The organism is Frankia sp. AvcI1, assembly GCF_001420875.1.
GTDB lineage: Bacteria > Actinomycetota > Actinomycetes > Frankiales > Frankiaceae > Frankia > Frankia alni.
The window spans coordinates 133,201-189,937 of sequence record NZ_LJFZ01000011.1; the positions used below are offsets into that span (position 1 = coordinate 133,201).

The window sequence follows — 56,737 nt, forward strand, 5'->3', positions numbered from 1 at the left end:
CTTCGTCGATCTGCTGCTGGACGAAGTTCAGGTCTCGCTTGCCGTACTCACTGGGACCCGAGAGGACGCCCGTCGTGAGGATGATCACGAACAGGACCAGGAGCAGCAGTGGCACCCAGCCGCGGAAGATTCTTCTTGGAGTCATCTGTCTGGAGCGCCGGACACGAGCGCTCCACCCTCCTGACGTGTGTACTGCCCTCGATCGGGATTCCCTTGTGCCGAGGGTACCNCCGGTGCGCGCATCTCACCGCGCGTACATCCGACCAACGGACCGGCGGGCCGCACTGTTCCGGGCCGGACGAACCGGTGCCGCGCGGGGGTGTACGCCGCGGCGCGGTGCCGCGCGGCCTCGCCGGCCGGCTCAGGCCGGGGCCCCGCGCTCGATCGCCGCAGGCGTCAGGGTGCCGACGAAGGGGAGCGTGCGGTAGTACTCGGAGTAGTCGAGGCCGTACCCGACGACGAAGGCGCTGGGAATGTCGAACCCGACGTACCGGACGTCGACGTCGACCGTGATCGCTTCCGGCTTGCGGAACAGGGCCAGCACCTCGAGCGACGCGGGCCCGCGCGAACGCAGGTTCTTCAGCAGCCACGACAGGGTCAGCCCGGAGTCGATGATGTCCTCGACGACGAGCACGTCGCGGCCCTCGATCGAGCGGTCCAGGTCCTTGAGGATGCGTACCACCCCGGAGGAGGAGGTCGACGACCCGTACGACGACACCGCCATGAACTCCATGGTCAGCGGCACGGCAAGGGCCCGGGAGAGATCCGCCATCACCATCACGGCGCCCTTGAGCACGCCGACCAGGAGGATCTCCCGGCCGGCGTAGTCGGCGTCGACCCGGGCCGCCAGCTCCGCGATCTTCGCGGCGATCTCGTCGGCGGTGACGAGGACCTCGTCGATGTCGGGATGCGTGGTGGCCGCCCGCGGGCCCTCGTGGGGGCTGCCGGCATCGGGCGTCGTCGTCGCGGCCTGGCTCACCTGATCGTCCTCCTCGAAGTACGCCGCTGCGGCGAGATCCGGCCCGCGGTCGGCGGGTCCGGCGGGTGGCCACGGCGGAGCCACCGGTCCGGTGAGTGTGATCCGGTCCGCCCAGCGCCGGGCGAGGACACCGCCCGGCAGCGGCACGGGCTTCTGGCCGCGCCACCGCGTCACCAGTTCCTCCACCGCCCAGACGTGCTCGGCGCGCAGCGCCGACGCCGAGGCGCCGACGTCGAGGGCGGCCCGGCGCAGCACCCGCCCGCGGATCGCGGCGGGAAGCGCGGCGAGCGTCGCCACCGCGAAGCCGACCTCGCCGCCGGTCGGGCCCGGGGCCCCGGCGGGCCGTGGCCCGGGGCCCGCAGCGTGCATCGGATCGGTCCACGGACCCACCGCCGGACCCACCGCCGGACCCGCGGCCGGGCCGCCGTGGGCAGCGGTGCCGGCCGAGGCGTAGGCGTCGGCGGCGGTCGCGTCCAGCGCATCCGCGTCGGCCCGCAACAACTCGGCCCCGCGGGCCAGCGACTCCGCGATGCCCGGCCCGAGCTCGGCCTCCAGCAGCGGCAGGACCCGGTGGCGCACCCGGGCCCGGGCGAACGCCGGATCCTCGTTGGTCGGATCGTCCCAGACCGGCAGCCGCTCGGCGAGGCAGGCAGCCCGGGTCTGCTCGCGACGCAGGCCCAGCAGGGGGCGGCGCAGCAGGCCGTCGCGCGGGCGCATCCCGCCGAGCGAGCGGGCCCCCGAGCCCCGCGCGAGCCGTAGCAGCACCGTCTCGGCCTGGTCGTCCAGGGTGTGACCGATCAGTACGGCCCGGGCGCCCAGCCGGGCCGCCGCGGCCAGCAGCGCGTCGCGGCGGGCATCCCGTGCGGCGCCCTCCGAGCGAGGGGCGTGCGCGGTGAGCACCTCCACGGGACGCAGCCCGAGGGCCTCCCCCCGCTCGGCGACGCCGTGCGCGCGCTCGGCCGACGCGGGATCCCAGCCGTGATCGACCACCAGCAGACCGGCCCGCAGGGCCCGGCGGGGGGCGACGAAGGCGAGTGCCGCGGCGAGCGACATCGAGTCCGGCCCGCCGGAGCAGGCGACCAGCACCAGCGCGCCCGGGTCGAGATCGGCGACCGCGTTGCGGACCGCGAACCGGACCGCGGCCACGGCGGGATCCGGCGCCCGACCGGGCCGCGCCGTCCGTGCCGCCTGGTCGTGTGGGCCGCCGGCCGCCGGCCCGGCCGCCGCATCGTGGTGGTCACTGCCGGCGGCGGAACGGGTCACCGCGTGGGCCGGTGGCCGGCCGCGCCGGTGAGCGCCCCGCGGACCACGACCGTCACGCCGAGATCGACGGGCGACTGCCCAGGACGCGCTGCATCCACGCGGTGGGATCGGCCAGCTCCGCGCGGGTCGGCAGCGTCGTCGGCGACTCCCAGACGGTGTTGAAGCCCCCCACCCCGGCCTCGGCGACGACGGCCCGCACGAAGGCNCCGCCCTGGCGGTACTGCTGGAGCTTGAGGTCCAGGCCGAGCAACCGGCGGATGAACCGGTCGAGCGGGGAGCCGCCGTCGCGGCGGCCCTCGAACTTCGACCGGATGTCGGCGACAGTGGGAACCACCCGGGGACCCACGGCGTCCATGACCTGGTCCGCGTGGCCCTCCAGCAACGTCATGATCGCCTGGAGCCGGTCGAGCACGGCCCGCTGGGCCGGAGTCTGCAGCGCCTCCACCACACTCGGACTGTCGGCGCCGCGGTCGAACACCGCCCCGCGCACCGCGGCCACCGCCGAGCGGACCCGGTCCGCGAGGACGTCCGGATCGAGATCGGTGGCCTCGATGAACGCGGTGATCTCGGACTCGAGGTGGGACCNCAGCCACGGCACCGCGGTGAACTGGGTCCGATGCGTCTGCTCGTGCAGGCAGACCCACATGCGGAAGTCACGCGGCACGACGCCCATCGTCGCCTCCGCGTGGGCGATGTTCGGCGCGACCAGGCTCAGCCNGCCGACCGCNTCCGGCGTGGCCGACCCGTCNGGGCCGGCGAGGTACTCCTCGGGCGGCAGAAACACCTCGTACTGGCCCAGCACCTTGCTGGCGAGGTAGGCCAGCGCCGTGCCGAGCTGGATGCCGGTGACCCGCCGGCCGACGGCCGTGGAGAAGGTGCCGCGCTGCTGGTCGGACAGCTTGCCGAGCAGCGGGGTGGTGAGCACCCGCAGGCCGGCGACGTTGGAACGGACCCATTCGGGCCGGTCGACCACGTTGATGGGGGTGATGGCACCGGCCGGGGCCAGGTGGGTGTAGTCCTCCACGTGCCGCTCGGCGTCCACCGCGAGGCGGCGGAGTTCGGCGACGACCTCGCCGGCCTGCTCGCGGGTGATCTGCGGGCCGGGGCGGACCAGCCTTCTCGCCGTCGTCACGGCGAGTTCCCAGTCGACCAGCTCGGCGTCCACGAATCCGAGCGTACCGGGCCGGCCGGCGCTCTGCTCCCACGTCGCCCCCGCCGCCGCCTCGCCGCCGCATCAGGGGCGCCTCACTGACACCCTCGTCACGACGCGGCCGTCACGGGCGCGGCGCCGGCCACAGGCCACGGGCCACGGGCCACGGCGAGTCGTTCCCGCCGATCGCGGCCGGTTCAGCGAACCGGGCCGGTCGGCGCCGCGCGGGCGACCGGTGCCGGCGCGGGACAGCCGCAGCCGGCGAGCGCCGCCGCGACCCGGTCGAGCGCGGCCTTGGTGCCGCCCCCCTCCTCGGCCGGGGACAGGAAGGCGAACAGCAACAGCCGCCCGTCGGCGTCGACGAGCTGGCCGGCGAGGCTGCTGACGTTACGCAGGGTGCCGGTCTTGGCCCGGACGTCGCCCGCGCCCGGGGCCGTGTCCGCGGTGGCGTAACGGTCGTTCAGGGTGCCGGAGAAGCCGGCCACCGGCAGCCCGGTCAGCACGGTGCGCAGGGCGGGTCGGGTGGGCAGGACCGCCGCTCGCAGCAGCGCCACGAGGGTGGCGGGCGCGATCAGATCGGCGGTGGACAGCCCGCTGACATCGTTGAGGGCCATCCCCGCGGTGGGGATGCCGAGTTCGGTGACCGTGTCGGTCACGGCCTTCGCGGCCCCGGCGAACGAGGGCGGCAGGCCGCGGCGCAGGGCGACCAGCCGGCCCAGGCTCTCCGCGAGGTCGTTGTCGGACTCGGTGAGCATGCGTTCGACGAGTACCCGCACCGGCGGGCTGTCCACCGAGGCGACGCGGGTCGCCCCCGCCTCGGCGGTCCCGGTGCCGATCGCGCCGACCGGGATCCCGGCCGCCGTCAGCGCCCCGGCGAACGCGGCCGTCGCCGCCGCGGCGGGGGTGGGGCTGCGCGGGCCCTCGGCGCCTGGAGCGGAACGACCCGCGTCGAGTTCCAACGCGGAGACCGGCGTGACGTCGCCGTCCGTCACGTAGTTGTCACGCCATCCAGGCGCCCGGTCGGGGCCGACGAACAGCGACCCGTCGCCGACCACTCGAGCCACCGAGGTGATGCCGGCCGCCCGGACCTGGGCGACGAGATCGGCGAGTCGGGCGAAGGCCGGGTAGCCGTTGGTGCCGGGCGCGGCGGTCAGCGTCGGGTCACCGCCGCCCACGAGCCACAGCGTGCCGCCGGGCGCTTGGCCGGCGGCACCCGCCGGTCGGCTGCCGGGCGGTCGGGTAGCGGGCGGTTGGCTGTTGGGCGGGGGGCTGTAGAGGACCGACGTGCGCAGCCGGGTATCCGGGAAGGTGACGAGGGCCGCCGTGGCGACCGCGGTCTTGAGCGTCGACGCCGGCACGGCCGGTGTGCGGGCGCGATCGTCCAGCAGCACGTGACCGGTCGACGCGTCGACGACGAAGGCGGCGGGCCCGGCGAGGACGGGGTCGCCGAGCGGCCCGGCAAGGCGGGCGGCGACCGACGCGGGCTGGGGCGCGGGCGCGGCCGGGTCCAGACCTGCGAGGACCGCGGCCCCCGCCCGGCCCGACCCGGAGACCGGCGGTACGGGTCGGTCGGCGCCGGGACCGGTGGACAGGGAGCCGGCGAGAAGGGCGCTGACGAGGGCGGTGAGCGCCCCTGTCCGAGCGACCGGCGCGGCTGACGTCACCTGCCGGACACTACGCAAGGCGGGTGCGTTCCGCCGACGGTGCCGCCTGCCCCGGCAGGCGCGGGCCCCCGGCGGGCGTCACAACGCCGGGCCTGGCCGCCGGGGATCGCCGGGCCTGGCCGCCGGGGATCGGATGTGCGGTCGTCCGGGCGTGGGCGTCCCAGGTGGCATGTCGCCTGCCGCTGTGTCACCGTATGCCGCGAGCCGTGCGCCGACCCGGGTCGGTCCACATGACCCGCGGGAGGGTCCGTCCGTTCGTCGTCCGGTGAGCTTTCCCGCCTGCGTGGCGGGTCGCGGCGGCCGGTGGGGGAACATCTGCCTGCGAGGCGGACCCCGCTCGTCGTCCGGGTTCGTCGTCCGTGTTCCGTGATGGTCCGCACCGCGGCGCCGTCGCCCGGCGGCACGAGGTCGGTGGGCACGGGGAGGCGGACGTGGCCCGGCGGCACCGGCCGTGGGGCGGCGGTGGCGGCGACGCCCGGGCAGTGGCGTTGCCGACCGGGTGGCTCGGGCAGGGGGTGGCTTCCGGGACACTGGGAGGGCGGCGGTCGTCGTCCGCGACACTTCGCCGTGTCCGTCAGGTGTTCCGGCGCGTGTCCCGGCGCGTGGCCGCGGCGCGCGGCACCCGGCCGCGCTGCCCCGGCAGCCGCCGGAGCAGGCGACCCCCGGCATCCGCCGGAGACCGACGAGTGAGTTCACACGTGGTGGCCGACCGGCGCGGACCGGGCCGGCCTGAGCATGAAGGAGACAGGGAGCGGAGTGGACCTTGAGTTCGATGTGACCATCGAGATCCCCAAGGGTCAGCGCAACAAGTACGAGATGGATCACCACACCGGGCGCATTCGGCTGGACCGGATGCTGTTCACCTCCACCCACTACCCGTCGGACTACGGGTTCATCGAGGGCACCCTCGGGCGGGACGGGGATCCGCTGGATGCGCTGGTCCTGCTGGAGGAGCCGACGTTCCCGGGCTGCCTGGTGCGGTGCCGGACGATCGGCATGTTCGAGATGACNGACGAGAAGGGCCCGGACGACAAGGTCCTGTGCGTCCCGGTCGCCGACGTCCGCCAGGAGCACCTGCGGGATCTGCGGCACCTGCCGGAGTTCGACCGGCTGGAGATCCAGCACTTCTTCGAGGTCTACAAGGACCTGGAGCCCGGCAAGTCGGTCGAGGGCGCCTCCTGGGTGGACCGCAAGGAGGCCGAGCGGGAGATTCTCGCCTCGATCAAGCGGCTGCGCGACGCGGAGGGCGCCGGGGTGGACGGGCACGAGCAGGAGGCCGAGCCCAGGTCTGCGTGATCAGCCGATCGGCGCGGTGGCGGCGCCTCTTCATGCACGGGCCCGCGGGCTTCGTGGATGACGAGGCGCCCCTCGTGCCGGTCTTGCGGTGGCCCTTGCCGCGCTGCTCGGGGTCGAGCGCGGCCCGGATCGCCGGCCCGGCGCGCTCCACCCGGTTACGCACGCCGTACGAGGGGATCGTGCCGTCCGCGGTCATGCGGCCGATTGTGATACCCGTGGATGCCGCCCACGCCGCCTCGAGCGTGCCCGCCTGTCGCACCGCGCGGCACCGCACGGCACCGCACCGTGCGGGTGAGGGGCCGTGCCGAGGGAGTGAGCCGGAGGCGGGGATTGAACCCGCGACCTATCGCTTACGAGGCGATTGCTCTGCCACTGAGCTACTCCGGCGATCGGCCAGGATCGCACTGGCCCGGGTCGAGTATGCCAGATGCCCGCGCGGTGCCGACCGCGGGTACTCGGCCGGCTGCGCGCCGCGCGGTGCCGCGGCCGCCGGCTGCCCGGCCTGGACTCGTGGCCGGAGCGGGATTCCGGCCCACCGTCGCGCCGATCCGGCGAGGCCGGGGTGCCGGGAAAGAGAACGATCCGGCGATCCCACCCCATCAGGCTGTCATGGGCACCCAGGAAGGCGGCCACGGACGTGACAATCGGTTTGCGGGTAATCCGAATCTTGTCACAATTTTCGGCTCCTGGCCCGTCGAACGACGTAAACCGCTACCCCGGTTGCAGTTGTTCCGATGAGGATGCGTAGGGTTTCGCTTCATGACCGGGGCCGGGGACGCTGCACCTGCAGCGGCGACACGAGGAGCCTCGCTCCTCGTCGCTGAGGACGATGAGGCATCTCGCGTGGCACTTGCGCGCAGCCTCGAACGATTCGGCTATCGCGTGCTGGAGGCGGCGGACGGCGAAGCTGCCCTCCGGCTGTTCCAGACGACCGAGATCGATCTGGTCGTCCTGGACGTCGCGATGCCGCGGATGGACGGCTTCGCCGTGCTGAGCCGCCTACGCCAGACGAGCGAGGTGCCGGTGATCATGNTCACCGGGCGAGCCGAGGAGGTCGACCGGGTGGTCGGCCTGGAGCTGGGCGCCGACGACTACGTCGTGAAGCCCTACTCGCTGCGGGAGCTGGTCGCGCGGGTGCGGGCCCGGCTACGCCGCCGGCCCGCCGAGCCGCCGCCCCAGCGCACCGGGGACGGCAACGATCCGCTCGTGTACGGCGACGTGTCCATCGACCTGCGCGCCCGCGAGGTCGCCGTCGCCGGTGAGCGGATCGACCTGACCGCGCGCGAGTACGAGCTGCTGGCCTTCCTCGCGCGCCACCCCCGACGGGTGTTCAGCCGCGAGGAGCTGCTCGAGCAGGTCTGGGGTACCCGCTTCCAGGACCCCGCCACCGTCACCGAACACGTCCGGCGCGTGCGCACCAAGGTGGAGGGCCGCCCACCGCAGCGGCGGCTGGTGACCACCCTGCGCGGGATGGGCTACCGCTTCGACCCGTGAGCCGCGGGCAACGGCGGCGCGCGGGGTCGGGCTGACCGAGACGACCGGTCAGGGCCGGTGGCGGTGCCGGGAGCGCCGACGGGCGCGCTCCGAATCGCCGCCTGTCCCGCCGTCGTGCGCCGGTCCGCCCTGTGCCGGCGCCTCGCCCGCCGGGCCGCGGCGGTCGGTGCCCCGGTGTGCCCCGCTCTCGTGGCCGGCGGTGATCTGGTCGTCGCCGGCCTGGTGAACGCCGGTCTGGTCGGGGGCGGCCTGGACATCGCGCGCCTGGACATCGCCGGGCTGGATATCGCCGGGCTGGTCGGCGTCGACGGGCGCGGGGTCGGGCTCCGGGCGGGGCTCGAGACTCGGCGCGGCTGGGCTCGGCGGGGCTGCTGGGCTCGGCGGGGCTGGGCTCGGCGGGGCGTAGGCGGCCTCGTGCGCCTGCCGGGACGGGCAGACGTCGGCCCGGTCGCAGGAGGTCCGCCCGCCGCCGTCGAGCACCACGACAGCCTGCTGACGGGGCACGTCATGCCGGACGACCCGGCCCTCGCCCTGGGGAGTGCAGGCTCGTTCCCCGACGGCGGGCACAGCCGCGGCGAACTCCTCGTAGAGCGGGTGCTCGTAGCGCAGGCAGCACATCAGCCGTCCGCAGGCGCCGCTGATCCGCATCGGGTTGAGAGCCAGGTTCTGGTCGCGGGCCATGCGCAGGCTCACCGGCTCGAAGTCGGTGAGGAACGTCGCGCAGCACAGGTCACGCCCGCACGAGCCGATCCCGCCCTGCACCCGGGCGCTGTCCCGGGCCGACAACTGCCGCAGCCGCACCCGCGCGGCCAGCGTCCGGTTCAGGTCGCGGACCAGCTCCCGGAAGTCGATCCGGCCCTCCGCGCTGAAGTAGATCGTGTATCCGCCGGTGTCCGGCACATGGTCGACACCGACGATCTTCATCGGCAGGTTGTGCTCCCGCGCCAGCCGCCGGGCGGCGACCCGAGCCCGGGCCCGCCGGCGTCGGGACAGCTCGGCCCGCTGCACGTCTGCCGCCTGCGCCAGCCCCGCCAGCACGGGCAGGCCGCCGATGTCCTCGGAGATCCACTGTGGTGCCCACATGCAGGTGGCGACCTCGGGACCGTCGTCGGTGGGCACGAGGACCTGGTCGCCGACCCGGGGGGTGTGGGCACCCGGATCGGCGTAGTAAAGCTTCCCGCGGGGGGAGAACGCCACCGCGCACATCATCGGCATCCGGCCCGTCACCTTCCCTGGCCCGCGGGCCGGCTGGCCGGCCGCAACGATGGGCCCGCGTGGGAGGCGGGCCCGATGCGCGGCAGCGCCGGGTCGGGCGGGGCGTGCCGGAGTCGCCCGCCAGCGTGATCTGCGTCGCACGTCACAGTATGCCGCCAGGTGCGGCTTGGCCGCCCGTTTCGGCCATTCCGACCCCACCGGCGGCACCGCGCCGGGCGGACGCGGCCGCCGTCAGCCGTCGCGCAGGGCGAGGGTCAGGGACTCCACGGCGAGCAGCGGGACGAGGCCCGGGTTGTCGGCGAGGGCTGCCCGGGTCGCGAGCACGGCCTCCAGCCGCCGCAGCGTCTGCTCCGGGGTCGAGGCCGCCGCGAGGCCCGCGGCCTCGACCGCGTGGTCGGCATGGATCGGATCGACCGGCGCGCCGAGCTGCTCGGCGAGCACGTCGCGGTAGAGGCCGGCGAGGTCGACCAGGGCCCGGTCGAGGGAGTCGAGGATGGTGCGCCGCCCGCGGCTCTTCTGGTTCCGCTCCAGCTCCTTGAGCGCTCCGGCCGCGCCCCGCACGACCATCGAGCGTGCCTTGGCGCCCGCCTTCGGCGCCCGCGCGGATCTCGACTTCCCGCCGGTGGCGGTCGCACCGACGCCGAGGGCCGTCTTCAGCGCCTCCGTCTCGACCTCNTCCCGCTCGGCGTTCGCGGCCTCCGCATCGGNGTTCGCGGCGCCCACGAGGTCGGCGGCGGCGGCCAGGCAGTCCCCGACGCGCCCCAGGCGGCCAGGGATGCGCAGGACCGCCGCCCGGTGGGCCCTGGCGGCCTCGTCGGTGGCGAGGCGGCGGGCCAGCGCGAGGTGCCCCTGCGAGGCCCGGGCGGCCGTCTGCGCCAGCTGCTCGTCGATCCCCTCCCGCAGCAGCATGTCGCGCACGTCCGCAGCGGAGGGCAGTCGCAGCGCGACCGTCCGGCAGCGGGAGCGGATGGTGGGAAGCACATCCTCGATCGACGGCGCGCACAGGAGGAACACGGCGCGTTCCGCCGGCTCCTCCAACGCCTTGAGCAGCGCGTTCGCCGCGGCTTCGGTGAGCCGGTCGNCATCGGTGAGCAGCAGGATCCGCCAGCGGCCGGCGGTGGGGGCGCTGGCGGCGTCCCGGACCAGGGCGCGGACGTCCTTGACGCCGAGCGAGAGCCCCTCCGGCGTGACGGTGCGCAGGTCGGTGGCGGTATCGGTGAGCACCGTGTGGCAGCCGGTGCACTCCCCGCAGCCGGGCGGCTCCCGCTCGCAGTTCAGCCCGGCGGCGAACGCACGCGCCGCCTCCTGCCGCCCCGCGCCGGACGGGCCGGTGAACAACCACGAGTGGGTCATGCCCGAGCGAACCCCGGCCGAGNCGCCACCACCGCCCGCGCCCGCGCGGAGGCCGGGGGAGGCCGCCACCGCGGCCGCACGCAGCGTCGCGACGACCGCCTCCTGGCCGACCAGCGTCTCCCAGACCGTCACGGGCTCATCATGCCCCGCCCGCCGCCCGGCTCAGACGCCCAGGGGCACGGCCCGGCGCTCCACCCGGCTGGCGACGACGGCGCGGATCTCGGCGTGAATCTCCTCCCGGGGGCGATTCGCGTCGACGGTGAGGTAGCGCGCGGGTTCCCCCTGGGCGAGCCGGAGGAACCCGTCGCGTACCCGGCTGCGGTAGGCGAGCAGCTCGGCTCCTGCCTCGTCGACCGGCTCGCGGAACGATTCTTNGGCCGGTTCGTCAACCGATTCTTCGGCCGGTTCCGCGGCCGGTTCGCCGGCCGGCCTGCGCTGCATCCCGAGGTCGGCGGACAGGTCCAACAGCACGGTCAGGTCGGGAACGAGGGCATGGGTGGCCCACTGGGCCAGCACGGCCAGTTCCGCGGCATCGACCGACCGGCTCGCGCACTGGAAGGCGATCCACGAATCGACGTAGCGGTCCGTGATGACGATGGCACCCCGGGCGAGCGCCGGCTCGATCACCCGGCTCACGTGCTCGGCCCGGTCGGCGGCGGCGAGCAGTGCCTCGGTGCGGGCGTGCAGGCGCGTCGAGGGGTCGAACAGCAGCTCCCGCAGCCGCGCGCCGGTCGTCGTGCCGCCGGAACCGGAGGTCACGACGACCTCGCGCCCGCTGGCCGCCAGCCAGGTCCGCAGCAACTCGACCTGGGTGGATCGCCCAGCGCCCTCGGCCCCCTCGACCGCGACGAACAGGCCGGCGTGACGGGGTCGCGTCGGCGTCGGCTTCCGGCCGCGCATCGCGTTCCACAGCTCCGGCCAGACCGCGACTCCGACTCGCTCGTCCATCTGGCGGTAGGCGAACAGCCCCACCGCCACCGCGAGCAGGCCCCCGCCGAGCAGGACGACGGTCACGCCGTCCGCCCGCACGGTGATGTCGCCCCACAGGTGGATGCCGTGNGTGCCGATCAGGCCGACGAGCGCGGGGGCCGCCGCCAGCACCACCAGCAGGTCGATGCGCACCAGCGACTGCACCAGGGCGAAGGTCCGCCCCCGCAGCTCGTCGGAGACCTCGGCCTGAAGCAGCGTGTAGCCGGTCACCCAGGCGACCCCGGCGAACGCCCCCACGGCCACCACCAGGATGCAGGCGATGACCAGGTTCGGGATGATGGCGACGACGACCAGGGTGATGCCGGCGCCGGTGACGCAGACGCCGAACAGGCGGGTCCGGCTGTAGTCTCCGAGCAGCTTCGGGCCGGCCGCCATCCCACCGGCCAGCCCGATGAACACCGCTCCGAACAGAACTCCGTAGGCGGAGTCACCGCCGCCGAGGATCTCGACGTAGAGCCGGCCCAGGGCGATCACGCACCCGGCCCCCGCGAAGCCGCCGAGAATGCCTATGACCAGCCCGCGGACCAGCCGGTCATGCCCGACGTAACGCCAGCCCTCGGTGATCGAGGCCAGAAAACCGGGCTCGGGACCGGTCTCCGGGCGGGCGGCCCGGCCGATGCCCTTGAGCCCCCAGATCACGATGGCCGAGCCGAGGAACGTCGCCGCGTTGAAGTACAGCGCGAGATCGACGGAGGAGTCCCGGAAGAACGACACGCTGGAACCCAGCGTCCGCGAGATCGTCGCCAGCATGGTGAAGATGGCGGCGGCGAGCGGGGCCGTGCCGTAGGTCATGATCAGGCTCAGCGTGTTCGCCNCGGCCAGCCGCTCCCGCGGAACCAGGTGCGGGACGCTGGCGTCCTTCGCCGGAGCCCAGACCAGGGTGACCGCCTCGACCAGGAACGACGCGATGAGCAGCCATTCGAGCGTGCCGATGAGCGGGATCGAGACGAACAGCCCGAAGCGGATCACATCCGTGACGACCATCGTCAGCCGGCGATCCAGCCGGTCGGCGAGCGCGCCNNCGAGCGGCCCGAGGATCAGGGCCGGCATCAGCCGGACGATCAGCAGCGAGCCGATCGCGTACGCCTGCCCCGAGAAGCTGTTCTGTAGCTGGGTGACCAGCGCGGTCGTGGCCAGCAGGCCCATCCAGTCGCCGAGGCTGGACAGGCTGAGCTGGATCCACATCCGACGGAACTCGGGGATCCGCAGCACGGCGCGGATGTCGCTGTCGTCGCCGGCCGTGCTGCTTGCCCTGGGAAGCGGGGAGGGGACCGTCGTGACCGGATGCCGACCCGGCATACGCCCCAGCCGCAGCCGCCGGCCGCCACCGCGGCCCGCGCCGCCGTCATCGTCGTGCCGCTCGACGCCGCGGTCCGTGACCTCCTGCCGGTCGGCATCGGCCCCCTGCCGGTCGGCGCGGTGCTCGTCGGCCGGCAGGTCATCCGCAGGCGGGAGAGTCGTGCTCGCCGGGGCCGGGGTTCCGGGGGACGCGGTGACGGCGGGGGAAGCCGGGATGGTGGTCGTGGAGCCGACCGTGGCGGATCCGTTCGCCGCCACCGTGCCGTCCCCCGCCGCGTCGACCGGCCCGTGAGTCGGCCGGATCGGCGAGGCCATCAGTCCGTCCGACGGGTGCCACCGGAGGCCGCCTCCGCGGCGCCACCGCCGTCGTCCGGAGCAGACGACCCGGTGGCCGCCNACTCCTCGCCGACCTTCTTCGCCGTGCTGCTCTTCGTCCCGGACCTGGTCGTGGCCGACTTCGCCGCCGCGCCACGCGTGGTGGCGGACTTGGTGGTGGCGGACTTGGCGGCCGTCTTGGCCGTCGTGGACTTCGCCGCGCCCGTCTTCGCCGTCGTGGACTTCGCCGTCGTCGTCTTCGCGGCGCTGCTCTTCGCGGCCGTCGTCTTCGTGGCCGTCGTCTTCGTGGCCGTCGTCTTCGCGGTGCCTCGGGCGGCTCGCTTCGCGGGGGCCGGACCGCGGGCCCGGCGGTCGGCGAGCAGCTCCGCGGCGCGCGCGTCCGTGATCGACTCGACGGCGTCGCCCTTGCGAAGGCTGGCGTTGGTCTCGCCGTCGGTCACGTAGGGCCCGAACCGGCCCTCCCGGACGACCATCGGCTTGCCGCTGGCCGGATCGTTGCCGAGCTCGCGCAGCGGGGGGGTCTGGGCGGCCTGGCGGCGTCCGCGCGCCTTGGGCTGCGCGAGCAGCGCCAGCGCCTCCTCGAGCGTCACCGTGAACAACTGGTCCTCGGACTCCAGCGACCGGCTCTCGGCGCCCTTCTTCACGTAGGGGCCGTACCGCCCGTTCTGCGCGGTCACCTCCTCGCCGTCCGCACCGGCGCCCAGGGTGCGGGGCAGCGTCAGCAGCTTCACGGCGTCGTCGAGGGTCAGCGTCTCCAGCGACATCGTGCGCAGCAGGCTGGAGGTCCGCGGCGGATCGGTGTCCGTGGTGACGTACGGGCCGAACCGGCCGGCCTTGGCCGTGATCGTCGCGCCGGTCGCGGCGTCCACGCCCAGCACCCGGTCCCCGCTCGGGGCGGCCAACAGCTCCAGGGCGCGGGCCACGGTCAGCTCGTCCGGGGCCAGGTCGTCGGGCACGCTGGCCCGCCCCTCCCCGAGCTGCACGTAGGGGCCATAGCGTCCGACGCGCACCACGACCGTCGTGCCGTCGTCGGCCTTGCCGAGCGGGATCGAGTTCACCTCGCGGGCGTCGATCTCCCNGAGCCGCTCGCTGACGAGGTGCTTGAGCCCGGCCGCGGTCGCCGGGTCGGTGCCGTCCCCGGTGCCGAAGTAGAAGCGGGTCAGCCAGTCGGTGGACGCCGACGTCCCCGCCGCGATGTCGTCGAGGTCGTCCTCCATCGTCGCGGTGAACCGGTAGTCCACCAACCGGCCGAAGTGGTCCTCCAGCAGGCCGACGACGGCGAAGGCGACGAAGCTCGGCACGAGGGCCGAGCCCTTCTTCCACACGTAGCCGCGGTCCTGGATCGTGCCGATGATCGAGGCGTACGTGGACGGCCGGCCGATCCCGAGCTCCTCTAGCGTCTTGACCAGGCTGGCCTCGGTGAAGCGGGCCGGCGGACTGGTGGTGTGCCCGCGGGGGGTCAGCGAGCGGACCGCCAGCGGGTCGCCCTGGCGCACGTCGGGCAGGCGCCGCTCCCGGTCCTCCAGCTCCGCGTCGGGGTCGTCGGCGCCCTCGACGTAGGCACGCAGGAAGCCGGGGAAGGTGATGACCTTGCCGGACGCCGAGAACTCCGCGTCCTCCCCGGTCGACGACGTGGCGCCGAGCCGGATCGTGGCACTCGTGCCGCNGGCGTCGGCCATCTGGCTGGCGACGGTGCGCTGCCAGATCAGCTCGTAGAGCCGGTAGGAGTCGACGTCGAGCTCGCCGCGCACCTCGCCGGGGGTGCGGAAGTGGTCGCCGGCGGGCCGGATCGCCTCGTGCNCCTCCTGGGCGTTCTTGACCTTCTTGGTGTAGGTACGCGGGCTGGCCGGGACGTACTCCGGCCCGTAGAGGCTCTCCGCCTGGCTGCGGGCGGCGGCGAGCGCCGTCTCGGACAGGTTCGTCGAGTCGGTGCGCATGTAGGTGATGTAGCCGTTCTCGTACAGCCGCTGCGCGATCTGCATGGTGCGCTGGCTGGAGAACCGCAGCTTGCGGCCCGCCTCCTGCTGCAGCGTGGAGGTCATGAACGGCGGGTACGGCGAGCGGCGGTACGGCTTGGTCTCCACCGAGCGCACCGCGAACGCGGCCTGCGCCAGCCGGTCGGTGAGGGCCCGCGCGCCCGCCTCGTCCAGTCGGGTCACGCCGGACGTGGTCAGCTCGCCGGTCGGCGCGAAGTCCCGGCCGGTGGCGATCCGATTGCCGTCGAGGGCGACCAGTGTCGCCGGCAGCGGCGTCCGTTCCACGCCGCCGCCGGTCGCGTCCGCGTCGGCCCCGTCGGTTCCGGCCGNCCAGGCCTGGCGGGCGACCGTCGCGCCGAACAGGCCCTCGATGTTCCAGTACTCCGCGGCGCGGAAGCGCATCCTGGCCCGCTCCCGCTCGACCAGGACCCTCGTCGCCACGCTCTGGACGCGGCCCGCCGACAGCTTCGGCATGACCTTCTTCCACAGCACGGGGGAGACCTCGTAGCCGTAGAGGCGATCCAGGATGCGCCGGGTCTCCTGCGCGTTGACCAGGTTCTCGTCGATCTCGCGGGGGTTGTCGACGGCGCGGCGGATCGCCTGCGGGGTGATCTCGTGGAACACCATCCGCTTCACCGGCACCGTCGGCTTGAGCGTCTGGAGCAGGTGCCAGGCGATCGCCTCGCCCTCGCGGTCCTCGTCTGTCGCGAGGTAGAGCTCGCTGGCTTCCTTCACCAACGCCTTGAGCTTGCTGACCTGCAGCTTCTTGTCCGGCGTCACCACGTAGAGCGGCTCGAAGTCGTTGTCGACGTCCACGCCGAGCCGGGCCCAGGGCTTGCCCTTGTGCGCGGCCGGGACATCGGCGGCGCTGCGCGGCAGATCGCGGATGTGGCCGATGCTCGACTCGACCTGCCAGCCCGGCCCGAGGTAGCCGGCGATGGTCTTCGCCTTGGCCGGGGACTCCACGATCACCAGGCGGGTGCCCGAGCCGGGGGTCGGTTCGGCGGCGGCCCCGGTGGAGCCGCCGGAACCGGTCGCCGACCGGCTGGTCGGCCGGCGACCCGTGGCGGCTCGGCCGGCGGCCGCCCGGCTGCTCGGACGCGTGGCGGGCACCTCGGTCGGGGCCGCGCTCGCGCCCGGGCTCGGCGTGGAGCCGGTCCCGGTGGGCTCGCCGGGCTCGGCGACCGGCGCGGCTGACCGCGCGGTCGTCCGTGTCGTCGTCTTCGTGCGCGGTGGCACTTCTCTCCTCGGTGCGGCGTGCTCGGTGCGATGACCGGTGGGCGAAGCGTAGGGCGCCCCTCCGGAGCGTAGGTCCCGGATATGGCGGATGTTGCTCGGGCGGAGCTCGGTGCTGGATCTGGCGTGGCCCGGCGAACGGTCGTCCGGCGGGCGCTGATCGGGCGAGCGGCGGCCGCCGGTGTGCAAGCGGTGCCTCGGAGCACCGTACGCCGCTGTCGGATTCCGCGGAGCTTCCCGTCCGGGTATGACCCCGGTAGCCCGACGCTTACCCACGGCTCACCCGATGACGCCTGGACGGCCCGACCGGGCCCGCACGAGGGTGCGCCATGGTGGTATGAAGCCGCGATCTCAGGCGCGTCGATGTCACGCCGAGCGATCGATGTCGGCGGTTCGTGGCGGCGCCCCGCCGGGCCCGCCGGCCGGCGGGTACAAAAGGGATCTTGTGCCGGCCGGCCGGCGGGATCGAGCTGCCGTCAGACGTTGATCTTCTGCGGACTGGGGGCCGGCGGCTGCGTGACCGGCGGACTGCCGTCGATCATCGAGCTGCGTCGCTTGGACACGACGATCACCGCCACGATGACGGCGACCGCGGCGACGGCCACGCCGACCCGCAGCGGCGTGTTGCGGTCGGTGCCGACCGAGTACTTCACCACCGTCGGCGCGATCAGCAGGCTGACCAGGTTCATCACCTTGAGCAGCGGGTTGATGGACGGCCCCGCGGTGTCCTTGAACGGGTCGCCCACCGTGTCGCCGATGACCGTCGCGGCGTGGACCTCCGAGCCCTTCCCCCCGTAGTTCCCGTCCTCGACGAGTTTCTTCGCGTTGTCCCATGCGCCGCCGGAGTTCGCCAGGAACACGGCCATCAGAACGCCGCCGGCGATGGCCCCGCCGAGGAACGCCCCCAGGGGCGGGTAACCGAGGCCGAAGCCAACCGCGATCGGTGCGAGGACCGCCAGCGTCCCCGGCGTAATCAGTTCACGGAGCGAGTCTCTGGTGCAGATGTCGACGACCGCGCCGTAGTCCGGCTTCTCGCTGCCGGTCATGATTCCGGGCCTGGTGCGGAACTGGTTGCGCACCTCCATCACGACCCGTCCGGCCGCCCGGCCCACCGCGTTGATGGCGAGCCCGGAGAACAGGAAGACGACAGCCGCGCCGATGACGAGCCCGACCAGCGCGTCGGGATACGCGATGTTCAGTCCACCGACCGTCCCCCGGCCGGTCTCCGGTCGGGCCCCGGCATCACCGAGAGCGTTGGTGACCGTGTCGGTGAACGACCCGAACAGCGCGGTCGCGGCCAGCACGGCGGTGGCGATCGCGATGCCCTTCGTGATGGCCTTCGTGGTGTTGCCCACGGCGTCGAGGGAGGTCAGGATGGCNCCGCCCGCCTCGTCCATCTCCCCGGACATCTCGGCGATGCCCTGGGCGTTGTCGCTCACCGGACCGAAGGTGTCCATCGAGACGATGACGCCGACCGTGGTCAGCAGTCCGGTTCCCGCCAGCGCGACCGCGAACAGCGCGATCGTGACGCTGCCCGAACCGAGCAGGTAGGCACCGAAGACCGCGGCCCCGATGAGCAGGGCGGAGTAGACGGCGGATTCCAGGCCGACTCCGATGCCGGCGAGAATGTTCGTCGCCGGACCGGTGAGCGACGCCTGGGCCACATCGCGCACCGGCCTGCGGGTCGTCTCGGTGAAGTATCCCGTGAGCACCTGGATGGCCGCGGCGAGCACGATGCCGATGAGAACGGCACTGATCGCGATGAGGCGCGGATTGCCCGACTGGGTGCTGGCCTCGAGCCCCGGGAACCCGGCGAAGTCCGTCGGCAGATAGAGCACCGAGACGATCACCACGCCGATCGCCGACACCACCGCGGAGAGGAAGAAGCCGCGATTGATCGCCGCCATCCCGCTGCGGTCGCCGGCCCGTGGCGACACCGCGAAGATGCCGATGACCGCCGTGACGACCCCGACGGCCGGGATCAGCAACGGGAACACCAGCCCCCGCTCGCCGAAGGCGCTCACCCCGAGGATCAGTGCGGCGACCAGGGTCACCGCGTAGGACTCGAACAGGTCCGCGGCCATCCCGGCGCAGTCGCCCACATTGTCGCCGACGTTGTCGGCGATCGTCGCCGCGTTCCGCGGGTCGTCCTCCGGAATTCCCTGCTCGACCTTTCCGACCAGGTCGGCTCCGACGTCCGCGGCCTTGGTGAAGATGCCACCGCCGACCCGCATGAACATCGCGAGCAGGGCGGCCCCGAAGCCGAATCCCTCCAGGACCTGCGGCGCGGTGTCCCGGAAGACCAGCACGACGACGGCGGCGCCGAGCAGGCCCAGCCCGACCGTGAACATGCCCACGACGCCGCCCGTCCGGAAGGCGATGCGGACCGCGGCCTTCTCGCCCTGGCTCATCGCCGCGGCCGCTGTCCGGGTGTTGGCCCTGGTTGCCAGCGACATTCCGACAAAGCCGACGAGCGCCGAGAACAGCGCGCCGACGACGAAGAAGACCGATCGGCCGACCTTGGCGCCGGTGTCGTCGGCCGGAAGGAGTAGCAGGACAAAGGGAATGACGACGACAAAACCGGCCAACGTCTTGAACTGGCGCCTGAGGTAGGCGGCCGCGCCTTCCTGGACCGCCTGCCCGACCTCCACCATCCGCGCGGTTCCGGGGCTGGCGGCCAACACCTCCCGTACCAGGTAGCCGGCAACGAGCAGGGCGAGGGCTGCGATTATCGCCACACCGGCGACCAGGCCGAGGGCGTTGCCGCTAAGGTCGATTCCAGTGCCCTGGGACTGCAGGGCGCGGGTCGGGGACATGGCTCCTCCCGGTCTACTCCGTGCACCCTCCGCGCGTGTCGCTGGCTCGTCGGTGCCGGTTTCGGNGGGCACCCGGGCATGGAGACGGTGGCGGTCGAGCGCCGCATCTGACGGCACCCGGAGTGAGTTCGGCCGGATTCGTCCCGAATTCGACGCTTTCCGGCAGGGCTCACGGGGAGCACAAGTGGATCTCCGACGGTTGGATCAACCGTCCGCGAGATGCGGCGGAGTCTATCCACACGACTGTGACGTGCGCTGCTTTTTCTGTGGTCGCCGGCCGGGTCGTCGCGTTCGTACGCCTAAGGCGAACTCGCGTATTGGTTCTGGTTTAGCCCGGTATGGCATGAAAGCCGCGGCCGCGCATCAGCGGTGGGAATCCTTGCGCCGAGCGGCGCCGGGGCGCCGCCGGGACCGGCGCAGACCCTGAACGCCCGTGGAACGCGGGCAGGACCGCAGTGGCCCCGACGCCGCGCCACGAGGCGGGAATCCACCCGGCGCCGACGATCCTGCCGACCACGACGTGGCAGACGGGATGCTCCACCCGTCAGCTTCAGGATGAAGCGACGGTCAGCGGGCCGTCTTGTAGGGCGCGGCCTCGATGCCGACGCCGGTGTGCCAGGTCATCGCCACGACGGTGCCCACCCCGTCAGGCCCGCGGCTGATCTCGACCTCGTCGACCAGGCCCTCGATGAGGGCGAGCCCGAGGCCCGGCGGGAAACCCGCGCTGTCCTCGGCCGAGTCGTCGTCGGACGACTCGGACCACCAGGGCGGGTCGGCGTCCTCGGGTTCGAGGTCCAGCAGCGTGGAGGCGGTGACGAGGCCGCCGTCGGGACCCGGCGCGACCTCGTCACCGGTGCGCCCGCAGTCCGCGACGGTGATGGTGAACGTCTCGGGCGTGTCGATGAGCGCGACATGCACCGGCGACTCCGGCGAATGCCGGCGGTTCACCCGCACCGCGCGGGCGCATGCCTCCGTGACCGCCAACTTGATCTCGTCGGCGGCTCCGGCGGGAACCCCGGCCCGGCGGCTGACCGCCGTGGCGATCATCCGCGCCGTGCGGACGTGTCCGTTCAGGGCGGCGAACCGCAGCTCAACGGTGGGCATACGGCGGTGCCTGCCTTTCCGAAGGCGTGATGTCCGGCTCACTCACTCGCTGGCGGCGAGCGCTTCCTCGATGGAGGAATGGATCGGGAAGACCTTGGTGAGACCCGTGATCCGGAAGATCTTGAGGATGCGTTCCTGGGTGCAGACCAGCCGCAGGGAACCCTCGTGCGCACNCACCCGCTTGAGGCCGCCGACCAGGACGCCGAGGCCGGTCGAGTCGAGGAACTCGACGCCCTCCATGTCGACGACCAGGTGGTACGAGCCCCCGGAAACAAGATCAATGAGCTGCTCGCGCAGCTTCGGTGCGGTGTACACGTCGATCTCGCCGCCCACCACGACGACCGTGTGGTTGCCTTCCTGGCGAGTCGTGAGGGACAGGTCCACGGATCCTCCTTGGGGTGCCTCCGGCCGTCCCGCGCTTCGGGCGACCGACATCACGGCGCCATTACCCTCCCACGAGGAGGATCAATCCGGTGGGCCGCGACACAGATCGCGGTGCCCCCGGCATTCCGGCGGCGTGGTCGATGACGTCTGCTGGAATCTATCCCTGATCTTGTCTGTGCGGGGCTGGTCGGCCGCGCCGAGTCGCGGTTGCGTGCCGGGTGGTCCGTCGGGTGGTGGCCCGTGGATCGCCCATCGTCCTGCGGGCGGTGGCGCCGCGGCGCATATCCTCGACGGTCGTGGGTTCGCCGGCGGACATCGGCGGCGCGGACANGGTCCTCGCCGGGCTTCGCCGCGACGCGCGGCGGGCGCAGTGCATGACGCATGTCGAGCCGGTCGCCGCCCGGCCGGGGCGGCGGGCGCCCTGGCCGGAGTGGGTCGACCCGGTGCTGCGAGGGCGGTGGGTCGCCGCCGGGATCGATGCGCCGTGGACGCACCAGGCGGCCGCAGCCGACGCCGCCCATGCCGGCCGCAGCGTCGTGCTGGCGACCGGCACGGCCTCCGGGAAGTCGCTGGGATACCTGATGCCGGTGCTGTCGCGGCTGCTCGCCCAGCCCGGTGCCCGCGCGCTCTACCTGTCGCCGACGAAGGCACTCGCCCATGATCAGCTCCGGGCGGTGCGGGCACTGCGGCTCACCGGGGTCCGGGCCGCCACCTACGACGGCGACACGCCGGCGGCCGAGCGGGACTGGGTCCGGGCCCATGCCGGCCTCGTCCTGACCAACCCCGACATGCTCCACCGCGGGATCCTGCCCCAACACCGGCGGTGGGCGCAGTTCCTGCGTGGCCTGCGGTTCGTCGTGATCGACGAGTGCCACGGCTACCGCGGGGTGTTCGGCGCCCACGTCGCCGCGGTGATCCGGCGGCTGCGGCGGGTCTGCGCCCGCTACGGGTCGCAGCCGGTGTTCCTGTTGGCGTCCGCGACCACCGCCGACCCGGGGCTGTCTGCCGGCCGGCTGACCGGGGTCGACGTCGAGGTGATCGACGACGACGGCGCCCCCCGAGGCCCGATGGACTTCGTGCTCTACGAGCCCCCGCTGCTGTGGCGGCGGCCGGCCGAGCGGGAGGGGTCCGACGCCTCGGGCGAGCCGCGCGGTGCCGGCGGGAACGGTGCCGGCGAGAACGGTGCCGGCGAGAACGGTGTCGGTGAGTACGGTGTCGGTGAGAACGGCGCGCCGGTCCGGCGGTCGGTCACCGCGGAGTCGGCCGACCTGCTCGCCGATCTCGTCGCCGACGGCGTGCGCACCCTGGTGTTCGTCCGGTCCCGGCGCTCGGCGGAGGTCGTGGCGGTCACCGCCCGCCGCGAGCTGGGCCACATCGGTGCGGACCTGGCGGAGCGGGTGGCGGCCTACCGGGCCGGCTACCTGCCCGAGGAGCGCCGTGAGCTGGAACGGCGACTGCGCGCGGGGGACCTGCTCGGCGTCGCGACGACGTCGGCGCTGGAGCTGGGCGTGGACATCAGCGGCCTGGACGCCACCGTCACCGCCGGCTTTCCGGGCACCCTCGCCTCGCTGTGGCAGCAGGCCGGCCGGGNCGGTCGGGACGGGCAGCGGTCGCTGGCGGTGCTGGTCGCGCGGGACGACCCGCTGGACACCTACCTCGTTCACCATCCGGAGGCGGTGTTCGGCCGGTCGGTGGAGGCCTGCGTGTTCGACCCGGACAACCCCTATGTGCTCGCCCCGCAGCTGGAGTGCGCCGCCGCCGAGCTGCCGCTCACCGAGGCCGACCTGGGCCTGTTCGGCCCGGCGGCGGCGCGCGTCGTCGACGACCTGGTGCGCCGCGGGCGGTTGCGCCGCCGGCCCACCGGCTGGTTCTGGACCCAGCGGGGTCGTCCGGAGGTGGACATCCGGGGGGCCGGCGGCCCGCCGGTCCGCATCGTCGAGACGGCCACCGGGCGCCTGCTGGGCACGGTCGACGCGGCCGCCGCGCACTCCGCGGTACACCCCGGTGCGGTCTACCTCCATCAGGGCTCGAGCTTCGTCGTGGACGACCTGGACCTGCCCGAAGCCGTGGCGTTCGTGCACGAGGAGTCCCCGGAGTGGACGACGGTCGCGCGCGAGCACACCGACATCCGGATCGTCGAGTCGACGCGCTCGCGCGTCCTGCCCGACGTCGAGGTGCACCTCGGGGTGGTCGAGGTCACCAGCCAGGTCGTCGGCTACCAGCGTCGGCTCGTCGCGACCGGCGAGGTGCTCGGCCAGGAGCCGCTGGATCTGCCGCCGAGACAGTTGCGGACCCGCGCCGTCTGGTACACCGTCACCGACGCCCTGCTCGCGGGCGCCGACGTCGAGTCCGCGGATGTNCCCGGCGCGGTGCACGCGGCCGAGCACGCGGCCATCGGCCTGCTTCCGCTGTTCGCCACCTGCGACCGTTGGGACATCGGCGGGGTGTCGACCGCCCTGCATGCGGACACGGGCCGGACCAGCGTCTTCGTCTACGACGGCCACGCCGGCGGCGCGGGATTCGCCGAACGGGGGTTCCTGCGCATCGGGGACTGGCTGGCCGCCACCCGGGACGCCATCGGCGCGTGCGAATGCCCGGCAGGCTGCCCGTCCTGCGTGCAGTCGCCGAAATGCGGCAACGGCAACGAGCCGCTCGACAAGGCCGCCGCCTGGCGCCTTCTCGCCGCGGTGACCGCCGCCGTCGGCTGAACCACGGATCACACGGATCACACGGATCCCGTGAACTCCGTGGATTCCACGGATCACACTGCGCCCGAACGGTTCCGCCTCGACCAAAGACGGGTAGGCCGAAGCCCATCGGCTCTTCGCGGCCAGTTTCGCCCACGTCCATGGTTCTGGAGGTACCGGTGGTAACCGTCGGTGTCGTGTTGTTGCTGGTAGCGGGGGTCTTCACCGCCGATCTGGTGCTGGAGAANGGCGGCCACACAGATGTAATGATCATGGGGCAGTCCCTCTCCTTCGATATCTGGGGCCTGTTCGTGCTGGGTCTCGCCGCCGGGGTGCTGGTCGTCGCGGGAGTGCAGCTGACCTTGCAGGGCCTGGCGCGGGACCGGCACCGCCGGCGGGTCGAGCGGCAGCGGGCCCGTGAGCTGGCGGCGATCCGCACCGCGCCGGCGCCTGCCGCGGCGGTACCCGCCGGCGCCGCGCCGCTCGCGCCCGTGGCCGCGGCGACGCGCCCGACTGGGGCCGACGAGCGGACCCCGGGCGGTCCCAGGCGGACGCGCCCCACCCTCGCCAAGCGCCCCACGCTGGCGAAGCAGCCCGCCGCCGAGGCCCGCCCGGCTTCTGGCGCCCGCCCGGCCACCGACGCTCGCCCGGCTACCGACGCTCGCCCGGCTACCGAGGCCCGCCCGGCTACCGAGATCCGCCCGGCTGCTGATGCCCGCCCGGTCTTCGAGCCCCGTCCGGCCGCCGAGACCGTCCCCGCGCACGGCGCGGACACCTCGCCCACCTGGTCCGGCGACGGCCGGCAATCCGCGCCGGTGCGGTCCGCCGTGCGCGTCCCCACCCCGTCGACGCCGCCGGCCTCGAACAACCCCCCGACCTCGAACAACCCGCCGGCCGATCCGCCGTCCGCCGGCTCCAGCGCGCCGGTGCGGACGAACACCCATCCGCGACGCGGCGACCGGATCGTGGCTCGCGTCGCGGACCTGGGCCGGCGGGAGACCGGCGACCGCGACTCGGCCGACCAGACCGTCCAGGACAGCGCGGGGGCCCGCTCCTGACCATGCGCTTGCTGGGACGTCGGCGGCCGGGCGCCGGCCGGGCCGCGCCACGGGGGTGGCCCGGCCGGGGACGTGCTGGTGCATGGTGGGGACTGCGGTCAGGAGGGGGACGCCGGCGGGGTGGAGGCCGGGGTCTGGTCGGGTGCCTTCGCCTGCGCGACGACGATGGTGATCGTCGAGCCGCGGGCGACGACGCCCCCCGGGGGCCGCTGGGAGACGACCGTCCCCGGTGCCTCGCTTCCCTGCCGGGGCCCCTCGACGACGTCGAGACCGAGTCGCCTAGGGAACGATGGTCACGATCACGGTGGTGAGCCCCCAGGTCGCGGTGCCCGACGTGGTCGGTCAGGATCGCGCCACGGCCACGGGTTTCTGGNGATGTTCGTGAACCCGGCGGCGCGTAGTTCCGCCTCCGCCGCATCGGCGCCGCGTCCGACGACGTCCGGAGTCATCGACGGGAGGCGATCCCCGTCGGTTGCGAAGACGGGGCAGGCCTGTCGTGAAGGTGACACCCTCCGGCACGGCGCCGCCCAGACCGTTCAGGACGGATCCGCGGCCCGTTCCTGGCCGTCCGCCTCCTGGAGCGTCGGCAGGTAGGCGCCGGCCGCGCCGCCCCAAGGGCCGGCTCGAGCGTGGACGCTCAGATCGCCCAGCATGCCGATCACCGCCGGCAGCCGCACGCTGACGGCGATCTCCACCGCGTCGGCGACGGTGCGGCAGTCCACCAGGCGGGTCCCGTTGGCGGCGCTGATCTCCCGGGCCCGCGCGCACACGGCCTGCTCGTCGGTCGGGGGCAGGGCCGCCGCGGCGAGCGCCGCGAGATCGGCGGCCGTTGCGGCCCGTTGCCGCGACGCGCCGATCACCGTCACGGTGAAGACGAGGCCGGCCAGCGACATCAGCGCGAACAGGACGGCCAGCAGCCACACCGTCGCCGATCCGCCGTCTCGCAGCTCCCCGGTCGCCGCGGGGGTGGCGAGTCCCGCGGACTGTGGATGGCGAGCACCCGCGGTCACGGTGGCCCCGGCGCAGCGCAGTCCGGCGCCGTGCAGGCGGCCGGTTCCACGGGAGTGACGGCGTGCGCCGTCACGACGAGCGCCGGCACCAGCCGCCCGAGGCCGGCGGCGCCGACCGGCGCCGAGACCTCGACGTCCAGCAGGTCGGCATCGCGGTGCAGCCGCAGGGTCGCCCCACGAGGTGCCGCCCGGGTCACCGCGGCGGAGACGGTCGCCTGTGCCTCGCCCCTGGCCGCGAGCCGGGCCCCGACCCGTGCCGCGTCGGCGCACCGGGCCTGCGCACCGACCGCCGAGACCATCCAGGCCGCGAGGAAGAAGACGACGAACAGGGAGGGAAGGCCCATGGCGAGTTCGGCGGTCGCCTGACCGCTGTCCGCCCCGTCGGTGACCTCCCGCCGGCGTCGGGCGACAGCCGGTGGGTGGGAGGTGGGACGTGCGCGGCGCCCGCGCGGCGCCGTCCCGGACCATCGCACCGGACCCCCTCAGAACGAGACGGTCAGCGCGCGCTGCACGACCGACGAGACCAGCGAGCGGGTCGCGGAACTCGACACGACCGCGTAGAGGACACCGGCGAACGCGACTGCGGCGAGCGTGCCGACCGCGTACTCGGCGGTGGACATCCCCAGGTCGCGGCCGCCCGCGCCGCCGCGGCGGCCGGCGAGGAGCCGGTGGCAGGCGGCCCGGATGAACGGACCGCGGGCCAGACGGGGCAGGCGGCGCTGGGACAGGAACATTCTCGACGGGAACATCGGGGACACCTCCGCAGACGGGGCAGGGTGGGTTTTCTCGGTGGGTGCCTGGGCGGTTGCGCCGACAGCAGACGCGGTCATGCCGGCGGAAGATGCGGCAGGGACCCGAGCACGACGGGAACGACGCCGAGCAGCAGGAAGGCCGGTAGGAAGCAGAGCCCGAGCGGCGCGACGGCCAGCACGCCGGCCCGGCGGGCAGNGGCGATGCTTTCCGCGTGGGCCTCGTCCCGGGCCCGTTGGGCGAGTCGGACGAGGGCGGCGGCCGGCTTCGCCCCGGACGTCTGGGCCCGGTCGAAGGCGGCGACGGCCGCCCGCATCATCGAGGTCCAGCGTGATCCCGGCGACGCGCGCGGATCGAGTCGCAGCAGCCGCGCCAGCCGCGCCGCGCGGCCGTTCGCGACGGTGGCAGCGATCAGCCGGTCGCAGGCGGCGGTCGCGTCGGCCCCCGCCGCCAGGTCCTCGGCGGCGCGGTGCAGCTCGCGGCCCAGCACCCCACCGTTGGCGGCGCCGACGGCCTCCATGGCCGAGACAACCGTCCCGCCGCCCCGCAGGCAGGCCGCGATCAGGTCGAGGGCCAGCGGCAGGTCGGCGAGCAGCCGCTCGCGCCCGGCGGCGACGCCGGTCGGGCCACCGGTCCGGGCGGCGTCCATCGCCACCGGGGCCACCCGCCGTTCGACACGGTCCGCGAAGGACCGCAGCCAGCGCAGTCCCGCCAGGTCCGCCAAACCCCCCGCGAGCAGGCAGGCGTTGCCGGCGGGGGTTGCGAGCAGCGTGTGCAGCGGCTGGGCGCCGGCCAGCGAGCCCAGCGCGATCCCGGCCAACGGGAGGGCGGCCACCAGCCGCCCGGAGGACCTCGGGCCGGCCAGCGCCGCGGCCAGTTCCCCCGCCCGCACGGCATCGGCCCTGGCGAGCGTGGCCAGCATGGTCGTGGCGGGAGCGAGCCGGGCACCGACCATCGTGCAGACCTGATAGGCGATGCCGAGCTGGCGGACCCCGCCGGCCTCGTTACGGCACAGTGCGACCGCGGGGTCCTCCGGTCCCGCGAGCGTGTCGGCCAGCCGGTCCAACGGGATCCAGTCAGGGTGTTGCCCGGGGGCGGCACCGAGATCGTCGATGCCGCGTGCGGCCGCGCGCAGGGCGTGCCCGTGCGGACCGCCGGCGTCGAGTTCCGCCGCGAAGGCCGCAAGGAAGTCCTCCGCGCAGGCCCGCACCCTCGCCTGCCGCCGCCGTGCGCGCTCCCGCCGGACNGCTCGTGCCAGGCAGCCGAGCGCCACGCCGACGGTCGCCGCGGCGACGGGCCCGGCGGTGACCGCCACCACCGCGACGATGCCCAGCATGGTGCCAGCCCGTGCGGCGGTGGCCAGCGCGGCGATCAAGGCCGACTCCTCGCGGGCGGCGCGGCGTCGACGAACCCCGGCAGGCTCACCCCACGGACGTCCAGCAGGTTCCTCAGCAGCGGCAGCCCCTCCGCGGCCACGGGCGCCTGCGCGCGCCACGGCCCTGCCCGCCGGCCCGTGAGCGGGGGCGCCACCAGCGCGGGAACAACGTGCACCAGACCGTCGGGCGCCCGGCGGAACACGCCGACCGCCCGGACCCGCCGGTGACCGTCGGCATCCCGGTGCAGATGGACGGCCGCGTGCAGAGCCGCGGCGACATGGCTGTGCACCGCTGCCCGGGACAGCCCCGCGAGGGCGGCCAACGCCTCCAGNCGGGTGGGCAGCGCGCCGGTGTCGTTGGCGTGCACGGTGCTCAGGCCTCCCTCGTGCCCGGTGTTGAGGGCGACGAGAAGGTCGAGCACCTCCGGGCCGCGGACCTCGCCGACGACNAGTCGGTCCGGTCGCATCCGCAACGCCTGCCGGACGAGCTCGCGCTGGGTCACCTCGCCGGCGCCCTCGATGTTGGGGGGCCGGGCCTCCAGCCGGACCAGGCCGGGCCGGCTCACCGCGAGCTCGGCGGTGTCCTCGACGAGGACGATGCGTTCGCCTGGACGCACCGCGCCCAGCAGGGCGGCGAGCAGCGTGCTCTTGCCCGTGCCGGTGCCGCCTGTCACGACGACCGCGAGCCGCGCGTGCAGGACCGCGTGGAGCACCGCCGCCACCGCGGGACTCAGCGTGCCGGCGACCACGAGCTCGTCGAAGGTGAACGGCCGGCGCCGAGGGCGCCGCAGGGACAGACAGGTGCCGCGTACGGCGGTGGGCGCGAGGACGGCGTGCATCCGAGTGCCGTCGCCGAGCAGGACGTCGGCGAAGGGCATGGCGGAGTCCAACCGCCGGCCGCTGGCCGCCGCGAGCCGGACGGCGAGGCGGCGCACCGCATCCTCGTCGGCGAAGGTGACCGGCGTCCTCGTCAGCCGGCCCCGCCGCTCCACCCAGACCTCGTCGGGGGCGTTCACCAGCACGTCGGTGACGTCCGGATCGGCGAGGAAGGGTTCAAGAGGGCCGGCGCCTGGCGGAGCGGCGCCGCGGGGCTCCGTGGCCGGTGGTTCACCACTGCGCCGGGCCGTCACGCCCATGGCTGAGGATCCGCTCTCGGACCGTTCGGCTCCTGCGGGGTGCTCGGCCGCCGCAGCCCCAGCCGGGCCAGCAGCCGGTCGCCGAGCGGGCCCGGGGCATCGGCGTCCCGTGGGGCGTCGGCGCCGGCCGACGTGGCGGCCCCTGGCTGGCGGGCATCGGCGATCACCCCGGCCAGCGGCACTCCGAGCATCTCGCTGACCGCCACGGGGGCGAGCCCGGCCGACTGGCGTTGCCGCACGACCGCTCGCACGTCCGGGCAGCGTCGCCCGACCATCGCGCAGACACGTTCGGCCGCCAGGACGGACGCCAGATCCGCCCGCAGCACCACCAGCGCCGTCCGGCAGGAGCCGAGCGCGAGGGCGGCGGCCGGGTCCTGCTGCCAGGGCAGGTCGACGACCACCAGGTCCGAGGTGGCCTGGGCCGTCGAGAGCAGCGTGACCATCGTTCCCACCGGCACCTCGGGCCCGACCTCGAGATCCCAGGAGACCACAGCCAGGTCACCGGGCCCCGCCGGCGGACCCGGCCAGGAGGGGAGCGGCGCCGCACCGAGCCTGCGTCGGGACACCGCGTCCGGCGAAGAGGGGGGAACCGTCGACTGTCGATCGACGTCCCCCGGCGGGGGATCAGCCGCGGTGGGCAGGAGCCGGGCGAAGCCGGGCGCCACCCCACTGCCCCGCGGGTCGGCATCGATCAGCATCGTGCGCAGGCCGTGGCGCAGGCCCGCCAACGCCAGCGAGACGGCGAGCGTCGACGCGCCGCTGCCGCGCCGGCCGGCGACCACCCCGATCGTCACCGATGCGCGCGGGTCGGACCTGTCGAGATCGNGGAAGGCGTCGATCAGCCAGAGCTCGGCCTCCGGCAGGAAGATCACGTGATCGGCGCCGATGCGGGTGCCAGCGGACCAGACTCGGCCGTCCTCGACGTGGCCGCCGACCAGGACCACGTGCGGGCGCAGCGGCAGGCCGGCGGCGATGCACGCCTCGGCGCGGTCCATGCCGACGACGACCAGCGGCGCCGCCGCCCAGGCGCGGCGCAGTGCGCCCGGCTCGGTGGCGACGGTCGTCGTGACGCCGGCGGCGGCGGCCAGACGCAGGAGGTCGTCGAGCAGGTCCGGGACACCGGTCACGATCAGCGGTCTCGCGTCGCGGCCGGCAGCGGGGGTGAGCAGGGGCGGGGCGGGGGGCATGGTGAGCTCGTTTCCCGGTCGTGTGGGGAGGACGTGGCCCACCATGCGCCGCGGCCGGCCTGTGGATGGAGCGCTCTCCACAGGGCTTTGCCGTGGTGTCATGGAAGATTTCGCCTGATGCCGGCGGCTCGCCGCTACCCGAGGCCGCGTCGGTCGGCGACCGCAGGGACGCGACGGAGCCGACGTCGGAACGGGAGCCGACGTCAGAACCGGAGAGGCACGGTCTGGGGGAGGCGACCCCCACAGGGGGGAGTGCGGGGGTCGCCTCGGGACATGGCCCGTATGGGGGCTGCCCGTCTCGGGCCGGGTCTCGTGGCCTCAGGGCCACCAGGTCCGACATGGCGGGAAATACCCGAGAGCGCCAGAGTGAAACCGTCCGTCGTGCGAATTCCGGGCGTGCCCGTCGATCGCGGAACGCATCCCCCGAGTGGGGAGCCGGGCGACGGGCCGNGGGACCCGATCAGGTGGNGCGAGCGAGCGCCTCGCAGACGGCCAGGGACTCCCGGGCAGCCAGTTCGAGGGCCTTCGCGCAGTGCAGCACCCAGGCCGCGACCCCCTGCGCCCCACCGCCGACGTAGGCGGCGGCGGCGTCGCGGTAACCGAGGACCGGCGCTTCCTGGCCGTCGATCTGGTCGACCTCGAGATGTCCGACATCGGTGGCGGTCAGGGCCTTGGGGTCCAGCCCGCGGCTGATGAGGACCAGCCGGGCGGCGGNCCGGGCGATGACGCCGTCCAGCGCACCGAACGGCCGCAGTGCCAACAGCTCCCCGTGCACCACGGCGGCCACCACGACGGCCGGTGCCGTGGTCGGCGCGACGAGCAGCCCGGTCAGGCCATCCAGCCGCACGGAGGTCTCGACCGAATGCGGGGGNGGACCGAGCCGGAGCGGGTCGAGCAGCTCGCGGGTGCCGGCGTCGGCGCGCGGCCGGCCGAGCAGGTCGTCGGGCAGGCAACCGCGCCCGACCAGGACGTGCATCCGCGCGAGGGCCTGGCGGGGCGCCCGTTCCCAGGCCGGCCCGAGCACCCCGAGCTCGGCATAGAGGCGGACCGTTCCCAGGACGACGGGGGAGGGCGGATCGGTGGAGGCGAAGCCGAGTGAGCCGGCGGAGTGAAGGTCGGCCGGAACGTCGACGGCCGGCGGGAACGTCAGGCCCGCCGCCTCCGGCGCCGCAGGGTCCGGCGCCGCAGGGTCCGGCGCCGCGAGGTCCTCGTCCGCCGGGGTGCGGCGCGCGTCGGTGCCAGCGCCGGCGAGGTAGTCGCGTAGCCCGTCCAGGCTGATCTCGTGACCCTCCAGGGCGGCCGAGGCGCGGGCCGCCCGCAGGGACGCCTCTGCGGTCACGTCGGCGCTCTGCCGGCGCAGGATGCGGTGCCGCAGCAGCGCGTCGACGGACGCGCGGGCGCTGTCCGCCGCCTCGCGCACGCCGGGCAGGGCGGCCACTCGGGCCAGCGGGTCGGCGGCGAGGACTGATCCGGACGGGCGGGGGTTCACGGTTGGCACGCTACCCGTCCGCGCCATCCGGAGTCGGTGAGCGGCCGGCCGTCGGAGGCGTCACACGAGCACATCCGCGTCGTTCTCCCCCTGGGAGCGTCCGCCCGGGGGACACTGCGCATCAGGACAGGGAGCGGCGGACCGCGTGCCGGTTCGCCGAAGCATCGGCGGGGCGGCTGGCGAGAGGTCCGGGCCGGGGATCCGCGGCCGGGTCTGGCGGTCCGCCGCCGGCGCGGACCACCCTGGTCGGGGCGATGGGCCTCGCGACCGACCACACCGGTCCGGTCGCGGGCCAGAGAGAGGACGAAGGGTGTCGACTACTGCCGGAAAGGCCCGCAACGGCCGAGAGCCCTCGTTGGGCGAGCTGGTGGCGCTGGCCACCCGCGACATCTCACTGCTCGTCCGTCAGGAGATCGACCTCGCCAAGGCAGAGCTGACCCGACAGGCCGTCTCGGCCGCCCTCGGAGTGGCCTTCCTGGCGGTGGCGGCGGGGCTCGGGCTGTGCGCCCTGATCGCCGTCACGATCTTCCTGGGAGAGCTGATCACCTGGGCCGGCGTCGAGCGGTTCTGGTCGTACCTGCTCACCGCGGCGGGGTACCTGGTGATCGCCGGTCTGCTGGCGTTGTTCGCGATCCGCAGGTTCCGGCGGCTCTCCCCGCCCGAACGGACCATCCAGACCGTCCGGGACGACATCTCCTGGCTGCGCAATCCGACCGGCACACCGGCACCGGCACCGGCATCGGCCGCCCCGCCGAACCCGGCACCCGGGACGACCTCCGCGGGGCCGGCCGCACCAGGTGATCCGCGGGGTTCCGCTCCGTCGGGGCCCGGCGGGGCGGTGCTCGCCCCGCACGGCCTCCACCCCTGATCGCCGGGTCGGCCGGGGCTGCCAGGCCGGCCGGGGCTGCCAGATCGGCCGGTGCTGCCAGATTGGCCGGGTCGCGGGGGCGCCGGCGAGGACTCCCCGCGGCCCTGCGCCGCGGCGGCCGCCGGGCCGGTCACGCCCCGTCCTGACCGGCCCACCGCCGGCCCACTGCGGGGGGCGGTCTGCCATTCTGGCAGGCGATGGAGGACACCGTTCCCGAACCCGCCAGCGTCCTGATCGACGGGCCGTGGCGGCACCGGGACGTGTCCGCCAACGGCACCCGGCTGCACGTCGCGGAGCTCGGCCGCGGCCCGCTGGTCCTGTTGCTGCACGGCTTTCCGCAGTTCTGGTGGGCCTGGCGCCACCAGCTCACCGCGCTGTCCGCGGCGGGCTACCGCGTCGTGGCCCCGGACCTGCGCGGATATGGGGCGAGTGACAAGCCGCCGCGCGGCTATGACGCGTTCACCCTGTCCGACGACGTCGCGGGCCTCATCCGGGCGCTCGGCGAGCAGGACGCGGTCATCGTCGGCCACGACTGGGGCGGCCTGCTGGGCTGGACGACGGCGACCCGCCATCCGATGGTCGTCCGCCGCCTCGCCGTCCTGGCGATGCCCCACCCGCTGCGGCTGCGTCACCAGATCGCGGCGGACCCACGGGGCCAGGGCGCCGCGAGCCGCTACCTGGCGGGCTTCCAACTGCCGTGGCGCCCCGAACGGTCCCTGGTCGCCAGGGATGCCCTCCGGGTTGCGGTCCTCCTGCGCGCGTGGGGGGGGCCCGGGTATCCCGACGCCGAGGCGGAGGGGCGCTACCGCTCGGCGATGCGTATCCCCGGTGTGGCGCACAGCTCCCTGGAGTACCACCGATGGGTGTTCCGCTCCTTGTTCCGGNCGGACGGGGCGCGGTTCGCCGGCGTGCTGCGGCGCTCCCTGCACGTCGACACGTTGCAGATCCACGGCGCGGCCGATCGCTGCTTCCTGCCGTCCACCGCCCAGGGGTCCGGGCGCTACGTCAGCGGTTCCTACACCTGGAAGCTGCACGGCGGGGTCGGACACTTCCCGCACGAGGAGGTCCCGGACCTCGTCAACGCCGAGCTGCTGGCCTGGCTCGACTCCTGACCGTCCGGATGACGTCCGGGACGACCCACGGACGATCCCGGCCGGCCGTCAGTCGCAGCCCTGCGTGCTGACCGGCGTCACCGCGACGCTGCCGACCTCGGCGGGCTGCGCAACCTCGGCGGAGCTGAGCACGTAGCCGGTGTCGTCGTCGCCGATCGCCGCGGCGAACACCACGCCGAGCACGGTCCCGTCCGGGGCGAGTAGCGGGCCGCCCGAGTTCCCCGGCAGCACCTGGCCACGAACGGAGTAGATGTCGCGCACGACGGTGCCGTGCTCGTAGATGTTCGCCGCGCGGGCCCGCTGGTGGTTGCGGACGCGGGCAGCCACGGTGGTGTACGGCCCGTCCTGGGGATATCCGGCGATGACCGCCGGCTCCTCGGCGGCGGCCGGCGGGCTGGCCCGCATCCGCAGCGGGGGGCGCTGCAGGTCCGGCACCCGCAGCACGGCGACGTCCCGGTCCGGATCGAACACCACGACCTCGGCCGGCAGGGTGCCGGTGGACAGCACGACCGTCGGGTGACGGACGCCGGCCACGACGTGCGCGTTGGTCATGACCCGCTGGGGGGCGATCACGAAGCCGGAGCCCTCGACCCGCTGGTCGCAGGACCGGGCGACGCCGCGGATCTTCACGATGCTCGCCGCGGCGGCCTGTACCCCGGCGGCCTGGGTGGTGGCCGGGTCCGGCGGGCCGGCCGCGATGATCCGCTCGCCCCCGAGGCCGGCGAAGACCTCGGGGAAGGCCGTGTCGTCGGCGATCTGGCGCAGGTCGGCGAAGGTCTCGCGGACCCCGTCGGGCATGCCGGCGTCCACCGCCGCGAGCACGTGGGAGTCGTGGACCGACCGGGCGAGGGACTCGAAGGGGGAGCGGTCGACGGCGGTCGCGAGCAGCCAGGCGACGAGCAGCACCGAGACGCCGGAGAGCACCGCCCCGGCGGCGGCGTCGACGGCCCTTCCGGGCCGCCAGGTCAGCCGCTCACGCAGCGCGACGCCGAGCGCCGTGCCGGCGACCTGGCCGACCAGGGCGAGCCCGAGCACGACGAGCAGGCCGACCAGCGCACCATGGCCCTGCTGACCGATCAGCTCGGTGAACGGTTTTGCGATCTTCGCGCCGAGCACTCCGCTGCCCAGGAAGCCGACGAACGACAGGGCACCCACCAGGAAGCCCTGCCGGTAGCCGGAGACCGCGAAGAGGACGACGACCACCAACAGGACGACGTCGAGCACATTGGGCACGGCGGGGNCGACCCNNANNNAGGNGATCTTCAGCGTGGCCGTCATGTTGGGATGCAGGGTACAGACCACCGGATAGTCGCCCGGCTCCGTCACGGTGAAGGTGACGCTCTGCGACTCTCCGGCGGAGACGATGCTGGTGTGCGCGGCGGGGATGCGCGGGACGACGAAGTTGTGCGGCGCCGAGCCCTGCGCCACGGAGAAGTCGACGCGGATCTTCCCGGGCTTCGCCAGCAGCTCCGTGGCGGAGAATTTCATGCTTGGCAGGCCGGTGACCGCGAACACCTGGACGCCGTCCGTCCCCTGGGTGGCGCTGAGCGTGGGGCCGGCGGACGGACTGCTGCCGCCGTCGCCGCCGCAGCCCGCGACGCCCAGCAGCACGGCAAGGACCAGCCCGAGCAGCGCCGCGGCGCGGGACGCTCGCCGGCCGGGTGAGCCCGGGTCCGCCGGGCGGGCCGCCTGGTCGCGGTCCGCGGGGGAGGATGTCAACGGTGGTGCCTTTCGTCTCGGGGCGCGTTCGGCGGGTAGTCCACCACCGCCGTGTGGTTCCACGGGCGCTCCCATCCGCCCAGCCGCAGCAGGATGTCGAGGATGCCGGCGGTGAAGCCCCAGACCAGCATGCCGTGGACCTGGAACGCCGGACTGAGCAGGCCACCCTGGGCGTAGCGCAGCATCACCCGGTTGACCGGGTCGGCGAGTTCGGCCAGCGGGACCCGGGAGACGAACGACGTCTCGGCGAGGTCGACGGGTGCGACCGCGCACGGGGTGTGCCACCAGGCGAGCACCGGGGTGACGAGGTAGTGGCTGGCCTGCAGGTACAGCGGCGAGGCGACGGCCAGCACCTCGACGCCCGCCGGGTCGAGGCCGACCTCCTCGGCGGCCTCTCGCAGCGCGGTGGCCGCCCGGTCGGCGTCGGTGGCGTCGGCGGCGCCGCCGGGGAACGCCGGCTGGCTCGCGTGGCTGCGCAGCTCGGCCGCCCGTTCGAGCAGCAGGACGTCCGGGCCGTCCGGGCCGTCGCCGAACAGGATGAGGACGGCCGCCGGTCGGGCGTCGGCGGCGCGCGGGCCCGGGCGGGTTCGGCCGGTCACCAGCGCATCGCCCAGGTGGCCGGCGAGGCTGCGCAACCATGCCGGTGCCGCGGAGCGGCCTGCCGCCGTGTCGCTCAGGCTCGCCGTGTCGCTCAGGCTCGCCGTGTCGACGGGATCCGACGGGCGCGGCACCGCGGGGGGGTGCGCGATCTCGCCGGGACGGGCGACCTCGACCGGGCTGGCGACCTCGGCCGGAGCGGCGATGTGGGGGGGCGATGCGGTGGCGTTGGCGGGACCGGGGAAGGGTGCGTCGGGGGAAGCGGGCGAAGGCGTGGACATCTCCCTCACCGCAAGGCTTCGACGTCGCCGCGTGTTCCCCGCACGAGTTTGGCGGCCTCGTCCGGTTCCGTGGGACCGAGTCCGAACGACGGGCACAGGCGGGCCAGGGCGCAGGCGCCGCACGCCGGCCGGCGGGAGTGGCAGAACCGCCGGCCGTGAAAGATCATGCGGTCGGAGGCGATCGTCCAGTCCCGCCGCTCGATGAGCCCGGCGAGGTCGGCCTCGACCCGGACCGGATCGGTCTCGCCGGTCAGCCCGAACCGGCGTGCCAGGCGCCCGACGTGAGTGTCCACGGTGATGCCCGGGGTGTCGAACGCGTGGCCGAGGACGACGTTGGCGGTCTTGCGGCCCACGCCGGGCAGGGTGGTCAGCTCGTCGAGCCGGCGGGGGACCTCGCCGCCAAAGCGCTCGGTGAGTGCCGCGCCGATGCCGATCACCGAGTTCGCCTTCGCGCGGAAGAACCCGGTCGGCCGCAGCAGCGTCTCGAGTTCGGCCCGGTCGGCGGCCGCGTAGTCCGCTGCCGACCGATACCTGGCGAACACCGCCGGCGTGACCTCGTTGACTTTCTTGTCGGTGCACTGGGCGGAGAGCACCGTGGCGACCAGCAGCTCGAGAGCGTTGTCGAAGTGCAACGCGATGCGGGCATCCGGGTGGACCTCGCCCAGCAGACGCACGATCCNCCGGGCCCGCCGGGTCCTCGCGAGTGGTGTCTCGGTCGCGGTGTCGACGGCGGCGGGCATGTCCCGCAGCGTATCCGCCGGCCGATCCGGCCCTGGTGGCACCGGTGGGCGTGCCGTGTGGTCATGACCGATGCCGNCAACCCGATCCGCGACACACCCACCCCCGGTGCGGCTGCCGATCGCTCGTCGGCCACCATGGAGGAGTCATGTTTGTCATTGCCGCGATCTTCTTTCCTCTGGTGCTTCTCGGACTTCTGCTGGCGATGGAACGGGTGGAACGCCCGTTGAACGCCGCCGACACGGGCAAGGGACTGGAGGGCTTCCTCGACAACGCCCAACCTGACGAGGTCGACACCTTCGTCCAGCAGGGCCTGCCCGCCGCGCTCGAGCGGTACCGGCGCCGGCTGCGCCGAGGCTCGCCCGGCAAGCATCGGGCGGCCTGATGCCCCGNCACGCCTGCCGCCGTTCTCTCGGTGTCGGGTGGATGGCCGGTCCTGGCGTATATCACATGTCGCCCGCCGCGCGCCAACAACGGTCCGGGTACAGGTGCGCGGCGGGTGGCGCATCCGATTGCTTTTCTGTCGGTTTCGGCGCCCGCGGGCATTGCCGCAGGTGGCGGGTTCGGACGGCGGGCACAGTGGGGGAGCGGCGCCGGGCGGGGAGCCCCCCGGGCCCCGGGCCGAAGGCCCTGGCGGCCCCCGGCCATCCGTCCAGGCGCCTGCACCGGGTCCATCGGCCCATCGGCGACCGGGCCGATCGACCCGGTACACATCTGGCCCGTCCGGGCGAGACGGCTCCCGCCGCCCGTGGCGGGGCGCGGNGGTGGGGATTAAAACACCCGGACGTGGCATCCGGAAGTGCCTGATCAAGGGCGGATTCTCGCGAACGGCACACGGTTGGTCGCTCCACGTTCACCTCCGTGGAGCAATTTGATTGCTGGGGGTCCCTGCCCGTGCCCTCCACCGATAGTCCTGGCATGCTCAGGACCGTGGAGGATCTGCTTGCCCGCGTACCGCTGTTCGTCGGGCTCTCCGAGCAGGATCGGCTGGCCCTCTCCGACCATCTTGATCGGCAGGACGTCACCCGCGGGGACGTGCTGTTCCGAGAGGGAGACGTCGGTGACCGGGTCTTCGTGGTCCTGTCCGGAAAGGTGAAGATAGGGCGTCAGTCGGCCGACGGCCGGGAGAACCTGCTGTCCGTAATGGGTCCTGGTGACCTCTTCGGGGAGCTTTCGTTGTTCGACCCCGGCCCACGCACGGCTACCGCGACCGCGGTCANGGATGCGTCGTTGCTGTCGCTGGAGCACACCGCGCTGCGGCCCTGGCTGCNTTCCCGCCCCGAGGCGGGCGCAATGCTGCTGCGCGTGCTCGCCCGTCGGCTCCGTCGCACCAATGACAACGTCGCGGACATGGTGTTCACGGACGTTCCGGGTCGAGTGGCGAAAGCCCTGCTCGACCTGGCGGAGCGGTTCGGTGAGCCGGCGCAGCCGGGCAACGAGGCGGNCGGTGTCCGGGTNGAGCACGGGCTCACCCAGGAGGAGCTGGCCCAGCTGGTCGGCGCCTCCCGGGAGACGGTGAACAAGGCGCTTGCCGACTTCGCCACCCGCGGTTGGCTTCGCCTGGACTCCCGTGCCGTCGTGCTGCTCGACCGCGAACGGCTGTCCCGCCGAGCCCGCTAGTTCCCGGCGCTCGTCACGCGCCGTTCCGGATCCGTCCGGACGGCCCGGAGCCCCGTGCGCCCAGCCGCCTGCCCGTGCAGTCAGCCACTCGTCTCCACCGGCACGCCCGCGCCCAGCCCGACAGCCCTACATCCGCGCCCCGCGATACGCCCGCACACCGTGCCGGCGGGTGGGTCGCCCCCGATGGACGACCCGCCCGCCGGCCCCTGACGTCGCCCATGGCCCTGCGCGGGTCAGCCGGCGCTGCCCGCGACCGCGGCCGGCGAGGATGCTGTCCGCGCGTGATCGGCGTCCCCGGTCGTCCCCGGCAGGGTGAGGTCCTGTGCCTGTGCCGCTGCCTGTGCCGCTGCCGGCTGCGCCCCGTGCCGGGACCGCGCGTCCGCTGCGGTGGGGACACCCGCCTCCGGTAGGCCCGCGCCGGGGCCGCCCGCGTCCGGGACAACGGTGGGTCCCGCGCCGTCGGCCGGACCGCCACCGCTGCCCGCTGGACCGCCACCGCTGCCCGCGGGATTGCCGGCCCCGGCGGGGCCCCCGCTGGGCGGCAGGCTGGCCAGCAGCCGGCGGGTCTGCGGCGCCTCGCTGACGGCGCCGGTGGCGGTCGCCGCCGCGAGCGCCCGCAGGTAGGCTCCGCGGCCGCCCTCGAGATCGCCGTTGGCCACGAGCGCTGTGCCCAGCGCCCGGTAGCCCAGCACCTGGGCGCGCACGTCCTCGGCGTCCACGGCGACCGCCCGCCGGGCGACCTCGAGCGCCTCGGCCGGCTGGCCCGCGTCCAGCAGGATGCCGGCGAGGTGCGCGTACGCCTGCCGGCGGGGGAACATCAGCGTCGCCGGCTCGCTCGCCGACAGCGCCTCCCGCAGCAGGTCCAGCGCGGCGCTGGTCCGCCCGCGGGCGCGGGCGATCTGGGCGACGAGCACCTTTGCTCCGAGCTGGGCGTGCGGGTGGAGCTCCAGATGCTCGAGGTCGGTGAGGGCGATCTCGGCGGCCTGCGCGGCCTGGTCGACCTCGCCGGCGTCGAGCAGGGTCAGCCCGAGCAGCACCCGCGCCAGGGCGCCGACGACCACGTGGCCGCGCTCGGCGGCCTGGTCGCAGGCCTGCTCGAGGTACCTGGCCCCGCGGGCCGGCTCGCCAGCGCCGCGGGCGGCGAGGCCCCGGGCGACGAGCACCAGCATCGATCCCCACGTGTACTCGGAATTCTCGAACAGCTCCGTGGCCCGCTGCGCGTGGGACTCTGCGGCGGCGATGTCCCCCAGCTCCGCGGCGGCGATCGCGTCCACGGTCAGGCAGACACCCATGCCCCACTGCTCGCCGACGGAACCCGCGATCTCGATCAGCTCGCGGGTGAGCTTGCGGGCGCGGGTGAGCTGGCCGGACAGCAGGAGCACCAGTGCCTCGGTGCCCCGACACCAGCCGAGTCCGCCGGTGTCCTCCAGCCGTTCGAACACCGCCGACGCCTCACGCAGCGTCCGTTCGGCCCGGGGGTAGTCCCCGCGGGTGGTGGCGCTCCAGGCAAGGTGCTGCAGCGCCCAGCCGACGCCGCGGGGGTCGTCGACCTGGCGGGCGATCGTGAGGGCCTCGAGGTACCGGTCCTCGGCCGCGCCAATCCGGCCGGCGTTGTACTCCAGCATGCCTAGCCGGCGCAGCGCGGCGGCGGTGGCCCGCTCGTCCCCGGCCCGGCGGGCCGATTCCAGCGCGGTGAGCAGGCACTGGGCCGCCTCCTCGGTCCGGCCCTGCTTCTGGCGCAGCTCCCCGAGCACGGAGAAGGCGGCGGCCCGGCGGGCGGGGGCGCCGGCCCGCAGCGCCGGGCGCAGGGTGCGCTCGGCCTCCTCGAGGTGGCGCAGCCCCACCAGGGCCTCGGCGTGCAGCACGCGGACGACGTTGTCCTCCTGCGTGTCGATCATGCCTCGGCCGAGCCGGCGGGCACTGGCGAGCAGATCGGCCGCGGTCCGGTGGTCGTCGCGGGCGAGCGCCGCCCGGGCCAGCCGGACATGCGCGTGGAACCCGGACATCCGGGACGACCAGGCCGGGTCGCTCGGCGGCAGGCCCATCGAGGCGGCCAGGTCGTAGGCGCGCAGGGCGTGGCCGGCGACGAAGGTCGACACGGAGCGGGAGCTGCCGATCATCGCCGTGACGCCCCAGCGGGCGGCGGTGGCGTGCCGGCGGGCCCGCTCGACCTTCGGCAGGCCGGCGTACGCGACGTCCCGGGCCATCGGGTGGACGAAGCGCCAGCGGGTCTCGGCCGCTCGCGGCGGGCGGACGAGCTGGCGTTCGGTCAGGACCTCCAGCGCCCGGGTGACCTCCTCGGCCGGCCGCTCGTCGACCATCGGCAGCGCCTCCGCGGGGAAACGCCGGCCGAGCACCGCCGCGGCCCGCAGCACCGCCTTGGCGACCGGGTCGAGATCGTCGATGCGGGNGGCGAGCACGGACTGCACGCCGGCCGGCAACGGGGTCTCCGCCAACGATCCGTCGAGCACCAGCTCGGCCTGGTCGCCGTCGCCGGTGCCGTCGCCCGGGTGCAGCAGCCGCCGGTCGATGAGGAGGTTGAGCAGCTCGACGAGGAAGAACGGGTTGCCGTGCACCCGGGCGAGCAGGTCGTCGCGGGTGTGCGGCTCCAGCGTCTTGCCCCGCAGGTGGCTTTGCAGCAGCAGGCCGGACGCCTCCGTGCTCAGCGACTGCAGGTCGATGCGCCGGATCCGGGGCAGGGTGGCCAGACGCGGCCCGGCCCGGTCGAGCAGGACGAGCAGGACCGGCCCGGACAGGCGCGAGGCGAGNCGGCCGATCGCGTCGCTGAGCTGGCTCGTCGCCCACTCCAGGTCGTCGATCAGCACCAGGATGGGCCCGGACCGCGCCAGCGCGCTGAGCAGCAGCGCAACGGCCTCCACCGTCNCCTCCACGGCACGCTGCTCGGCCTCCTCGATGTGGGAGGCGCGGGCCGCCGGGTCGCCCGGGGTGGTGGCCGGGATGGTGGCGCGCCGGTCCAGGGGCACACCGAGCAGAAGGAGTAAACGGTCGGCGATGCCGGCGGGCAGCCGCGCCCCGGTGAGGGGGTGGGACAGCCCGGCCACGGTGCGCCGGACCCGGTCGGCCACCCGGTCGAGCGAGTCGCCGTCGGTGACGCCGCAGGCGTTGCGCACGACGTCGACGAGGGGCGCGAGGCCCCGGCCGTCGCCGTGGCGGACGGTGCGTCCCCACAGCGCCACCGTGCCGGGCGTCCGCTCGGCCCGGTCGGCCAGCTCGCTGGCCAGCCGGGTCTTGCCGATCCCGGCCTCGCCGACGATCAGCGCGACCTCCGGCGAGCGCCGGGTGACGACCTCGGCGAAGAGCGTCTCGAGGACGGCCAGCTCCGCGTCGCGGCCGAGGAACGGCGCGTCGTCGGCGAGACCCGGCCGGGCAACGTTGGAGGGGCGCAGGCTGATCAGCTCGTACGCCGGGACCGGCTCCCGCTTGCCCTTGAGGGTGAGGTCGGGCAGCTCGCGCCAGCTCGCCACCGACCGGGTCGCCAGCACCGTCTCACGGCCCGCGTAGACGGTGCCGATCGTGGCCGCGGCCGACAGCCGGGCCGCGGTGTTCACCGTGTCGCCGATCACCGTGTACGAGATGGCCGCCTGCACCCCGGCGAGGACCTCGCCGGTGTTGATCCCGACGCGCAGGCCGAGGCGGCCCTCCGCGCTGTCGCCCGCGGTGTCCTGCACGAGCCGGCGGACGGTCTCCTGCATCGCGGCGGCGGCCCGCACGGCGCGCTCCGGGTCGTCCTCGTGGGCGGTGGGCGCGCCGAACACGGCCATGATGCCGTCGCCGGTGAGGTTGTCGACACGCCCGCCGACCTCGTCGATCTCGTGGGCCAGCGCGGCGAGCACCCGGTCGGTCATCTCGCCCACGCGCTCCGGGTCGCGGTTGTCGGCCCAGCCGGTGAAGTCGGACAGGTCGCCGAACAGTACGGTGACCACACGCCGTTCCGGGACCTCGGACGCCGGGGCCTCGGCCTGGGTGAACTCCAGGCCGCAGTGGTAGCAGAACCGCCCCCCGGGGACCGCCGCCGAGCCNCATCGGGGGCAGCGCAGCGGCCCGATGTGCGGTGCGGTGATCACCATGGTCGCCGCCCGGGGCGTGGGGATCGCGCGGGCACCCTCATCTGCGGGCCTCCCGGGGTAGGGGCATCATCGGCGCCGCGTCTCGCCCGACCGGGTGGCCCTGGGCCGCCCCGGACCGGTCGTTCGGCTGCCGGCTGGTCGAAGTCGTCATCCTGCGCACGATCGGTTCCCTCCGCGCCAGAGTTTAGTGGTCTGGGTCTCCTTCCCGGCATCCCCTCCTGTCGGGTGACCGACCGCGGCCACGTGGGTGCCTCCCGGTNGTACCTGGGCCGTCCAGCCCCGCGTGGCCGGGCGCGGCGAGGCTCGGTCGGTTGCCGTTCCGCCGCGGCCGGACGCCTGTTCCGCCTGGTCAGCGGCCCNCAGTGGGCCGGCGGAGACCGGGCCGGGGCCGCTGGCCCGCGGGTGGCGAACGGGTGGCCCGGCTCACGGCCNCCGTGAGGATATGTCACGGGTCGCGACCATGGGGACCAACCCGAAGTGCCTGGCTCGTTCAGGGGATGTCGGGATGTTCCCGCAAGTAGTCCAGTTGGGCCCTGACGGAAAGTTCGGCCGCGAACCACAGCGCCCGGTCGGTGTCCGCGTACACCCGGNGGACCACGTCGGCGGGATCGGCCTCGGCCGCGTCGACCCCGGCGTCCACCAGCGCGCGGCGGACCTGCTCCAGCCGGTCGCGCCGATGGGCCAGGTAGTGCTCCGCGGCACGGCCGGCGGCGGGCAGCTCCGGGCCGTGTCCCGGCAACACCATGGTCTCCCCCAGCTCGCGCAGCAGCCGCAGGCTGTCGAGGTAGTCACCGAGCCGCCCGTCCGGGTGGGCGACGACGGTCGTGCCGCGGCCGAGGATCGTGTCCCCGGTCAGGACCCCCGGCCCGGACGGCAGGCCGGCGGTGCCGGCGGCGTCCGCGGGCAGGGCCGGCGCCGGGCGCTCGTCGCCGCTGAGCAGGAACGACAGCGAGTCCGAGGTGTGGCCCGGGGTGGGCAGCACGCGCAGCTCGATCCCCGCGGTCGCGATCACGTCGCCGGCGGTGAGCCCCTCCGAGCCGAGGCGGTGCGCCGGGTCCAGCGCGCGGACCGGGGCGCCGGTGAGCCGGTGCAACGCGGCGGCGCCGGCGCTGTGGTCGGCATGTCCGTGGGTGAGCAGGATCAGCTCGACGCGCCCGGCCGCCGCCACCGCGGCCAGGTGCCCCGCGTCGTCGGGCCCGGGATCGACCACCACGCATCCCTGTTCGCCGGCGGCGCGCAGGAGCCAGGTGTTGGTGCCGTCCAGCGTCATTGGACCCGGGTTCGGCGCGAGCAGCACCGCGGCCAGCGGGGTGACCTGTCGAGGAGTCGTCATGAAAGCACCCTTACCGCTGTTCCCGCCCACTGTCGCGCGCTCCGGTACGCCACCAGGCTCGCCTGCCGTCTGCGCGGTGCGTTCCGCACGGTCTCGCCCCGGGACATCGCGCCGAGCGCGCCGCAACCCACGGATGTCGGTATGTCGGACGGTTCAGCCGACGCCGCCGTCCGGGCTTTCGGCGGACGGGCCGTCGGCGGCTGGGCTGTCGGCGGCCAGGCTGTCGGCGGACGGGCCGTCATAGGCCTCGTCGTGCGGCAACAGCAGGTGTGCCTCCCCACCGCTGACGAGGATCTTCGGCATGATCGGGGACAGGTCGCGGGCGTGGGCGGCGGCGAGGACCGACGCGACGTCGTCGTGCTCGGACAGCTCGGCCAGCGTGAACGCGGTGGGCGGCAGCATGCCCAGCGAGCCGGCGGCGTGACGCTCGAGCGCGTCGACGGGCCGCATCCACTCCATCCGGTCGGCCTCCCGGGAGGGCTGCTCGGGGGACTGCCCGTCGGGCAGGGCCGCGACGAAGAACCGGGTGTCGTAGCGCCGCGGTTCGATCTCCGGGGTGACCCAGCGGGCCCAGGGCGCGAGCAGGTCGGCCCGCAGCGCCAGGTCGTGCCGGCNCAGCAGCTCGCTCAGTCCGAGCTCGTGGCGCTCCAGGGCCCGGCGGGCCGCGGCGCGGCCCGTCTCGTCGAGGTTGCGCGCGCCGGCCGTCCCACCGACCGCCCCGGCCGTCCCACCAGCCGGGGCCGGGGTAACGGCGCCCGCCAGCAGCACGCCGCACTCCTCGAAGGTCTCGCGCACCGCGGCGCAGACCAGCGCGCGGGCGAGCGCGGGGTCCGCGTCGAGCGCGTGCATCACCTCGGTGACCGGCGGCCCGGCCCAGGGCACGTCCGGTCCCATGTCGGTGGGATCCACCCGGCCGCCGGGGAAGGCGTACATCCCGCCGGCGAACGCCATCCCCGTCACCCGCCGCAGCAGGTACGCCTCGATGCCGCGACCGCCCGGCGCGTCGCGCAGCAGGACGACCGTGGCGGCGTCGCGCACGGGCGCCGACGAGCCCGCCGCCGGCTGCGGCGACCCCGTCCCGCCACCGGGGCCGGGGCCGGGGCGACCAGCGGGATCGCGGACGACGACCAGCGACCGTTGCAGCCGGGCGAGCAGGGCAGCCTTGTGATCGACCATGGGCCCGATGCTAGTGAGCACCACCGGCGGCCGCTGCCGATCGAGGCCGGACCTCGCCGCCCGGACCGGGGCGGGTCCGCTCGGTCTCGGGTGGGTCGGCTCAGGTCTCGGGTGGGTGGCTCAGGCCTCGGGTGGGTGGCTCAGGCCTCGGGTGGGTGGCTCAGGCCTCGGCTCGGTCCCGGGCGGGGGCCGCCACCCGGGCTACCACCTCGACCTCCACCGGCGCGCCCAGCGGCAGCGAGGCGACCCCGACCGCCGACCGGGCGTGCAGGCCGGCGTCGCCGAAGACGTCGACGAACAGCTCGCTCGCCCCGTTGAGGACCGCGGGCTGGGCGGTGAACCCGGCGGCGCTCGCGACGAACCCGACCACCTTCACGATCCGGACGATCCCGTCCAGGCCGCCGGCCTGCGCGGCGACGGCCGCCAGCGCGTTCAGCGCCGCGATGCGTGCCAGCTGCGCCGCCCGCTCGGCGTCGACCGCCTCCCCGACCAGGCCGGTGGCGACCAGCCGCCCGTCGACCAGCGGCAACTGCCCGGCGGTCCAGACCAGATCGCCGTCGCGGACCGCGGGGACGTAGGCGCCCGCCGGACTGGCCACCGGCGGCAGCGTCAGTCCCAGCCCGGCCAGGCGGGCGCTCGGGCTGGGCATCTCAGGCGCCCTTGGGCCGCTTGAAGTAGGCGACGAGGCCCTCGGGGTTCGTCGGAGCGGGGATGACCTGAACCAGCTCCCACCCGTCCTCGCCGAAGGTGTCGAGGATCTGCTTGGTGTTGTGGATCAGCAACGGGGCCGTGAAGTACTCCCACTTCGTCTGCATGACACCGGACCTTAGAGCATCGGTCCGGCCGCCCCGGACACCTCGGGGGACGACGGGGGTCGCGCGGCCCGCCAGCCGCCCCCTGCGGGGGAGCTCANGGCTTCCGACATGGCGAGGGCCGGGCGCGCGGGTACGGTCGAGCGTGTGAGCGGCAAGCGCACGGTGACCGAGGACTCCGACGACGAGGCGAGCGGTCCGTGGGATCGCCGGCTGCACATCGTCACCGGCAAGGGCGGAACCGGCAAGACGACGATGGCGGGCGCGCTGGCAGTGGCACTGGCGACCGGCGGACGGCGGATCCTTCTCACCGAGGTCGAGGGGCGCCAGCAGATCGCGCAGTTGTTCGACACTCCGCCGCTGCCCTACCAGGAGCGCAAGGTGGCCAGCGCGCCCGGCGGCGGCGAGGTGTACGCGCTCGCGATCGACGCGGACGAGGCCCTGCTGGAATACCTGGAGATGTTCTACAACCTGCGTCGGGCCGGCAAGGCGCTGAGCAAGATCGGCGCGGTGGACTTCGCGACGACGGTGGCGCCCGGGGTGCGCGACGTGCTGCTGACCGGCAAGGTCAAGGAGGCCGTCAACCGCCCCGACGCCACCCGTCCGGGGGGTCTCGCCTATGACGCGGTCGTGCTCGACGCGCCGCCCACCGGGCGGATCTCCCGCTTCCTCAACGTGACCGCCGAGGTGGCCGGGCTGGCCAAGGTGGGTCCGATCCGCGCCCAGGCCGACAGCGTGATGGCGGTGCTGCGGNCCGAGCGTGCCGCCGTGNACCTGGTGACGCTGCTGGAGGAGATGCCCGTCCAGGAGACCGTGGACGGCGTCGCCGAGCTCACCCGGGTCGGGCTGCCGCTCGGCGGGGTGATCGTCAACATGGCCCGCGCACCGATGTTGAAGGTCGGCCAGTCGCGGCTGGCCCGCCGGGGCGAGCTCGACCGGGAGGAGCTCGCCGCCGGGATCAAGGAGGCGGGCCTGGAGCCGACCCGTGACCTGGTCGACGCGCTGGCCTGGGAGGCGGCCCAGCACGCCGACCGGGTGGCGCTGGAGACGGCCGAACGGGCCGAGATCGCCGCGCTCGGCCGCCCGGTGTACGAGGTACCGCTGGTCGCCGACGGGGTCGACGTCGGCACGATCTATCGGTTTGCGGAGATGCTGCGCGCGCAGCAGATGGTGGGGTGAGCGCCGTGGGTTCGACGTCCGGCGACGACCGGCCGCAGCCGGAGAAGAGTGCGCGGACGACCAGGGCCACGGCGAGACCGGCGAAGGCGCCCGGCGCCGCGAAGGCCGGCAACGGGGCCAACCCCGCGAAGGCGCCCAACCCCGCGAAGGCCGGCAACGGGGCCAAGGCGGGCGACGGCGCGAACGGAGCCGGGAGCGAGGGCACGCGCCGCCGCTCCGGCGGGTCGGCGGGGCGCGCCGCGGCCCGATCCGCCGGGACCGCGAGCCGCCCGGTCCGGCCGCATCCGGTGGGGACGCCGCTGCTCGACGTCGACGCGATGCTCGACACCGAGCGCATCATCGTCTGCTGTGGTTCGGGTGGAGTCGGCAAGACCACCACGGCCGCGGCGCTGGCGCTGCGCGCCGCCGAACGCGGACGCGACGTGGTGGTCCTGACCATCGACCCCGCCCGCCGGCTCGCCCAGTCGCTGGGGCTGACCGCGCTCGACAACACCCCGCGCGAGGTGGCCGGGGTCGACGGCGCCGCCGGCGGTCGCCTCGACGCGATGATGCTCGACATGAAGCGGACGTTCGACGAGATCGTCCTGGCGCACAGCACGCCCGAGCGGGCGGAGGCGCTGCTGGCGAACCCGTTCTACCAGTCGCTGTCGTCGTCGTTCTCCGGGACGCAGGAGTACATGGCGATGGAGAAGCTCGGCCAGCTCGACGCGAGCGGCGAATGGGACCTCATCGTCGTCGACACCCCGCCGACCCGGTCGGCCCTGGACTTCCTCGACGCGCCGACGCGGCTGGGCACCTTCCTCGACGGGCGGCTGCTGCGCCTGTTGCTCGCGCCGGCCAAGGCCGGCGGCCGGGCGTACGCGAAGGTGCTCGGCGCCGGTCTCGGCATGTTCACCAAAGTGATCACCAAGGTGCTCGGCGCCCAGCTGCTCATGGACGTCAGCCAGTTCGTCGCCGCGCTGGAGACGATGTTCGGGGGCTTCCGGGCCCGGGCGGAGGAGACCTACCGCCTGCTCGGCGATCCCGGCACCTCGTTCNTCGTCGTCGCCGCGCCCGAGGCGGCGGCGCTGCGCGAGGCGTCGTACTTCGTCGACCGCCTCGACGCGGAGGGGATGCCGCTGGCCGGGCTGGTGGTCAACCGGATGCATCACAGCGACGCGAAGGCGCTCACCGTCGAACGCAGCCTGGCGGCCGCCGAGAACCTCGACGAGCACGGGGAGCATCCACTCGCGGCGGCGGTGCTGCGCATCCATGCCGAGCGGGCCCGGCTGGCCAGCCGGGAGGCTCGGCTGCGGGAGCGGTTCACCAGCGCCCATCCCGACACCCCGCTGGTGGAGGTGGAGGCGCTGTCCGAGGATGTGCACGACCTGGCGGGTCTGCGTGAGATCGGTGACGCGCTGGCTCGGGTCGAGCGACTGGAGCAGGCCGGCTGACGCGGGGCCGGTGGACGCGGGGTCGGTGGACCGCGGGGCCGGCGGCAGGGACTGCGTTCCGAACCGGGACGACGCTGTCCTCGGGCGGAATCGGGTGCGGGTCACGGGCCGGCGGGCTCGTGCCGGTCATGCGGTGGTCGGGCGGGTGTGCTGCCGCGCGATGTCGGGCCGGACGGTGGGCCGGGCCGGATCGGTGGGCGGGGCGTCCCCGTCCGGGTTATCCGGCGGACGCTGATCGATGATCAGCCTGGGCGTCGGCGAGCAGCTTGCGCCAGGACGTGACGTCCGGGCGGCGACGCAGCAGCGCACGGCGCTCCCGCTCGGTCATGCCGCCCCAGACGCCGAACTCGACATGGTTGTCGAGGGCGTCGGCGAGGCACTCGGTGCGGACGGCGCAGCCGAAGCACCGGGTCTTCACCCGGTTCTGGGCGGCGCCCTGGACGAACAGCTCATCCGGGTCGAGGTCGCGACAGGCGGCGTGTGCCGTCCAGTCGCCGTCGACGGTGGAACCCACGAGATGGGTCGGGTTGGCGCGCAGGGTCGTGCTGACGGCGGGGGCCAGGCTTCTGGTCATGCCACCTGCCTTTCTTCTCGAGTCCGGGTCAGGGGGCCCGTGCGGGTGGTGACGTGGCGTTGACCCGAAACCGTACGGAGTGGCGTGGCCACGGCACAGACCCCACACGGGTGGTTGTCCAAATGACTAGTCCGGGCCATTGATCCGGATCGCCTCAGTAGTGCGGTCTGTGACAACCGTATGTCGCTTGCGTGACATTCCAGTATCGCCACGGAGGTCGAGTAGTTCTTCCATGGTCCCGTCGTCCGGCTGACATGGGAACTCCCGCCGCAGGCCCCCTCTGATCCGGTAGCCCGTTGGTGGGCATGGCGGGACCGCCTCGGGCGTGGTGATGTGGAGGTCGTCACGCTCGTCCGGGGCTCGCCGTCGGCGGTCGGCCACGCCACCCGCCGTCGGAATTGCGGTGTCCCAGGTCACGGCGTTTTCGACGCGCTTGGGTGGCCACCCGGCCGTCGTTCTACCGGCCTGCCACACCAAGGCGGAGAGGGTTGATCAGATGTTGGCCCGTATGCTCCGACTGGTGTCCCAGCCTGGCTGGACGGAGGTCCGCCGATGACCACGCCCTCTGGGTACCCGGTGCCCCCTGGGCAGCCACCCCCCGGGCGCCGCCCGGCGCCGGCCGGCCCGGCATCCACCGCTGCCGTGCGGGACCGCGAGGTCGGTGACCTCTACCGGCCGGGCTTCGCCGGGCGCGGCCAGGGCGGTTCGGGTGGCCTTGGCCGCTCCGGTCGGCAGAGCGGTTCGGGCGGCCAGGGCGGTTCGGGCGGCCAGGGCGGTTCCGGCGAGCAGAGCAGTGCCGGCGGGCAGAGCGGAGCCGGAGGCCGCCGGGCCTGGCGGACGGCTCGCGGGCTGGCCCTCGCGGGCGTGCTCAGCGTGGTGGCCGGCGTGCTGGTCGGCATGCTCGCGCTGCCGGTGGTCGGCGCGGCGGGGCTGACCGTCAAGGACAGCGCCGACGACTTCATGAACCTGCCGGCGAATCTCACGGTTCCCCCGCCCGCGCAGGCGTCGCGGATCCTCGACGCGCGCGGCAACCAGATCGCCACCCTCTCCGGCGAGCAGAACCGCGAGGTCGTCCCGCTGAGCCGGGTTCCGCAGGTGATGCGCCAGGCCGTCGTCGACATCGAGGACTCGCGTTTCTACGAACACGACGGACTGGACTACAAAGGCCTTCTCCGCGCCTATCTGACCAACCGGGAGAACGGCGAGGTGACCCAGGGCGGGTCCACGCTGACCCAGCAGTACGTCAAGAACGTTCTGCTGATGTCGGCCAACACGCCGGAGGAGAAGAAGGCCGCGACCGAGCAGACCGTGCGGCNCAAGCTGCGGGAGGCGCGGTACGCGCTCTACCTCGAGGCTCACCTGAGCAAGGACGAGATCCTCGAGCGCTATCTGAACATCGCCTACTTCGGCGACGGCGCCTACGGCATCGAGGTCGCGTCGAACCACTACTTCAACGTCGACGTGGACCGGCTCACCCTGCCGCAGGCGGCGACCCTGGCCGGGCTGGTGAAGAACCCGACCGCCTTCAATCCGGTGCTGCACCCCCAGGCGGCCACGGAACGGCGCAACGTGGTCCTCGACCGGATGCTGCAGCTGCATCACCTCAGCCAGACCGACTTCNGCCAGGCGCACGACAGCAAGCTGGTGCTCGACCGTCCCGCGCGGTCGGCCGACGCGTGCGCCGACTCGGGTGCCCCGTTCTTCTGCGCGCTGGTCCGCCAGCAGCTGCTCAACGACAGAACCTTCGCCCCCACGGAGGCGGACGCCCGCAGGCTCCTGTTCGAGGGCGGCCTGACGATCAGAACGACGCTGGACCCGGTCGCGCAGCAGGCCGCGCAGTCGGCCGCCACGGAGGTCATCCCGATCGGCAACCGGGTGGCGGCGAGNGTCGCGATGATGNAGCCGGGCACGGGCCAGGTGCTCGCCGTCGCGATCAACCGGGAGTACGGGGCGANGGCCGACGGTCTGCCCTCGAGTCAGTCGACGGACTTCGTGCACACGAAGGAGGTCTACCCGGTCGACGAGGACTCCTTCTCGCCGGGATCGACCTACAAGGTGTTCACGCTGATCTCCGCCCTGGAATCCGGCCTGCCGCTGTCCACGACGCTGCACGCCCCCCTGTGNTACCACTCCAACGTCTTCCCGAACCCGGATCCGCAACGCAAGAACTGCTACGGCAACGCCGATCCGAGCGAGGACGGCTTCTATTCCCTGACGACCGCGACCTGGGGNTCGGTCAACACCTACTACATCCAGCTTGCCGAGAAGCTGGGCGTGTTGAAGACGGCCGAGGTCGCCCGCCGGATGGGAGTCACCTCCTGCCGGATCCGCCCGGCCAGGAACGACGATCCGGAATGCAAGGGAATCGACGGGGTCAGCCGCGTCGACGGCTCGTCGATCCTCGGCTCCAACGAAATCAGCACGATGGACCTGGCCACCGCCTATTCGACGCTGGCGGCGCGGGGGCGCCGGTGCGACCCGCGCACCGTCCTCGCGATCACGCAGCGGGTGGGCGGCGCCGACCGGCCGCTGCCGTTCAACGCCGGCGCGCCCTGCCAGCAGGTGCTCGACCCGAAGATCGCCGACACGGTCAGTGCCGTGCTGCAGGGCGTCATCAACCACGGGACAGCCAGCGGGAACGGGCAGATCGGCCGGCCGGCCGCGGGCAAGACGGGTACCGCCGAGGGCTTCAGCACCGCCTCGTTCGCGGGCTACATCCCGCAGCTGGCCGCGGCGGTCACCCTCGCCGACCCGCGCGGCCCGACCTCGCATCCGCTGACCAACGTGCTCGGCCGCAACGTCTTCGGCGGTGGGTACCCGGCGCAGGTGTGGTCCCGGACGATGATCCGGACGATCAACGGCCTGGGCCTGCCGGTCGAGCCGCTGCCGGCGCCGGACGACACCCAGCCGCAGGTGCCGGCGAAGGTTCTGCCGAACGTGGTCGGGCAGCCGCAGCAGGTGGCCGAGCAGATCCTCGTCCAGCTCGGGTTCCACGTCACGTCGCAGCCGGTGCCCGCACCGGTCGCCCCCGGGATCGTGGTGTACATGTCGCCGGCGCCCGGCGGCCCGGTCTCGATCAACACGGAGATCAGGTTGTCGGTCTCCGGCGGGCTGACCGGTGTACCGGTGCTGCCCGGGGGTTCGCCCCCGGCGGGGCTGGGCCAACCCACCCCGCAGGGCGGCCTGCCCGGCGTCTTCGGGGCGAATCCGCGCGAGCAACTGAGCTCGCCGGCCAGCCCCGGGGCCAACCCGGCGGTCTGGCCCGGCCGGCCGCGCCGCAACCGCAGATAGCGCCCGGCAGCGCTGACGCGCTAGGCGCTGAGGCGCCGAGGTGATGCGGTGATGGGTGAGGCGGTGAGGGCGGCACCGGCGGTGCGAGGGGCGGCGGTCAGCCGCCGGTGAGCCTCGCCTTCACCAGGGCGGCCACCCGGCCGCCCTCGGCCCGGCCGGCCACGGCGGCCTGCACCGACTTCATCGCCGGGCCGATCGCCTTCGGCCCGGACAGATCCAGCTCGGCGAGCACGCGGTCGATGATGGCGGCCAGCTCGTCGTCGCCGAGCTGGCGAGGCAGGTACTCGCCCAGCACCTCGCCCTCGGCGCGTTCCCGGTCGGCCTGTTCGGCGCGACCGGCCGCGGCGTAGGCGTCGGCCGCCTCACGGCGCTTCTTCACCTCGCGGGTCAGGACCTTCGAGACCTCCGCGTCGTCGAGGACGCGGGCGGTGGCACCGGCGACCTCCGCGTCCTTCACGGCGGCCAGCNCCAGCCGGAGGGTGGACGTGCGCAGCTCGTCGCGGGCCTTCATCGCGGTGGTCAGGTCCGCGCGCAGCCGCTGGTGCAGCGTGCTCCGTTCCGTGGGGGTGCTCATAGTCAACGAAGCCTATGGTCCGTGGGGGACCTGGTCACGCCTGCCCACGGCGGTGCCACGGCCGGGGTGGCGCCCGGCCGCGGCGAACCTGGGATGAGACTGTGCCGAGACCGTGTTGCACGGCCCGAGGCATGCCGCCGCCACGGGAGTGGTCCCTCCGGCGCGGTGGGACCGTCGGGCCGAACACGCGGCACGGGGGACGGCGCCAGAGGCACGGGCGGTCCGAGGCAGGAGCGGTCCTGGGCGCAGGCGGTCCGGGACGCAGGCGGTCCGGGGCACACGAGAGGTCGGGGCACGAGGAGGTCGTGGTGGCGAGCNTGGGGGCGTCGAGGCGTCGGGTGGCGCGCGGGGTCGCGGGTCTCTCGGCGTCGGTCGCGGTGGCCGGGGCCGGCGCGTGCGCCTACGGCGCGCTGTACGAGCGCAACGCCTACACACTGCGTCGGCTGTCGGTCCCCGCGCTTGCGGCCGGCTCGCGTCCGCTGCGCGTGCTGCACCTGTCCGACCTGCACGTCACGGCGCGCCAGCGGGACAAGCTCGCCTGGCTGGCGGATCTGGCCCGGCTGGTGCCGGACCTGGTCGCCCTCACCGGTGACGTGCTCCGTGCCGAGGAGGCCCGCGGCCCGCTGCTGACCGCGCTGGCGCCGCTGTACTCGTTCCCGGGCGTGTTCGTCCCCGGGAACAACGACTACTTCGTCCCCACGCTGACCAGCCCGCGCCGGTACCTGAGCCGGTCCGAGACGGCCGAGCCGACCGGTGCCCCGCTGGACTGGGCTGGCTTCGCCAGGGACCTGGTCGCGGCGAGCGGCTGGACGGAGCTGACCAACACCCGGGCCGTACTCGCGGCCGGCGGCAGCCGGATCGACGTGCGCGGGGTCGACGACGCCCGGCTGCGCCGCGACCGGCCCGACCTCGTGGCCGGGGCCGCGCAGCCCGGCACGCAGCTCGCGCTCGGCCTGTCGCACACGCCGGAGCCGCGCGTTCTCGACGCCTTCACCGCCGACGGCGTCGGCCTGATCCTGTCGGGCCACACCCACGGCGGCCAGATCCGGCTGCCGGGGGTCGGGGCACTGGTGAGCAACTGCGGGCTCGACCGGTCCCGGGTCCGCGGGCTGTCCCGCCACGCGACCGCCGCGGGAGCGTCCTGGCTGCACGTGTCCCCGGGCCTGGGGACCTCGCCCTTCGCGCCGGTGCGCCTCGGCTGCCGTCCCGAGGCGACCCTGCTCTGCCTGACCGCGGCTTCGTCCGCCTGACCGCGGTTTCGTCATCCTGATCACGGTCCCGTCCGCCTGCCACGGTCCCGGCTGACGTCCGGCCGAACCCGTGGCCACCCCCCGCCCTGAACCACTGCTCCGTCGGGTATGCTTCATCTCGGTCGCGGGGTGTGGCGCAGCTTGGTAGCGCGCTTCGTTCGGGACGAAGAGGTCGTGGGTTCGAATCCCGCCACCCCGACCATGCAAAGGCCCTGGTCTCAGGCTCCCTTGGGAGAGTCGGACCAGGGCTTTCGTCGTCTCCGGGTGCGCACCGAAGTGATCACATCCGGTCTGCTCCACCATGGGCCCGCAGGCAGGGCGGGTAGGGCGGGTAGCGTCGCGCTGTGAGTCCGATTCGTGAGGTGCTCGCCCGGGTCTACGTCGAGTCGCTGGACGACGTGCTNCCCCTCTACCAGCGACTGGCTGGAGATGCGCCCACCCGCCGCTTCCGCTTCCGCGACGTCGAGCTGGCGTGGGTCGGCCCCTTTCTCCTGGTGGCGGGTACGCCCGCCGCGCTGGCACCGTTACGCAACCGGGCCGCGACCGTGCTCGTCGATGACCTCGACGTCGTCGCCGCGACGATCATTTCGGCAGGTGGTGCGCTGCTCGAGGGGCCCGGCGAGGCACCCAACGGGTCCCGGCTGATCGCCGAGCACCCCGACGGAACGGTGTTCGAGTATCTGCACATCGTGACGTAGGGACATGTGTTCGAGGCCCGCCGTCCGGATGCTCCCCGTCCGGNCGTCCGGCCGTCCGGTCGGGCAGGCGGGCTGTGGCCGGGCCACACCTCGTCGGCACCTGACGCGTTGCGGCCGGCGTGGGTTGTTTTCGTGGCCGGCCGGTCATGGTGGGGTCCCGAGAGCCGGGTGCTCTACCGTGTACCCAGTACTTCCCGGGTCATGATCGATCATTGGCCCGGCTACGTTAGGATCGCACGATGGAAAAGGGGAAGCGGGAGACTGTGGCCAAATACCGTCGAGTGGTCGTAAAACTAAGTGGCCGGGCGATCGCGGGTTCCGCCGAATTCGGCTTCGACTCCAATGCGCTCGAACATCTCGCCCGGGAAATCATCGCGGTGCGTCAGTCCGGGGTCGAGGTGGCGATCGTCGTCGGCGGTGGAAATCTCTTCCGCGGCAACCAGTCGGACCGGTGGGGGATCGATCGGGTCGAGGCCGACAACATCGGGATGCTCGGCACGGTCATCAACAGCCTGCTGCTGCGGGGCAAGCTGACCGCCCTCGGGGAGGACAACCTGCGGGTGATGACGGCGGTCCCGGTCCCGGCGGTGGCCGAGCCGTATATCCGGCTGCGAGCCGTGCACCTGCTGGAGAAGGGCGCCACGGTCATTCTCGCCTGCGGGAACGGCCAGCCCTTCCTCACCACCGACTACCCGGCGGTGCAGCGCGCGCTGGAGCTGGGCGCGGACGCGGTGCTCGCCGCCAAGGACGGCGTCGACGGCGTCTACGACAGCGACCCGAAGATCAATCCGGAGGCCCAGNGCTTCTCCCGCCTCAGCTACGACGAGGTGATCAGCAGGGGGCTGCGGGTCATGGATCAGTCGGCATTCATTCTCGCCCGTGACTTCGGTATCCCACTGCACATCTTCGACATCGAGCAGCAGGGTGCGATGACGGCGATCTGTCGCGGCGAGCACCGGGGGACCGTCATCGACACCACGGGCGGGAAGGCGGGTTCCGCGGCGCTGGCGAGTTCCGCCGAAACGGTGGTGTGAGCCGCGCGGTGCCGCCGGCCGTCGACGTTTCCGTCACCTGCCGTCGGTCGACCCAGGGGTTACCTGTCCGCCGCCGTGCGTTGACGGTGGGCCGTGCGATTGTCGTCTTCGCCGTGAAGTCTGTCGTCTTGCCGGTGAAGGCGACGGCCTGAATCCTGGCGATGATTCGCTTTTGTCGGAATTNCTCGGCCTCGCCTGGCCGGGCCGGTACCGACAGCGGGCCGGTACCGGCGCCGGGCTCGGCGGCGGTGGATCACTGGCGGCGGATCACCAGCCGGGGATCACCAGGAGTGGCTCAGAAGCAGGAGTAGGTGGTGCTCGGCGAGGTGTCCGTGGTCGACATGCCGTCCGCGGTGCCGGTGGTCACGGTCTTGAACTGCGCCTGGCCGTTGAAGCTGCAGGGCACCGAGGTGCCCTCGCCGATGCCGCTGCCGCCCCAGTACGACTTCTTGACCGGGTCCCCGACGGACATCCACTGACCGTTCGCGTACTTGCGCAGCTGGTTGCTGATCTGCATGTTGCCCGAGTAGCGGGGGTCGCAGGTGATGCCGCCGTTCGCGAAGATCGTCGAGCCGCCGGTGGGCGGCCAGGCGGTCACGGTGCAGCCGGTCGAGGAAATCGGGGTGGACGCGTCGGCGGGGATGGCGCCGAACAGGCCGGCCGCCACGGCGCCGGTCGCGCCGATGGCCGCGGTACGCAGTGCTGCGCGGGTGCTGGGCACGGGTTTCCTCCAGGTGGGGGATGGGCGGTGCGGGATGGTGATGGGCGGTGGGACCGGGGGTGGGCGGTGGGACAGCGGGTGGATGGTGGGACAGCGGGTGGATGGTGGGACAGCGGGTGGATGGTGGGACAGGGTGGACGGGGGACCGGGGTCGGCGCAGCGGCGCGACGGCAGCGAGACGACCGCGGACGGCGCGGTTTCAGGCGCGTCGCGGTTCAGATCGGCGCCGCGCCGAAGGTGTAGACCGGCCGCGGTGGAGGCCCGAAGAAGGTGGTGATGGTCTCCAGACGCGGCCGCTCGGTGAAGGTGACGACGTCGAGGCCCGCCAGCACGAGCTGGCCGATGCTGTTACGCAGTCCCCACTCCCAGCGGGCGCGACGGTGGTGCACGTC

32 protein-coding genes, 2 tRNA genes and 51 pseudogenes (1 of these 85 cut by a window edge) are annotated in these 56,737 nt (G+C 74.0%); 30 read left to right on the forward strand and 55 right to left on the reverse strand.

Annotation, left to right across the window (positions count from 1 at the left end; all coding sequences use genetic code 11):
• Window positions 1-361: 361 nt before the first annotated feature.
• The 6 genes and pseudogenes from hpt to dacB all read right to left on the reverse strand — a co-directional run bounded on the left by hpt (window position 362) and on the right by dacB (window position 5,056).
• Complete coding sequence (hpt, locus tag UK94_RS13755; protein ID WP_235487817.1) at window positions 362-2,125, reverse strand: hypoxanthine phosphoribosyltransferase; 1,764 nt, start codon at window positions 2,123-2,125, stop codon at window positions 362-364.
• A gap of 169 nt (window positions 2,126-2,294) precedes the next feature.
• The coding region (locus UK94_RS51215; RefSeq protein WP_235487879.1) for a zinc-dependent metalloprotease at window positions 2,295-2,447 on the reverse strand (153 nt) is incomplete at its 5' end.
• A 1-nt stretch (window position 2,448) separates the two neighbouring features.
• Window positions 2,449-2,827 (reverse strand): annotated as a pseudogene (locus UK94_RS51220) (zinc-dependent metalloprotease); the annotation flags it as partial.
• 1 nt (window position 2,828) lies between these two features.
• Window positions 2,829-2,959, reverse strand: a pseudogene (locus UK94_RS51225) (zinc-dependent metalloprotease); the annotation flags it as partial.
• A 32-nt stretch (window positions 2,960-2,991) separates the two neighbouring features.
• A pseudogene (locus tag UK94_RS51235) lies at window positions 2,992-3,407 on the reverse strand (zinc-dependent metalloprotease); the annotation flags it as partial.
• A 182-nt stretch (window positions 3,408-3,589) separates the two neighbouring features.
• A complete protein-coding gene (gene dacB / locus UK94_RS13765; protein ID WP_055750148.1) occupies window positions 3,590-5,056 on the reverse strand; it encodes a D-alanyl-D-alanine carboxypeptidase/D-alanyl-D-alanine-endopeptidase in 1,467 nt (488 codons plus the stop codon).
• 756 nt (window positions 5,057-5,812) lie between these two features.
• Between dacB and UK94_RS51240 the strand changes: the two genes are divergently transcribed.
• Window positions 5,813-6,066: inorganic diphosphatase (locus tag UK94_RS51240; protein ID WP_313949502.1), on the forward strand; the 254-nt coding region annotated here is incomplete at its 3' end.
• Window position 6,067: 1 nt separating this feature from the next.
• A pseudogene (locus UK94_RS51245) lies at window positions 6,068-6,352 on the forward strand (inorganic diphosphatase); the annotation flags it as partial.
• Between the two features lie 315 nt (window positions 6,353-6,667).
• Here UK94_RS51245 and UK94_RS13775 read toward each other — a convergent pair.
• Window positions 6,668-6,739: transfer RNA gene (locus tag UK94_RS13775), tRNA-Thr, on the reverse strand.
• Between the two features lie 372 nt (window positions 6,740-7,111).
• On the opposite strand from UK94_RS13775, the gene UK94_RS51250 reads away from it, so the two are divergent.
• Together UK94_RS51250 and UK94_RS51255 are read left to right on the forward strand one after the other, a co-directional pair.
• The coding region (locus tag UK94_RS51250) for a response regulator (RefSeq protein ID WP_235487820.1) at window positions 7,112-7,384 on the forward strand (273 nt) is incomplete at its 3' end.
• A 1-nt stretch (window position 7,385) separates the two neighbouring features.
• A pseudogene (locus UK94_RS51255) lies at window positions 7,386-7,846 on the forward strand (response regulator transcription factor); the annotation flags it as partial.
• Between the two features lie 48 nt (window positions 7,847-7,894).
• Here the strand turns inward: UK94_RS51255 and ricT are convergent.
• The 15 genes and pseudogenes from ricT to UK94_RS51330 form a co-directional block, all read right to left on the reverse strand.
• Window positions 7,895-9,061, reverse strand: a complete 1,167-nt coding sequence (gene ricT, locus UK94_RS13785) for a regulatory iron-sulfur-containing complex subunit RicT (RefSeq protein WP_041939925.1) — start codon at window positions 9,059-9,061, stop codon at window positions 7,895-7,897.
• 231 nt (window positions 9,062-9,292) lie between these two features.
• A pseudogene (locus UK94_RS51260) lies at window positions 9,293-9,736 on the reverse strand (DNA polymerase III subunit delta'); the annotation flags it as partial.
• Between the two features lie 33 nt (window positions 9,737-9,769).
• Window positions 9,770-10,142 (reverse strand): annotated as a pseudogene (locus tag UK94_RS51270) (DNA polymerase III subunit delta'); the annotation flags it as partial.
• A gap of 1 nt (window position 10,143) precedes the next feature.
• Window positions 10,144-10,436 (reverse strand): annotated as a pseudogene (locus UK94_RS51275) (DNA polymerase III subunit delta'); the annotation flags it as partial.
• Window position 10,437: 1 nt separating this feature from the next.
• Window positions 10,438-10,546, reverse strand: a pseudogene (locus UK94_RS51280) (hypothetical protein); the annotation flags it as partial.
• Between the two features lie 30 nt (window positions 10,547-10,576).
• Window positions 10,577-10,788 (reverse strand): annotated as a pseudogene (locus tag UK94_RS51285) (thymidylate kinase); the annotation flags it as partial.
• A gap of 1 nt (window position 10,789) precedes the next feature.
• Window positions 10,790-11,473, reverse strand: a pseudogene (gene tmk, locus UK94_RS51290) (dTMP kinase); the annotation flags it as partial.
• Window position 11,474: 1 nt separating this feature from the next.
• Window positions 11,475-12,218, reverse strand: a pseudogene (locus tag UK94_RS51295) (MFS transporter); the annotation flags it as partial.
• A gap of 1 nt (window position 12,219) precedes the next feature.
• Window positions 12,220-12,424: pseudogene (locus UK94_RS51300) on the reverse strand (thymidylate kinase); the annotation flags it as partial.
• Between the two features lie 2 nt (window positions 12,425-12,426).
• A pseudogene (locus UK94_RS51305) lies at window positions 12,427-13,018 on the reverse strand (thymidylate kinase); the annotation flags it as partial.
• A gap of 82 nt (window positions 13,019-13,100) precedes the next feature.
• Window positions 13,101-14,117: pseudogene (locus tag UK94_RS51310) on the reverse strand (topoisomerase C-terminal repeat-containing protein); the annotation flags it as partial.
• Window position 14,118: 1 nt separating this feature from the next.
• Window positions 14,119-14,705 (reverse strand): annotated as a pseudogene (locus tag UK94_RS51315) (DNA topoisomerase); the annotation flags it as partial.
• A 1-nt stretch (window position 14,706) separates the two neighbouring features.
• Window positions 14,707-14,839 (reverse strand): annotated as a pseudogene (locus UK94_RS51320) (hypothetical protein); the annotation flags it as partial.
• Between the two features lies 1 nt (window position 14,840).
• A pseudogene (locus UK94_RS51325) lies at window positions 14,841-15,344 on the reverse strand (DNA topoisomerase); the annotation flags it as partial.
• A 1-nt stretch (window position 15,345) separates the two neighbouring features.
• A pseudogene (locus UK94_RS51330) lies at window positions 15,346-15,987 on the reverse strand (toprim domain-containing protein); the annotation flags it as partial.
• Here UK94_RS51330 and UK94_RS51335 point away from each other — a divergent pair.
• Window positions 15,953-16,288: a hypothetical protein gene (locus tag UK94_RS51335; protein WP_231861408.1), complete on the forward strand. Its 336-nt coding sequence runs from the start codon at window positions 15,953-15,955 to the stop codon at window positions 16,286-16,288. The pseudogene UK94_RS51330 and the gene UK94_RS51335 sit on opposite strands and share 35 nt — an antisense overlap.
• A 439-nt stretch (window positions 16,289-16,727) precedes the next feature.
• Here UK94_RS51335 and UK94_RS51340 read toward each other — a convergent pair.
• The 5 genes and pseudogenes from UK94_RS51340 to UK94_RS51355 all read right to left on the reverse strand — a co-directional run.
• Window positions 16,728-17,630 (reverse strand): sodium/proton-translocating pyrophosphatase (locus tag UK94_RS51340; RefSeq protein ID WP_235487822.1); only part of this gene is annotated, 903 nt, incomplete at its 5' end.
• 1 nt (window position 17,631) lies between these two features.
• Window positions 17,632-19,067: pseudogene (locus UK94_RS51345) on the reverse strand (sodium/proton-translocating pyrophosphatase); the annotation flags it as partial.
• 567 nt (window positions 19,068-19,634) lie between these two features.
• Window positions 19,635-20,171: an ATP-binding protein gene (locus UK94_RS13810; protein ID WP_041939922.1), complete on the reverse strand. Its 537-nt coding sequence runs from the start codon at window positions 20,169-20,171 to the stop codon at window positions 19,635-19,637.
• A gap of 42 nt (window positions 20,172-20,213) precedes the next feature.
• Window positions 20,214-20,344, reverse strand: a pseudogene (locus UK94_RS51350) (anti-sigma B factor antagonist); the annotation flags it as partial.
• 1 nt (window position 20,345) lies between these two features.
• A pseudogene (locus UK94_RS51355) lies at window positions 20,346-20,555 on the reverse strand (STAS domain-containing protein); the annotation flags it as partial.
• A gap of 331 nt (window positions 20,556-20,886) precedes the next feature.
• On the opposite strand from UK94_RS51355, the pseudogene UK94_RS51360 reads away from it, so the two are divergent.
• The 3 pseudogenes from UK94_RS51360 to UK94_RS51370 form a co-directional block, all read left to right on the forward strand.
• Window positions 20,887-22,145 (forward strand): annotated as a pseudogene (locus tag UK94_RS51360) (DEAD/DEAH box helicase); the annotation flags it as partial.
• Window position 22,146: 1 nt separating this feature from the next.
• A pseudogene (locus UK94_RS51365) lies at window positions 22,147-22,914 on the forward strand (DEAD/DEAH box helicase); the annotation flags it as partial.
• 1 nt (window position 22,915) lies between these two features.
• Window positions 22,916-23,263, forward strand: a pseudogene (locus tag UK94_RS51370) (Zn-binding domain-containing protein); the annotation flags it as partial.
• A 1,135-nt stretch (window positions 23,264-24,398) separates the two neighbouring features.
• Here the strand turns inward: UK94_RS51370 and UK94_RS33745 are convergent.
• The 11 genes and pseudogenes from UK94_RS33745 to UK94_RS51410 all read right to left on the reverse strand — a co-directional run.
• A pseudogene (locus UK94_RS33745) lies at window positions 24,399-24,504 on the reverse strand (hypothetical protein); the annotation flags it as partial.
• 332 nt (window positions 24,505-24,836) lie between these two features.
• Entirely contained in the window at window positions 24,837-25,310 is a 474-nt protein-coding gene (locus UK94_RS13830; RefSeq protein ID WP_011607610.1) for a flp pilus-assembly TadE/G-like family protein, read from the reverse strand.
• Window positions 25,307-25,783 carry a pilus assembly protein gene (locus UK94_RS13835; protein ID WP_011607609.1) on the reverse strand — a complete coding sequence of 159 codons (477 nt, stop codon included), beginning with the start codon at window positions 25,781-25,783 and terminating at the stop codon, window positions 25,307-25,309. Before UK94_RS13835 ends, UK94_RS13830 begins: the two co-directional genes overlap by 4 nt.
• 9 nt (window positions 25,784-25,792) lie before the next feature.
• Window positions 25,793-26,059, reverse strand: a complete 267-nt coding sequence (locus UK94_RS51375) for a DUF4244 domain-containing protein (protein WP_050997290.1) — start codon at window positions 26,057-26,059, stop codon at window positions 25,793-25,795.
• A gap of 77 nt (window positions 26,060-26,136) precedes the next feature.
• A pseudogene (locus UK94_RS51380) lies at window positions 26,137-26,258 on the reverse strand (hypothetical protein); the annotation flags it as partial.
• A 1-nt stretch (window position 26,259) separates the two neighbouring features.
• Window positions 26,260-27,015: pseudogene (locus UK94_RS76105) on the reverse strand (secretion system protein); the annotation flags it as partial.
• A gap of 416 nt (window positions 27,016-27,431) precedes the next feature.
• Window positions 27,432-27,767, reverse strand: a pseudogene (locus tag UK94_RS51390) (pilus assembly protein CpaF); the annotation flags it as partial.
• 1 nt (window position 27,768) lies between these two features.
• A pseudogene (locus tag UK94_RS51395) lies at window positions 27,769-27,884 on the reverse strand (ATPase, T2SS/T4P/T4SS family); the annotation flags it as partial.
• A 1-nt stretch (window position 27,885) separates the two neighbouring features.
• Window positions 27,886-28,571: pseudogene (locus tag UK94_RS51400) on the reverse strand (ATPase, T2SS/T4P/T4SS family); the annotation flags it as partial.
• Between the two features lie 1,656 nt (window positions 28,572-30,227).
• Window positions 30,228-30,472: pseudogene (locus tag UK94_RS51405) on the reverse strand (hypothetical protein); the annotation flags it as partial.
• Window positions 30,473-30,630: 158 nt separating this feature from the next.
• Window positions 30,631-31,274: pseudogene (locus tag UK94_RS51410) on the reverse strand (hypothetical protein); the annotation flags it as partial.
• A gap of 283 nt (window positions 31,275-31,557) precedes the next feature.
• Between UK94_RS51410 and UK94_RS13865 the strand changes: the two are divergent.
• From UK94_RS13865 to UK94_RS51415, 3 genes and pseudogenes are all read left to right on the forward strand, one after another.
• On the forward strand, window positions 31,558-32,115 hold the full coding sequence (locus UK94_RS13865) for a phage holin family protein (RefSeq protein ID WP_235487826.1): 558 nt from the start codon (window positions 31,558-31,560) through the stop codon (window positions 32,113-32,115).
• A gap of 197 nt (window positions 32,116-32,312) precedes the next feature.
• A partial coding sequence (locus tag UK94_RS13870) for an alpha/beta fold hydrolase (RefSeq protein ID WP_235487829.1) occupies window positions 32,313-32,999 on the forward strand: 687 nt, incomplete at its 3' end.
• Window position 33,000: 1 nt separating this feature from the next.
• Window positions 33,001-33,227, forward strand: a pseudogene (locus tag UK94_RS51415) (alpha/beta hydrolase); the annotation flags it as partial.
• Window positions 33,228-33,275: 48 nt separating this feature from the next.
• Here the strand turns inward: UK94_RS51415 and UK94_RS13875 are convergent.
• The 4 genes from UK94_RS13875 to nth all read right to left on the reverse strand — a co-directional run.
• Window positions 33,276-34,460, reverse strand: a complete 1,185-nt coding sequence (locus tag UK94_RS13875; protein WP_011607601.1) for a MarP family serine protease — start codon at window positions 34,458-34,460, stop codon at window positions 33,276-33,278.
• Window positions 34,461-34,484: 24 nt separating this feature from the next.
• Window positions 34,485-34,946 (reverse strand): plastocyanin/azurin family copper-binding protein (locus tag UK94_RS34660; protein ID WP_235487831.1); only part of this gene is annotated, 462 nt, incomplete at its 3' end.
• Window positions 34,943-35,824, reverse strand: a complete 882-nt coding sequence (locus UK94_RS13880) for a CoA pyrophosphatase (RefSeq protein WP_231861407.1) — start codon at window positions 35,822-35,824, stop codon at window positions 34,943-34,945. The genes UK94_RS13880 and UK94_RS34660, both read right to left, overlap by 4 nt.
• A 5-nt stretch (window positions 35,825-35,829) precedes the next feature.
• A partial coding sequence (gene nth / locus UK94_RS13885) for an endonuclease III (RefSeq protein ID WP_235487833.1) occupies window positions 35,830-36,503 on the reverse strand: 674 nt, incomplete at its 5' end.
• 207 nt (window positions 36,504-36,710) lie between these two features.
• On the opposite strand from nth, the gene UK94_RS13890 reads away from it, so the two are divergent.
• The 4 genes and pseudogenes from UK94_RS13890 to UK94_RS51435 all read left to right on the forward strand — a co-directional run.
• Entirely contained in the window at window positions 36,711-36,947 is a 237-nt protein-coding gene (locus UK94_RS13890; protein ID WP_041939918.1) for a hypothetical protein, read from the forward strand.
• Between the two features lie 545 nt (window positions 36,948-37,492).
• A partial coding sequence (locus UK94_RS51420; protein WP_235487882.1) for a cyclic nucleotide-binding domain-containing protein occupies window positions 37,493-37,781 on the forward strand: 289 nt, incomplete at its 3' end.
• 52 nt (window positions 37,782-37,833) lie between these two features.
• Window positions 37,834-38,006 (forward strand): annotated as a pseudogene (locus tag UK94_RS51425) (Crp/Fnr family transcriptional regulator); the annotation flags it as partial.
• Window positions 38,007-38,020: 14 nt separating this feature from the next.
• A pseudogene (locus tag UK94_RS51435) lies at window positions 38,021-38,182 on the forward strand (helix-turn-helix domain-containing protein); the annotation flags it as partial.
• A 233-nt stretch (window positions 38,183-38,415) separates the two neighbouring features.
• Here UK94_RS51435 and UK94_RS51440 read toward each other — a convergent pair.
• The 8 genes and pseudogenes from UK94_RS51440 to UK94_RS32545 all read right to left on the reverse strand — a co-directional run.
• A partial coding sequence (locus UK94_RS51440) for a tetratricopeptide repeat protein (protein ID WP_235487835.1) occupies window positions 38,416-40,592 on the reverse strand: 2,177 nt, incomplete at its 5' end.
• 1 nt (window position 40,593) lies between these two features.
• Window positions 40,594-40,950: pseudogene (locus UK94_RS51445) on the reverse strand (hypothetical protein); the annotation flags it as partial.
• Between the two features lies 1 nt (window position 40,951).
• Window positions 40,952-41,065: pseudogene (locus tag UK94_RS51450) on the reverse strand (hypothetical protein); the annotation flags it as partial.
• A gap of 1 nt (window position 41,066) precedes the next feature.
• A pseudogene (locus UK94_RS51455) lies at window positions 41,067-42,222 on the reverse strand (adenylate/guanylate cyclase domain-containing protein); the annotation flags it as partial.
• A 538-nt stretch (window positions 42,223-42,760) separates the two neighbouring features.
• Window positions 42,761-42,860, reverse strand: a pseudogene (locus tag UK94_RS51460) (MBL fold metallo-hydrolase); the annotation flags it as partial.
• Window position 42,861: 1 nt separating this feature from the next.
• Window positions 42,862-43,603, reverse strand: a pseudogene (locus UK94_RS13905) (MBL fold metallo-hydrolase); the annotation flags it as partial.
• Between the two features lie 1,336 nt (window positions 43,604-44,939).
• Window positions 44,940-45,428, reverse strand: coding sequence for a RidA family protein (locus tag UK94_RS13915; RefSeq protein ID WP_011607592.1), 489 nt, complete (start codon window positions 45,426-45,428; stop codon window positions 44,940-44,942).
• Window position 45,429: 1 nt separating this feature from the next.
• Entirely contained in the window at window positions 45,430-45,594 is a 165-nt protein-coding gene (locus UK94_RS32545) for a DUF4177 domain-containing protein (RefSeq protein WP_011607591.1), read from the reverse strand.
• Between the two features lie 108 nt (window positions 45,595-45,702).
• Between UK94_RS32545 and UK94_RS51475 the strand changes: the two genes are divergently transcribed.
• The 4 genes and pseudogenes from UK94_RS51475 to UK94_RS51480 all read left to right on the forward strand — a co-directional run.
• A partial coding sequence (locus tag UK94_RS51475) for an ArsA-related P-loop ATPase (protein WP_313949503.1) occupies window positions 45,703-46,344 on the forward strand: 642 nt, incomplete at its 3' end.
• Window positions 46,345-46,363: 19 nt separating this feature from the next.
• Window positions 46,364-46,770: pseudogene (locus tag UK94_RS76110) on the forward strand (ATPase); the annotation flags it as partial.
• Between the two features lie 5 nt (window positions 46,771-46,775).
• Window positions 46,776-47,807 (forward strand): ArsA-related P-loop ATPase (locus tag UK94_RS13925; RefSeq protein WP_235487837.1); only part of this gene is annotated, 1,032 nt, incomplete at its 3' end.
• Between the two features lies 1 nt (window position 47,808).
• Window positions 47,809-48,203: pseudogene (locus UK94_RS51480) on the forward strand (ArsA family ATPase); the annotation flags it as partial.
• A gap of 217 nt (window positions 48,204-48,420) precedes the next feature.
• Here the strand turns inward: UK94_RS51480 and UK94_RS13930 are convergent.
• Window positions 48,421-48,777, reverse strand: a complete 357-nt coding sequence (locus UK94_RS13930) for a WhiB family transcriptional regulator (protein WP_011607588.1) — start codon at window positions 48,775-48,777, stop codon at window positions 48,421-48,423.
• Between the two features lie 552 nt (window positions 48,778-49,329).
• Here UK94_RS13930 and UK94_RS51485 point away from each other — a divergent pair.
• From UK94_RS51485 to UK94_RS51510, 7 genes and pseudogenes are all read left to right on the forward strand, one after another.
• Window positions 49,330-50,092 (forward strand): biosynthetic peptidoglycan transglycosylase (locus UK94_RS51485; RefSeq protein ID WP_235487840.1); only part of this gene is annotated, 763 nt, incomplete at its 3' end.
• Between the two features lies 1 nt (window position 50,093).
• Window positions 50,094-50,397 (forward strand): annotated as a pseudogene (locus tag UK94_RS51490) (biosynthetic peptidoglycan transglycosylase); the annotation flags it as partial.
• Between the two features lies 1 nt (window position 50,398).
• A pseudogene (locus tag UK94_RS51495) lies at window positions 50,399-50,663 on the forward strand (glycosyl transferase); the annotation flags it as partial.
• 14 nt (window positions 50,664-50,677) lie between these two features.
• Window positions 50,678-50,731 (forward strand): annotated as a pseudogene (locus UK94_RS73750) (hypothetical protein); the annotation flags it as partial.
• A 1-nt stretch (window position 50,732) separates the two neighbouring features.
• Window positions 50,733-50,900, forward strand: a pseudogene (locus tag UK94_RS51500) (hypothetical protein); the annotation flags it as partial.
• A 1-nt stretch (window position 50,901) separates the two neighbouring features.
• Window positions 50,902-51,008 (forward strand): annotated as a pseudogene (locus tag UK94_RS51505) (hypothetical protein); the annotation flags it as partial.
• 1 nt (window position 51,009) lies between these two features.
• Window positions 51,010-52,068, forward strand: a pseudogene (locus UK94_RS51510) (penicillin-binding transpeptidase domain-containing protein); the annotation flags it as partial.
• A gap of 97 nt (window positions 52,069-52,165) precedes the next feature.
• Here the strand turns inward: UK94_RS51510 and UK94_RS13940 are convergent.
• Together UK94_RS13940 and UK94_RS51515 are read right to left on the reverse strand one after the other, a co-directional pair.
• On the reverse strand, window positions 52,166-52,535 hold a 370-nt coding region (locus tag UK94_RS13940; protein WP_235487842.1), incomplete at its 5' end, for a GatB/YqeY domain-containing protein.
• Between the two features lies 1 nt (window position 52,536).
• Window positions 52,537-52,642, reverse strand: a pseudogene (locus tag UK94_RS51515) (GatB/YqeY domain-containing protein); the annotation flags it as partial.
• Between the two features lie 377 nt (window positions 52,643-53,019).
• Here UK94_RS51515 and UK94_RS13945 point away from each other — a divergent pair.
• From UK94_RS13945 to pyrH (UK94_RS51520), 4 genes and pseudogenes are all read left to right on the forward strand, one after another.
• Complete coding sequence (locus tag UK94_RS13945; RefSeq protein ID WP_095212734.1) at window positions 53,020-53,892, forward strand: metallophosphoesterase; 873 nt, start codon at window positions 53,020-53,022, stop codon at window positions 53,890-53,892.
• Window positions 53,893-54,017: 125 nt separating this feature from the next.
• Window positions 54,018-54,094 (forward strand) — tRNA-Pro (locus UK94_RS13950).
• A 735-nt stretch (window positions 54,095-54,829) separates the two neighbouring features.
• Window positions 54,830-55,390 (forward strand): UMP kinase (gene pyrH, locus UK94_RS13960; protein WP_235487845.1); only part of this gene is annotated, 561 nt, incomplete at its 3' end.
• A gap of 1 nt (window position 55,391) precedes the next feature.
• Window positions 55,392-55,624: pseudogene (gene pyrH / locus UK94_RS51520) on the forward strand (UMP kinase); the annotation flags it as partial.
• A 295-nt stretch (window positions 55,625-55,919) separates the two neighbouring features.
• On the opposite strand, the gene UK94_RS13965 reads toward pyrH (UK94_RS51520), so the two are convergent.
• Window positions 55,920-56,345 carry a hypothetical protein gene (locus UK94_RS13965; RefSeq protein ID WP_011607581.1) on the reverse strand — a complete coding sequence of 142 codons (426 nt, stop codon included), beginning with the start codon at window positions 56,343-56,345 and terminating at the stop codon, window positions 55,920-55,922.
• Between the two features lie 215 nt (window positions 56,346-56,560).
• Window positions 56,561-56,737 carry the end of a hypothetical protein gene (locus tag UK94_RS13970; RefSeq protein WP_011607580.1) on the reverse strand. Its footprint extends 282 nt past the window's final position, so the window shows 177 of its 459 coding nt (coding positions 283-459); the start codon falls outside the window, past its right edge; it ends in the stop codon at window positions 56,561-56,563.

Bases quoted from the DNA above. Each gene is read 5' to 3' on its own strand.
- UK94_RS13930 (WP_011607588.1), bottom strand. From the start codon at position 48,777: ATGACCAGAAGCCTGGCCCCCGCCGTCAGCACGACCCTGCGCGCCAAC.
- UK94_RS51335 (WP_231861408.1), top strand. From the start codon at position 15,953: ATGGTCTTCGCCTTGGCCGGGGACTCCACGATCACCAGGCGGGTGCCC.
- UK94_RS13890 (WP_041939918.1), top strand. From the start codon at position 36,711: ATGTTTGTCATTGCCGCGATCTTCTTTCCTCTGGTGCTTCTCGGACTT.
- UK94_RS51375 (WP_050997290.1), bottom strand. From the start codon at position 26,059: ATGTTCCCGTCGAGAATGTTCCTGTCCCAGCGCCGCCTGCCCCGTCTG.
- UK94_RS13810 (WP_041939922.1), bottom strand. From the start codon at position 20,171: ATGCCCACCGTTGAGCTGCGGTTCGCCGCCCTGAACGGACACGTCCGC.
- UK94_RS13915 (WP_011607592.1), bottom strand. From the start codon at position 45,428: ATGCCCAGCCCGAGCGCCCGCCTGGCCGGGCTGGGACTGACGCTGCCG.
- UK94_RS32545 (WP_011607591.1), bottom strand. From the start codon at position 45,594: ATGCAGACGAAGTGGGAGTACTTCACGGCCCCGTTGCTGATCCACAAC.
- ricT (WP_041939925.1), bottom strand. From the start codon at position 9,061: ATGCCGATGATGTGCGCGGTGGCGTTCTCCCCCCGCGGGAAGCTTTAC.
- UK94_RS13880 (WP_231861407.1), bottom strand. From the start codon at position 35,824: ATGTCCACGCCTTCGCCCGCTTCCCCCGACGCACCCTTCCCCGGTCCC.